Genomic DNA, 55,895 nt, shown 5'->3' with positions numbered 1-55,895 from the left:
ATAGAAGATCTTGTCGCCTTTGGTGCTTGAGACCACTGCCCAGTTCTTACCGGTTTTGCTGTAAGTGACCTTTTCCCCAGAGTCAGGGTCGGCTTTTTCCTTTTCAACCAGACTGTCGGGCGTATCTTCCGTCAGCTTGTATCCGCCGTAACAGGACAAGCTCGCACCATCGGGGCTAAGCCATTTTCGACCGTCGCCATTGAGGGACTCAGGCATCGGCTTGCTGAAAATCTGGCTCAGGAACGTGCACACCGTGCCATAGCGCGCATTGATGTAGGTGAACGGCTTTGCGGGCGCCACTGTGGTCGCCAATGATAGGGCCACGACCAGCGCTGACAGCCCGGTTTGGCAAACACGCTGCATGGAAATCCCCCTCGCTTCCAACGGAAGCATTCTGCACCAATCGCGGAGAAAATCAGCCGCCGGTGACGCTCATATGTCTCGACACCGACGGGCGGCTGGTGCGGCGGTCGATGATGAAATCATGGCCTTTCGGCTTGCGGCCGATCGCTTCGTCGATGGCAGCAGCGACCAGCTCGTTGCCTTCTGAGGCACGCAACGGCGCGCGCAGGTCGGCGGCATCCTCCTGACCCAGGCACATATAGAGCGTGCCGGTGCACGTCAGCCGCACGCGGTTGCAGCTTTCGCAGAAATTATGCGTCATCGGCGTGATGAAGCCCAGCCTGCCGCCGGTCTCTGCGACATGGACGTAGCGGGCCGGACCGCCGGTCTTGTAGGGGATGTCGCTCAGCGTGAACTGGCGCTCGAGCGAAGCGCGCAGCAGCGATAGCGGCAGATACTGGTCGGTCCGGTCGGCGTCGATCTCGCCCATCGGCATGGTTTCGATGACGGTCAAGTCCATGCCGCGGCCATGCGCCCAGCGCATCATCTCCGGCAGCTCGACGTCGTTGAAGTCCTTCAGCGCAACGGCGTTGAGCTTCACCTTCAGCCCCGCCGCCTGCGCGGCATCGATGCCTTGCATGACCTTGCCGAGATGGCCCCAGCGGGTGATGGCGTGGAACTTGTCGGCATCGAGCGTATCCAGCGAGACATTGATGCGCTCGACACCGCAATCGGCAAGCTCGGCGGCAAAGCGCGACAGCTGCGAGCCATTGGTGGTCAGCGTCAACTCTTCCAGCGCGCCGCTCTTCAGGTGCCGCGACAGCTGGCGCACCAGATGCATGATGTTCTTGCGCACCAGCGGCTCGCCGCCGGTGAGGCGCAGTTTGCGCACGCCCTTTTCGATGAAGACGGTGCAGAGCCGGTCGAGTTCCTCGAGCGACAGCAGGTCCTTCTTGGGCAGGAACGCCATGTCCTCGGCCATGCAATAGGTGCAGCGGAAATCGCAGCGGTCGGTGACCGACACGCGCAAGTAGCTGATCGTGCGACCGAAGGGATCGATCATGTCCATGCGTTCAAGCATTCCCGTGGCTGCGAGTGGCGCCGTTATATACGGCTATGTGATACGATCCAACCCGCCATTCAAGATAGCCGCTCTCGATCTTTGGTGACATTCCCTGGCCGACATCCGGTGTCGGCCGGGTCCAAATGGCCTTTTCCGCTCGCGCGAAGCAGCGTAGGGAAGGGCGGATTGACGGGATGCAGAACAATGACGGCGCCGAAGGAACTCAGGGTCTCGAAGGACAGAAAACTGCTGTCCGTCACCTTTCCCGATCATCGGCCGTTCGAATTGCCGGCCGAACTGCTGCGCGTCGCTTCACCCTCGGCCGAGGTGCAGGGCCATTCGCCGGACCAGCGGGTGACGGTTCCCGGCAAGCGCAACGTGGCCATCCTCAAGATCGAGCCGGTCGGCAACTACGCCGTGCGCATCACCTTTGACGATTTTCACGACACCGGCATCTTCACCTGGAATTACCTGCACACGCTTGGCCACGAAAAGGACGCGCGCTGGAATGCCTATCTCGCCGAGCTCCAGGAGAAGGGACTGAGCCGCGACCGCTAGTTCGGCACTGTCGGCAAAACGTCATTGACTGGGGGTAACGCTGGCAACGGTTCGGAGACGGGAAAATGTCTGACATCACCACGGTCGAACAGCTCGAAGCCCTCTACGGCCTGCCCGGCGAAGCGTCGACGGTCAAGGAACTCGACCACGTCATTCCCGAATATGCCGCCTTCATCGAAGCCTCGCCTTTTGTCGCCCTGGCGACGAGCGGGCCGGAAGGGCTGGACTGTTCGCCGCGCGGCGATCTCGCCGGCTTTGTGCGCATGCATGACCCGAAAACGCTGATGATGCCGGACAGGCGCGGCAACAACCGCGCCGATTCGCTTAAGAACATCATCCGCGATCCTCGCGTCGGGCTGCTGTTTCTTGTGCCGGGTTCGGGCACGACGCTGCGCGTCAACGGCCGCGCCCGCATCACCACCGACGCCGCGCTTTGCGCCTCCTTCGCCGTCGAAGGCAAGCCGGCGCGCTCGGTCACCTTGGTCGATGTCGATTCGGTCTATTTCCAGTGCGCCCGCGCCATCGTTCGCTCGGAGCTGTGGAACCCGGCAAAGCACGTCGACCCGAAATCGCTGCCGACACCCGGAACAATCCTGGAAGTCACCAGCCGCAAGAATATCGATGCCGGTACTTACGACAAGGAATGGCCGGAGCGGGCGAAGAAGACGATGTGGTGAGGTGGGAGGCGCGTGGATCGAACGGCTCAGGTATCCTTCAGCACGTCATAGATCTTGCGCATCTGTTCGCCGATCATGTCGCACTGTTCCGCTGTCGACTGGCTCATCGCCTTTTCGATCAGCGCCATATGCACCTTCAGCGCCTTCATCAAAAGCTCCGTGCCGGCCTCGGTAAGCGTCAGCCGCAGGACGCGCTTGTCCTTCTCGTCGCCTTCGCGGCGCAGCAGGCCGCGCGCCTCGAGCTGCGGCAACAGCATGGTGATGTTGGAGCGGCCGACCAGCAGTTTGCGGGCGAGATCGTGCTGCGACATGCCGGGATGGCGATAGAGGTTCATCAGCACGTCGAGCTGCGCCGGCTTGAGATCCAGCGGCGCCAGCTTTACCGCCAGCGCACGCTCCAGCACATGGCAGGCGCGCGCCACCGCGACCCAGTTGCGAAAGCGCGGGTTGTCCCAGGGCAGCTCTTGTTTAATGTTCATGTTTGAACTATTATGTTCATGCTTGAACGGAATGGATGGATCGCCACTATGGCATCATTTGGACTGAAGGTCATCCGGGGCGTGTTCCGCGCCGCCGAGCATGTGGCGCCCCGCCTGAGCGGGCGCGCCGCCTTCGAACTGTTCTGCCGCACGCCGAGCGTGAAGGCGCTCAGTGACGGCGAGCGGCGTGCGGTCGACCGCGCCGCCGGCTTCATGGCCGAGGCGCGCCATCATCGGCTTACGACCAAGGCCGGCTGCGTCATGGTGCACGAATTCCGGCCCGAGCCGGGCAGGGCGTCCGCCGGCACGGTGCTGGTCGTCCATGGCTGGCGTTCGCGCACGGAATATATGCGCGCTCTGATCGAAGGCTTTCGCGATGCGGGCTACCGGGTCGCCTCGCTCGACCTGCCGGGCCATGGCCAGTCGCTGGGCCGTCATCTCAACATGGTCAATGCGGTCGAGGCGGTCAGGGTCGCCGGCGAATGGTTCGGTCCGTTCAAGGCGATAGTCGGCCATTCCTTCGGTGGCGCCGTCGCCGCCAATGCCATTGCCGGTTCGATCAAGGGTATCCAGCCCGTCGCGGCCGAGCGGCTGGTGCTGGTCGCCGCGCCAAGTTCCCTGCCGGCGATCTTCGCCGACTTCAGCCGCATGCTCAATGTCGGTCCGCGTTCGCAGGTTTCCATGGCCGATCAGGTGAAAAGGCTGTCGGGCCGGCCGCTGCATGAATTCACCGGCGACCGCCAGTTGGCTGAGGCGCCGGTGCCGACGCTGGTCATCCACGCGCCGGACGACCGCGAAGTCCCCGCCGATCATGCCACACGTTATGCCGGCGCCGGCAGCCATGTGCGGCTGCACTGGGCCGATGGGCTCGGCCACCGTCGCATTCTCGCCGACAAAGGTGTTGTCGAACGCGCTGTGACTTTTGTCAAAAACGAGCGCGAGCCGATACTGCATTGATTCCAATGGGTGTATTGTCGACTCCGACAACGCCGGAGCGGTGAGCTAACCGTTCTTCTTGCCGCCCGGCTCGACGGGCAATCCGGCCGCCTTCCAGGCGGTATAGCCGCCAAGGATGTGCTTGACCGGCGACAGCCCCATATCCTGCGCCGTCTTGGTGGCCAGCGCCGAGCGCCAGCCGCCGGCGCAAAAGAAGACGAAGCTTTTGCCCGAGGCGAAGAACGGCTTGTGGTAGGGGCTTTCGGGATCGATCCAGAATTCCAGCATGCCGCGAGTGACATGTTTGGCGCCGGGGATCTGGCCGTCCCGCTCGATCTCGCGTGGATCGCGCAGGTCGACGAAGATGGTGTCCTCGTCGTCGAGCAGCCCGGCCGCTTCCTCGGGCGAGACCACCTCGATCTCGGCATTGGCCTCGTCGAGCAACTCGCGATACCCTTTTTTCACGGATGATCCCTCCCGGCGCATTTCGCCGCCGACTGGATTTCCAGCACAAGCTCCGCGCTTTGTCACGCTGTTCCGACCAGCCCCTGCCACGCCGCCATCGCTCCGGCCACTGTGGCCATGAGCGCGTCGCACGAGGCGCCGTCGCGGGCCTGAATCGACATGCCGTGCTGGACCGTCGCATAGAAGGTCGCCGCCGCGTTGCTGTCGAAGCCCGCCGGCAATTCGCCTTCCGCCACACCGCGTTCCAGCCGTCTCAGCAAGAGGGTGTGGTTTTCGGCGCGGCGGCGGCGCAAATCATCGCAGATCGCGCCGCTGCTTGAATCCTGGTGCAGTGCGCCCAGTGCGATGAGACAGCCCTGCGGGCGGTCGTCCTGAGAGTACGCTTTTGCCGTCTGACGCAGGAAATTCTCGATCGCCTGGCATGCCGTCGGCGCTTCGTCCAGCGCGCTCCAGATCTCGGTGCCTTCGTTGCGGGTGTAATACTCGGTCGCTTCCAGAAACAGCGCCTCCTTGCTGCCGAAGGCGGCATAGAGGCTGGGCGAGCTGATCCCCATCGCCGCGGTCAGGTCTGCGATCGAGGTGCCCTCATAGCCTTTGGCCCAGAACAGCTCCATCGCCTGCCGCAAGGCGGCGGTTCGATCGAAGGTGCGGGGGCGGCCTCTTTCCGGCATGACGATCTTTCTGTGTTGATCGATACATAATTCACTTGACATCGCCAGGCAAGGTTGCCAGATATTTATGTATCGATCGTTACATAACGGGGAAATGACATGTCAGCGAACGGATTGAACGGCAAGGCAGCACTGGTCACCGGCGGCAGCCGCGGCATAGGTGCTGCGATAGCAAAACGGCTTGCGGCCGATGGCGCCGACGTCGCCATCACCTACGTCAACAGCTCGGCGCCGGCCCAAGCTGTCGTCGCCGAGATTATAGCGGCAGGTGGTCGCGGATCGCCATCCAAGCCGACAATCGCGACGCTGCCGCCATCGAAGGCTCGGTCACCGAGGCGGTGAATGCCTTCGGCCGGCTCGACATCCTGGTCAACAGCGCCGGCATCTGGCGCGCGGCGCCCATCGAACAGATGTCGCTGGCCGACTTTGACGAGACCATTGAGGTCAATCTGAGAGCGCCGTTCGTAGCCTCGAAGGCGGCAGCGGCTCACATGGGCGAGGGCGGCCGCATCATTTCGATCGGCAGCAATCTGGCCGAGCGCGTCACCGACACCAGCCTCAGCGCCTATTCGACCAGCAAGGCTGCGCTGGTCGGCCTGACCAAGGCGCTGGCGCGAGACCTCGGTCCGCGCGGCATCACCGCCAACGTCGTTCATCCCGGTTCGACCGACACCGACATGAACCCGGCCGAAGGCCCGCATGCCGAACACCAGCGGCGGAAGATGGCGACGCCCCGCTTCGGCAAGGCTGACGAGATCGCCGGCATGGTTGCCTGGCTCGCCGGTCCGGAAGGGCGCTTCGTCACCGGCGCCGCGCTCACCATCGACGGTGGCGCCAACGCCTGAAGCAGCGGCCGCTTTGACCGGTCTGGAGCGGCAACGCCGCTCCAGACGTCACGATGTTGTGAAACCGTTCTGCAACAGGCCTGCGGAAATTTATGGAAGCTTAACGAAATCGGTATGAATCGGTATAGTAGCGCCTTACATCCGCCATGCGGTTGGCAAGATCGTCTAGCGGCGCGGAACGGGAGCCGGCTTGCAGCCGGAGCGGGTGATTAATGAAATTCCTCGGAAATAAAGCCACCGTGATGCCGCTTGCAGTGGCGGCAGCACTGGCCTTCGGTGTGCCGCAGGCAAGCGCGCAAGGCCTGTTCGACATGCTGTTCGGCGGTGGCGTCAAGCACAGGCCGCAAGGCGAATTCCCGCCGCCGCCGAAGCGCAAGCCGAAGCCCGCCGTATCGGGCGGTGGCGGCACCAGGATCAGCAGCCCGTCCTACTACACCTACAAGGCCGACCGGCTGGTGCGCGTCGACTTTACCGCATTGGTGGCAGCACCTCCCCAGGTGGCAACAGCTGAAGACGCCGCCTTTGTTCCGTCGGCGACCAGCACCGCCTTCCGCGAAGCCGTTGCAGGCCTCAGCGACTATGAACTCTATGCCGAGCCCGATATCGCCAAGGCACTGATTGCCTATTACTCTGCCAATCCTGATTTCATCTGGGTGAACGAGGGCAATCCCAATGCCCGCGCCCAGGATGCGGTGCGGGTGCTTGGCGAAGCCGCAAGCTATGGTCTCACGTCGGCCGACTACACGGTCGAGGTGCCGGCAGCCAACGCATCGGCAGTCGATGCCGACGCCCATCTGAAGGAACTCGTCCGCTTCGAGATGGCGCTGTCGGCGCGCGTACTGCGCTATGCCCGTGACGCCCAGAGCGGGCGCGTCGATCCCAATCGCATCACCGGCTACTATGAATTTCCGCCGAAGCCGGTCGACATGGAAGGCGCGCTCAAGACGCTGGCCCACACCCAGGAAGTGCGCACCTACCTCGAATCGCGGCACCCGCAGAACGCGGAATATCAGGCGCTGCGCGTCGAACTTGAATCGCTGCAGGCGAGCGCCGAAAACGAAATCGTCGTCGATCCCAAGCTGTTGCTGAAGCCCGGCGAGACCAGCGCCGAACTGCCGAAGCTGCTGACGCTGATCGCGCGCAATCTCGACGACGAGATGGGCGGCGCCTATGGCGAGATCCTGTCTCGTCTCGGCACCAGCGATGTCTATGTTCCCGAACTGGTTCCGATCATCAAGGCCGTGCAGGTGAAGGCCGGCATGAAGGGCGATGGGGTCATCGGCCCGCGCACCGTCGCCTCGCTCGCCGGCACGTCCAAGGCCGACAGGCTGCAGAAGGTGCAGGTCGCGCTGGAAGAATTGCGCTGGATGCCGTCCGATCTCGGCAGCCCGCGGGTGTTCATCAACCAGCCCGCCTTCACCGCCAGCTATATCGACAATGGCGAGGAGAAGCTGAAGACCCGCGTCGTCATCGGCCGGACCACCAACCAGACCGCCTTCTTCTTCAAGGAGATCAAGCAGGTCGATTTCCATCCCTATTGGGGCGTGCCGCAGTCGATCATCGTCAACGAGATGCTGCCAAGGCTGCGTGGCGATCCGGGCTATCTCGACCGTGCCGGCTACGAGGTGACCGACTCGCGCGGCAGGCGGGTTCCCTCTTCCTCGGTCAATTGGGGCGCCTACGGCGCCAACATTCCCTACAGCGTGCGCCAGCAGCCGAGCGAAGCCAATGCGCTGGGCGAACTGAAGATCCTGTTCCCCAACAAGCACGCCATCTACATGCACGACACGCCGCAAAAATCCTTCTTCCAGCGCGATATGCGGGCGCTCAGCCATGGCTGTATTCGCCTTCAGGATCCACGTGGGATGGCGGCGGCGGTGCTCGGCGTCTCGGTCGACGACATCGCCGAAAAGCTCAAGCACGGCCATGCCAGCGAAGACGTGACACGCACGATTCCCGTCTATGTCTCCTACTTCACTGCCTGGCCGGACCTGTCCGGCAAAGTCGAATATTTCAACGATGTCTACGACCGCGACACGCGGCTGATGCAGGCGCTGGAAGCGACTGAAGCGGTGCGCTCGCCGACGAGCTGAAACCAGCGGAGTTCCTCGTTCAACGAACGAGGAACTCACTTTGTCTCTCTGGTTTTATTAGATTTTTGGCCGATGGACGGTCGCCCGTTTCCTGCGATCAGCGCTGGATGAGCGGACGCCGGAAGCCGGCGTCGCGGCCCGCGATCAGCCAATAGACCAGACCGGCTACGAGGCCGGCGGCGGCGATGATGCCGATATCGGCCCAGCGTCCGGCATCCTCTTCCGCGGCCGGCCAGACCAGGAAAAAGCCGGCTGCAGCGGCAGCGGCGCCAAACAGCATGTGCACCAGGAAATTGCGCAGGGCAAAGAATTCGGCGAGCAGCGCGAAGATCAGCGTCTGCAGGCCGGTCAGCACGATCGTCAAGAAATAGACGACCATGCCGAGCGGCGGCCACAGCAGCATGACAATGGGCGAAAATTGCATGGCGCCGAAATAGTCCGGCGCGTTGGGCAATACGGCGAGTGCGCAATATATCGCCACGACCGCGAACAATCCGATCAGCACCGAAACGAAATAGCCGGCAAGCATCATCAGGATGCGCTTCAAAACATGCTTAACCATGGCCATGCACCCCCGTGCCCTGCAACTGTTACGCGCACTCAGCCATCAAAGGCGGATCGGCGCAAGAGTGCATCCAGCAGTGCTTTGCGGCAAATCTTCAGGCGCCGCCGCATAGATGTTGCGAATCCGGCAAAATCCATGTGCCTTTTATCGTGAGGTCGACGCCGTAATAGACCCGCCCGCGCTCGTCGCCCTGCGGACAATCCCTCGGGATCGATATCAGGCACATGACGACAGGATCGCCGGCTTTCGAACTGGCAAGGCCAGGCTCCCGCTCGTAGGAAACCCCGGCGCCGCCATTGCTGAACCGCGTCACACTGCCGGCTTCAGGACTGGCCGTTTCCAGCGGGTCGTCGCCAAGCCGCGTAGTCAGCGCCGTGATGTGGGTGAAGGCGCATTGCCCGATCGACGAGGGCAGGGGCTGGTCGGGGCTGCCTGGATGGCGGGCTGCGGTGTCGAGCGCCTTCTTGCCGATCAGGGCGATGTTGTAATCCTGCACCCAGGACGGCGCATTGCCGTAGGTCTGCAGCGCATTGTTCTGGGCGCTGACGATGCAGGCGGCATCCTGCCCGCAGGCGTTCCTGTCAGTGATGAGCGCACGGGCGATCTTGCGCTTGTCGCGGCCAAAGGCTGGCTCGAAACCCGTAAAGGCCTTGGCGACCAAGGCATCAATTGCCGACAGTTGCGGGTCGGCACAGATCGCCTTTTCCACCGGCAGGCTGGCTTTGCGGCAGTCGAAGGATGGCCCGTCGGCACGCGCTGGACCAAGGCAGACCGCCGCGCCAGCCAGTGCAACGACAAGCGCAAGCGAGTTGGCAATTCGATTGGAAGAAAGCATGGTCGCCCCGTTGTCCGACAACTGCCACCATCGTAGGCAAAAAACGCGGCGGACGGAATTGCCGAAGCGGTGCGGTATCAGCGCTATTTCGGTTCGGCTGTTACGGGATCGAAGGTGATTTCGACTTTCGCCTTGTCGGCGGTGTAATAGGTGACGGTGTACCCGTCCTTGTCCCAGTCGACCTCCTTCACATAGCGAAAGCCGTCGCGCTGCTCGACCTTGGCGATGATTGCCGACAGTTTCTGGGCATTCGTCGGCGGCAGTGGGCTGTCATCCGCGGCAAAGGCCGTCGAGCCGGCCAGAAGAACGACGACGCCGGTCGCCAGAACAAGATTTCGCATGATTACCCTCATTTGGTATGAACCGCACCGGAAACTCGCAGGCAGCACAGTTTGTTCCGAGATGTGACGTCGCGCAGGTTCCGTGAAGCCCTGGATCGCGGCGCTCAGAGCGACGGCACGCCCATATTTGCGCCAACCGCCGGCCAACCATGAGTGCTGCCACGGCCCGCGCTGGACAACCCGATGGTGGTAGAGCTTTGCCAAAGACCCTGCTAGACTTCTGGTCCTGGCGGGGTGGCATGGCGCGCCAACCCCGCCGGAATCTTCATCTCTCAGCGCGCGGCGAAGTGTTTCAGGAACGGGTCGTCGCCTGTGCTGGACCAGAACCAGAAAGGGAGCGGGGGCTCGAACATGGCTGTACGGAACTACACCCGTCAGCTGGCGACAATCATTTCTATCGATGCCGTCGGGTTCTCGCGGCTGATGGGCATCGACGACGAGTCTGCTGTCGCGGCATTCGAGGAACGGCGCGACATCATCGCCGACAGCTGTGGCACATTTGGCGGCCGCACGTTCGGCGACGCCGGCGACAGCATCATGGCCGAGTTCGGCAATCCGATCGAGGCGTTGCGCGCGGCCTTTGATTTCCAGGGCCGCATCGTCGCCCTCAACGCCGAGGTTGCCGACGATATGCGCATGCCGTTTCGCGCCGGCATCAACACCGGCGACGTCATCGTGCGTGGTGGCCGCCTCTACGGCGACGACGTCAACATCGCGGCGAGAATCCAGGAATTCGCGCCGGGCAACGGTCTCGCCGTTTCGGAGACGACCTGGCACCATGTGAAGGACAAGACGGCGGCCGAATTCACCGATCTCGGCGAATTCATGCTGAAGAACATCGCCTTGCCGGTGCGCGTTCTGATCGCCGGCCGCAGCGGCAACGGATCCTCGCCGGCGGCGTCGTTCGCGGCCATTCCCCAGGCCAATGCGCAGCAGAAGCTGTCGTCCAAGGGGCCGCCGGCGATCGCCGTCCTGCCCTTCCACGCCGATGGCGGCGAGCATGACATCGGCTACATGGCCGACGGCATCGCCGAGGACATCATCTATGGTCTATCCAACACCAGATGGCTCTCGGTCATCGCCAAGGGCTCCAGCTTCCAGTTCCGCGACGACACGCTGGGCACCCGGGTGATCGGCAACGCGCTCGGCGCGCGCTACATCGTCAGCGGCACGCTGATGCGCAATGGTGGCCAGATCCGCCTCAACACCTCGCTGGCCGACGCGTCCAACGGGCGGCTGGTGTGGTCGCAGCGCTTCGATCGCGATCTGGTCGACATCTTCAACCTGCGCGACCAGATCGGCGCTGAGATCGTTTCGATCCTCGACAAGGAGGTCGACCGGGCGGAACAGGCACGCACCTTCCAGGTTCCCTGGGAAAGCCTGGAGACCTGGCAACTGGTGCGACGGGGCCGCTGGCACATGAACCGGCGCACCCGCGGCGACACCGAAACCGCACTCGAGTTCTTCCAGAAGGCCTACCGCGAGGACGCCAACTCGAGCGCCGTGCTCAACGAACTGGCGTGGTGGTATTTCTGGCGGGCATGGCTGCGTTTCGGCGACAGCGACGATTTGAACAAGGTCGAGCAGTTTGCCCGCAAGGCGTTGCTGGTGGACAGCCTGGATGCGCGCCCGCACGCCCATCTCGGCGCCGTCGACATCATGCGCGGCGAACCGCGGTCGGCCGTCGACCATCTCGAGGAAGCGATCCACATCAATCCGAGCTTTGCCTTCGCGCGCTCGGCCATGGGCAGCGCCCAGCTGCTGCTCGGCAATGCCGCGACCGCGATACCGTTCTTTCTCGATACCGAGCGATTGAGCCCGTTCGACCTCTACCGCTTCCACAATCTGGGGGAACTGACGGCGGCCTATTGTTTGGTCGAGAACTGGCCGGCGGCGATCGCTGCCGCTGACCGCTCGCTCAACCTGTCTCCCGGCTATTTTTATTCCAGGTTCCTGAAGATCGGCGCGCTGATGCGAAGCGGCCGGCCGGAACAGGCGCGGCGCGAGATGGCCATTTTCACCACCCGGCATCCCGATTTTTCAGAACAGCGTGTGCGCTGGATACCGTTCACCGACAAGGCCGCGAACGAGTTCCTCGTCGCCAATTTCCAACTGGCCAAATGAACATGGCGTCAGTGCTGGCTGGAACATGGACCAACTGTGAAAAGATTCACATACGTGCAACCGATGCAAACCTAGGCGTTGAACGGCCGGCATCGCAATAACGTGGATAGCCGGGGGGCTTGAACGCGCATGACCAAACTGAAGTATTTCAACGCTATTAGCGCGGCCCAGAGAAACCAGCGCCCGCTGTCGGAAATGCCGCCCTTCGATCTCGGCCGGATCCGCAAGACAGGGCTGATTGCGCGCATCGTCGGGTCTCTGGCCGAAGACCCCCGCTGGGCGCTTTCCTTGTTGCGGCGTTTCCGGCCGACCGGCAAACTTTTCGGCGTTCTCGTGGTCACCAAGAACGCCGATGTCCGCGACATATTGGAGCGCGGCGACGAATTCCAGACCCCATACGGCCCGGAAATGACCGAGCTTGCCCGGGGATCCAACTTCATCCTCGGCATGCAGGACGGCGCCGACTACCGGCGCATGAAATCGTCGGTGCTGAGTGCATTCCCGCCGGCCGAGGTCGAAGCCGCCGTCAGGCCGATCGCGGCGCGTCATTCGCAAGAGATCATGACGCGCGCCAGCCCCGGCTTCGATGCGATCTCCAGGTTGATGAAGATCGTCCCGGTGCACATCTGTCGAGACTATTTCGGCGTCGAGATCGACGATGAATCCGAATTCGCCGACTGGGCGATCGCGCTGAGTGCGCTGTTCTTTTCGGACCCGACGGCGAGCCCCGTCATGCGCGAACTTGCGGTGGTGGCGGGCGACCGTCTTCTCAAAGTCATCGATCGCTCCATCCAGTCGGCCAGGGACCGGGGCTTGAAGGCCGAGCAACCGCTGGCGAGGCTGGTTGTCCAGATGGATCAGGGCCGCCTGTCGCGGGACGACCTCAATTCGATCATGCTGGGCATGATCGCCGGCTTCGTCCCGACCAATGTGCTGGCCGCCGGCAATTGCCTCGACGTGATCCTGTCGCGGCCCGACGCAAGGCAGGCTATCGATGCCGCATTGGCCGAAAACGATACCGCCAAGCTCGACAGGGCCGTCCTTGAAGCCATGCGCTTCAAGCCGATCTGGGTCGGCCCCTGGCGCTACACGGCCCGCGACGCGATCATCGGCAAGGGTACGCGCCGCGAGCGCCTGGTGAAGGCCGGCACGGTGGTGATGCCGGCGACGCTGTCGGCGATGTTCGATGCCGACGCCGTGCAGAACCCGGACCAGTTCGACACATCGCGCCCGCATCGCGACTACATGGTGTTCGGCCACGGCATTCATCAGTGCATCGGCGCCGAGATTGCCAGGATCCAGATCGGCGAAAGCCTGCGCGCCCTGTTCCAGAAGCAGGGCGTGCGCCGCATGCCCGGCAAGGCCGGGCGGATGACCCGCATCGGCGCCTATCCCGAAACGCTCAAGGTCGATTTCGAACGGGCAGAACTCTGCCGCACCGTAACGCAGTCTATGGTGACGGTGGTCTGCCCGGTCACCCGATCCGCGTCGCTGGATGCTGTCCGCGACAAGGTTGCCAGCCTCGGCAACCCGGCCGTCGAAGATATCCGCACCGCGCTCGACATTGCCGGCACCGTCCACTTCACCAGCCTGACCGTGGTCGGCACCGGCGAGATCGGCGCTGATTCCGGTCAGGAAAAAGGAGCTCTGGTTCTCGAGATTTCCGGTGACGGCAGCATCGACGATGTCATCGATGCGGTCACGCACGCCATCGGGCACCGGCTGCGGCCGATCTTCAAGGATGTCTGCGATCTGCGCGATGGCGGCGCATTGAACGATTTCCTGCGCAAGCACAATGTCGACATATCGCCGTCCTTCGGCAGCAATGCCGGACTGGTGTTTTCGGGCACGCCGGGGCACTCGGTCCAGCGTATCAAGGCCGAGCAGCAGCTTTTCGAAGCCGTGCGCGACATCGTCGAGCGGCCACGCAAAGGCGCCGGCAACGCTCCTGCCGTGCTCGCTGAAGTTCGCCAGCATGTCCAGTCATTACGGACGTTTGCCTGGGCGTTCGAGCCGGCCGAGAGCCTGCTGGAAAAGCCGCCGGGTCATTGGGGCCGTGCCCTGATGACGACGTTGCTGGTACCGCCGGTCTTCGTCACGGTGGCGATCATCTGGGCTGCTTGCTGGTATATGACCTACGGTGTGGTGTTCGGCAGATCTATCGACATCAGTTCCCAGGAAATCTCCTTCACCGCCATAGCCGTAGCAATCACCTCACTTCTGTTGTCGGGACTTGGAGTGTTGGTGGCAGCGGCGCTGCTGGCGTTTTCGTGCTTGCTGGCGCTGCGACGCCGCGAGGACAGGGATCGGCCGGAAAGCACATCGATCGGCATATCTGAATTGAACGCGATACTCGTCAAGGAGGGCCACGCGGCACAAAACCATCTGACTGCGATTTCGACGATGAAGGCCGGCATTCTGCGGCGGCTGGCGCTCAGGTTTTCCTTCTACCTGATCTCGATAGCTGCCCAGAAGGTATTCAAGCCAGGCTTCCTCAACACCATCAACACCATCCATTTCGCCCGCTGGATACTGCTGCCCGGCTCCAACCGATTGATGTTCTTCTCCAACTACGGCGGCAGCTGGGAAAGCTATCTTGAGGACTTCATCGCCAAGGCGTCCGCTGGCCTCACCGGCGTGTGGAGCAACACCGTGGGCTATCCACGCACACGATGGCTGTTCCTGGACGGCGCGCGCGACGGCGATCGTTTCAAGCGCTGGGCGCGGCGCCAGCAGGTGCCGACCCTGTTCTGGTACTCCGCCTATCCCCAAATCAACACAGAGCGCATCCGGATCAATTCCCAGGTCAGGCGCGGCATTGCTTCCGCCGTCGGCAACGAGGCGCGCGACTGGCTGAGCTTGTTCGGTTCGCTACGGCGCCCGGCGAGCGAAACAACCACCGTTCAAAAGACCACTTCGCTGCTGGCCAATATCAGCTCTGCCTTTCCGGCGCCTCTCGAGCAGCAGCTGGAAACCGGCGAGATCCAGTCCATCTTCTTCGGCCCGCTCGGCCCGCTCGCTTATTCGCATATGCTTGCGATCCGGGTGCCGGACAAGTTGCCGGCGCCCAAGCGCAGAGCCTGGCTCGATTTCGTTGTCGAGCAGACGAGTTTCGGCGAAGGCAGGCCCGCCGGGCGAGCTATGATAGTCGCCTTTGGTCCCGGTGGCCTGCGGCAGTTTGGGCTCGACGAGGGTGTGGAGGGCGATCCACTGGAAACATTTCCGATCGCCTTTCGCCATGGCATGGGCAATCCCGAGCGTGGGCGCATACTGGACGACCGAGGCCGCGACGGCCCGGACGAATGGGAGTGGGGGTCGTTGGAGAACCCTGTGGACCTGGTCATCGTCTGCTATGCTGAAGACCCGGGACGGTTGAAGACCGAGATTGCCACCGTGAGACGAAAGACGACCGGTGCAGGCATGAAGGTCGTCGCCGAACTGCCGCTCGCCGTAAACCGGGGTCCGACCGACACGAAGACGAAATCGTCCGACGGGGCAAAGCGTGACGATCGGTCGGAACGTGGGCCAGCCTACGAGCATTTCGGTTTCGCGGACGGGATTTCGCAGCCGATTGTCCGCGGCACGACCCGCGCCAGCAGGGGCGCCGCGCCCATGCATCTGGTCGCGCCCGGCGAGTTCCTGTTCGGCTATCGTGATGAGCATGGGTTCTATCCAGCCTCGCCCTCGGTAAGCGCATCACGCGATCGGACCGGAATCCTTTCGCAGGTGCGCCGTAGCCGGCTGATTCCGGGCCTGCCGCCACCGCCGCGCGATTTCGGGCGCAACGGTTCATTCCTGGTTATTCGCCAGTTCGAGCAGCACGTCGACGTCTTCAACAACTACTGCAAAAAGGCTGCAGCCTTGGTCGCGAGCCAACTCGGCAACCAAGCCATCACGCAAGACTGGATTGCCGCCAAGATGCTCGGCCGCTGGCAGAACGGTAGCTCGCTGGTGCGAAACCCCGATCATCCGGGACGCGTCATCGACAACGACTTCGCCGCTGGCGCCGAGGATCCGCAAGGCCATCGCTGCCCGCTTGGTGCCCACATTCGCCGTTCCAACCCACGCGACTCGCTGGGTGAGGACCGCGATACGCAGATCAATATCGGCAAGCGCCATCGTATCCTGCGGGTCGGCCGTACCTATGAGAAGCAGGACGGCAAGAATGGCAAGGTCGAAAAAGGGCTGCTGTTCATGTGCCTCAACGCCGACATAGAGCGCCAGTACGAATTCATTCAGCAGACCTGGGTTTCGTCGGCCACGTTCCAGGGCCTCGTCGCTGAAAAGGACCCGACGATTGGTTCGCGCAGCGGTGATGGCAGGTTCACCATTCCGTCATGGGAAAAGGTCACGACGCTCCGTGACATGCCGCAATTCGTCACCACCAAGGGTGGTGGATACTTCTTCATGCCCAGCCGCTCGGCGCTGCGCTACCTGATTTCGCGGCTCTGAGTCTTAGCCGGGGCTGATTCGGGATCGGCGTCAGTCGTCGTCCTGCGATTCGGCGATATGGCGCAGCGCCCCGGTGTCGGTGATGCGCAGGCCGCCGCGTTTGATGGCAATGAACGAGCGGTTGCGCCAGTCGTTGAGCGTCTTGTTGACGGACTCGCGCGTGGCGCCGAGGAACTCTCCGAGTTCCGATTGCGAGATCGGGATCCAGCCGGCGCTGTCGGCCATCACCTTGGCCAGGAAGACCAGGCGTTTGGCGAGCCTCGCCTCGATGCCGAAGAAGGCCTGGTCGCCGAGTTCGCCGCTGACCCAGCGCAGCCGGGCGCACAGAAGTTCGATCATCGCGCGTGCCAGCGGTGGATTTCTCTCAATGCGATCAAAGAGTTGTGTCCTGCTGAGCGAAACCAGCTCGCAAGCGGTCAGGCAGATGGCGGTGGCGGTGCGTGGCCGCCCGTCAAGCGCGCCGATCTCGCCGACGAGGCTGCGCGACAGCTCGATATTGGCCACCAGCTTCTGCCCGCCAGGCGAATAGATCGAGATTTCCACCGTGCCGCTCATCACCCCGTAGATTCGGTCGGCGGCATCTTCCTGGACGAACAGATGCTGGCCGGCGGCGTAGCGCTCGACCTTGCAGCCGCTGAACAGGATATCGAACAGCTTTGGATCGATGCGTGCCAGGCGCGGCAGATCGTTTCTGTCGTTTGGGCCGCCAAAAGCCATGTTCCAAATTCCCAATTGCCGCAATCGGCGAAGTTTAAGGGCCGAAGTCTAAGGCAAGAGTGCACCGCGTCAAAGGCCGGCGTTCATCCCTTGCGATTACGCCTTGTAAAGGCTTGGCGCAGTGGTCGCGCCCAGTGCCTGGCTCGTGCGGGGCGGAAAGCCGCCTGCACGCGCGGCGAGAGGAGCCGCGCGTGCAGGCGCCAACTGATAAAAATGGATAGGTGATAAAATTTCTGTAAAACCGAGCGGCCGCAATGGCCCTTCCACCCGTTGCGATAGGTGGGCGCAAACAGCGTGAGCGTCTGTGACGGAGATCACATACAGCATCGCTGAAATAATGCGAGCGTCATACATCGCGCGAGCGACTGCGGCAAAGAGACATGCCGACGTTGCACTCCGGTCATCTTCGACGCGAGTTGATTTGTTTCCTTGCCTGCCAGTCAGAATTGCACCAGCCTAAAATGGGGCAATACATTTCTTTTCTTCGACAGAACCTTTGAGGGCGACTATGCCGGTCAGCAGAGAGCAGCGAATCCGTCAATATCTCGATCTCGTCACCGGGGGCGAGGGGACTGAATCAGTCCTCGGCAACGTGGAGACGATGGCAGGCGGCGCTCTGGAATCCCTTGCGCCTGCGGAAGCCGGCAAGACGGAGGCGGCGTTTGAATCGGCGCGCGCTGGCATGGAGAGCCTCGCGCGGGGCGCCGAAGTCGCGCCCGAGCAGCTTTCCGATCTGGAAGCCATAATCATCCCGGAGTTGCGGCCGGTCTATGACATCAAGGATGGCACCTTTACGACGCTGACTTTCGACGGCGCTCCGACACCTGGCCATTCGCTGTGGACGAAGCTTACCAGCGAGGCCGCATTGAAGCAGCGCATCGAAGCCGCCCTGCCGGCGATCGGGCGTATCGAACTGTTGTGGGACACCAATATCCCTTACGGCGGCACGGGCTTCGTCGTCGGCCGCAACCTGCTGATGACCAACCGTCATGTGGCGCAGATATTTGCGGACGGCCTTGGCGACCGCAATGTGCAATTCATCAACGGCCGCGCCGCCGGCATCGACTTCAAGCGCGATTCGGCGGCAGGAAACGTCTTCAAGATCCGCAATGTCCGGATGATCCATCCCTATTGGGACATGGCGATTCTCGAAGTCGAAGGCCTGCCCGACAACATCACGCCGCTGTCGCTCGCGGTCGCCGACGCGCGCGATATGCTGCGCCAGGAAGTCGTCGCCATCGGCTATCCGGCGTTCGACAATCGCAACGCGGTCGATGTCCAGAACGAGCTCATGCGCAATCGTTTCCAGGTCAAGCGCCTGCAACCGGGCATGCTGCAGGGCGGCTTCGATACGGAGAGTTTCGGCAAGATCGTCAGCGCGGCGACACATGATTGCTCGACCACTGGCGGCAACTCCGGCACCGCCATGATCAACCTCGCCACCGGCGAGGTCGTGGCGCTGCATTTTGCCGGCCGCTATCTCGAGCGCAACTACGCCGTGCCCACCGGCGCGCTCGCCAAGGACCAGCGTGTCGTCGACCTCGGCCTCAATTTCGCCGGCGCCGCCAGCGGCGGCCCCAACGATTGGGGCGCATGGTGGAACAAGGCGGACAGTGGGTCGCCGGCCGAGGGCGTAAACCTGGTTGAAGTCGGCGGCGCCCAGCAGATCCCGGGCGTCGCCACCCAGACGCCTTCATCCGGAGGCGTCGTCGTTTCGCCGGGCGGCAGCGTCACCTTCGAAGTGCCGTTGCGCATCACCGTCTCGCTCGGCGCAACGCCTGCCCATGAAGCGGTCACGGAATCGGTCGAACTCGAAGCGGCCAAGCCGACCCCTCCAGGCGGCGCATTCGTTCCCAAAACGGTCGCGGACTATGCCGGCTATAAGGGCTACGACGAGAAATTTCTCTCTGGCGGCACTAAACTCGCACCGGTCATTGTGCCCATGCCTGAGGCCACCGACCTCTCCGTGCTGGCGCCACTTAGGGACGGGGGCACGCGGCTGGACTACCAGAATTTTTCGCTCAAGATGCACGCCAAGCGGCGGCTGGCGCTGTTCACCGCCTCCAACGTCACCGAGGAGAGCAACCTGCGCGAGCCGGAAAAGGGCCGCAACTATTCGCGCGGCGGCCTGTTCAGCGAGCGCTGGTTCCCGGATCTGCGGCTCGACGACAAGTACCAGATCCCCGACGTCTTCTACACCCAGGATCAGGGCGCCTTCGACAAGGGCCATATCGTCAGGCGCGATGACGTGGCCTGGGGCAGCACCTTCGAGCTGCTGCTCAGGGGCAATGTCTGCTCCTTCCATGTCACCAACTGCTCGCCCCAGGTCGAAGGCTACAACCGCTCCGACAGCGGCGAGAAGAACTGGGGCGATCTTGAGAACCACGTCCTGTCGGAGGCGGCGAGCGAGCGGCTTTGCGTCTTCGCCGGGCCGGTCCTCGCCGAAGACGACCGGACCTTTGCCGGCAAGGGTCCCAAAGGCACCAGTCTTCGCGCGCTAGTGCCGCGCCGCTTCTGGAAGGTGGTGGTCGCCCGCGTCAGTGACGGCATCGCCAGTTATGGCTTCGTGCTCGAACAGGATCTGTCGGACACGCAGCTTGAGTTTGCCGTCTCCGAAGAATTCATCGGCGCCATGTACCCGCTGACCGAAATCTCCGAAATGACCGGCGTCAGCTTCGACCAGTCGCTGATCGACGCCGACCAATACGAAACGGTTCGCGGCACCGAAATTGCGATGCGGGCGGGATCACGCAAGCGGAAGAAGAAGGCTTAGGGTCGGAGGGAATCCCATGACCGAATGGACGCAATCCGAACTGAACAGTCTCAACCGCATCCTCGCCAACCTCTACCCGATGATCGGCGACGGCGTGCGTGTTGCCAAAGGTGTCGGTCTTTCGACGGCCCAGATCGCCTTTGACAACAAGGCGATCAACAACTGGTTTGCGATTGTCCAGCGCGCAAAGCAGGAGACCAGGGCCGACGACCTCGTCGCCTTTGCACTCGAAGAGAATCCCGGCGACCAGGCACTGCTGCAGGCAAAGCAGCACGCCCCGCCGCCGCCGGTCGAAGGCCCCGCGACCGCCAATTGGAGCGGCGCGACGGCGCCGGCCCAGCTCGAAAAAATCCTTGGCGACAAGAGCACGCTGGTGCCGATCAGCTATCTCGAACTCGGCCTTGTCAGGGCAAGATCGGTGGTGCGCATCAAGCGTGCGGATGGCAGCTCCGGCACCGGCTTCATGACCACCGGCGGGATCCTGATCACCAACAACCATGTGTTGCCTGACGATGCCTCATTGGCCGGCACGGTGGTCCAGTTCAACTATCAGCGCACCGTTGCCGGGCTCGACGCGCCGCTCGATCAGTTCGACATCGACACCGCCGTGCCTCTTCGTACCTCCAAGGACAATGATTGGTCCGCCGTCCGCATCAAGGGCGATGCCTCCAAATGGGGCGAGTTGGAATTGAAACCCATGACCGTCAAGGCCGGCGACCATGTCAACATCATCCAGCATCCCGGCGGTGCGCAGAAACAGATTTCGTTCGTCGCCAATGTCGTGGCCTTCGTCGGCGGCGGCCGCGTCCAGTATCTCACCGACACACTGCCGGGTTCGTCGGGCTCGCCGGTCTTCGACACCGACTGGAACCTGATTGCGCTGCATCACAGCGGAGGCTGGCTCACCGAGCCCAACGCGCCTACCAAAAGCACATATTATCGCAACGAAGGCATTGCGATCGACACCATCATCCAAGACCTCGCGGCCAAGCCTGTGTAGATGGTGAGCTATGCAGACCGATGGCGCAGCTCGATGCGCGGCGATTTGGGACTACGGCATGTAAATTTTTTCGGATGTGACGGTTTATAACGCCACACACCAAACACCAGGGAGTTCAGAGATCAGCGCCTATTTCGACCTCAGGCTTCAACTGGCTGATCTCTACCCATTGCCTCCCGATTGGTTGCAGGTAACCAAGGACGCTGGGATCGTCGCTGGCGCCATCAACCTCCAGGGCGCGGCGCTCACAGTCTGGTTCAACATCCTCGACTATGCCTTGACCAAGAAGCTGTCGCAGCCGCTGATGAACACTGTCGTTCGGCAAAATCCGCAATGCGCCGCAATATGCAAAGCCTATCTGGATGAACTTGCCGCGGGCGAGAAACCGACGCCCGAACTGCCTGGCCTGACCACCGACGATCGGGTCAACACCGCGCTCGCAGGCTTCAACGCCGTCAACCAGCAGCCCAAGGACATTCAGGCGCAACTCGCCGCTGGCGATGGCCTCACCACCGTCGCCAGCCAGATCGATGTCCTCAAGACCTACAAGGACCTGCATGACCACCTGCAGAGCTTCCAATATGGCATCGGCAGCTTCCAGACCTTGCTGGTCGCCGCCCGCGACATGGGGGCCGACCTGGAACAGGTCCGCGTCCTGCGCAATTTCCTCAAAATATTGAAGCTCTTCTGTGTCTCGATCGGAGAGTCGGTCATGGAGCTGCCGGCGGGGCCGGCGCTTCACGATATCGAGCAGGCCTGGCTCGACGACCTCAAGGCGGCTGCGATCAAGTTGCAGGCTGCCATCGATAACAAGTCTCCGGACGCCTACGACGCGCTGTTTGACGTGCGCACCGTGCTGCGCGTCGTGCCTTCGCGGCTCAACCAGCAGATTTTCGTTACCGCGAAGAATCTGCCGTTCGGGCTTCTTGCCACCGGTCTCGACACGATAGCCGGCAAGCTTCCAGCAGGTGCCCCGGATGTTCCTTTGATAAAGGCTGCGCATGATGCGATCATGGTGCTGTCGTCGACCATCTATGCGCGCGTCGTCGAGCATAAGCTCTGGCAGGACGTCGACAACAAGCTGGCCAGCCTCACCGACATGATCGAGCCGATAGAAGAGGGCGCCGCGGCGGACAAGTCGCTGCCGTTCCAGTTTTCGCCGCTGTGGCGAAACCTGGAAGTGAAGGTCAAGGTTCTTGCCGATCTCGATCCCAATGGCGCCTGGCGAACGACGCTCGTCGACTACTCCACCGACGTCAACGACCAGCTATCGCGCGAGACCGTCGATACCGCCTTCATTCTTGCCTTCGAAGCCTATCGGGACGAGGCCCAGCAACGCTTCGTCCAGGTCGATCTGGCGCTGAAAACGGAATGCGCCTCGATCGTCCGCGTCAGCACGCCTTTGCATAAGATCATTGAGGACCTGGGGCCATGAGCGATGAACTTGCGACAGGCACGGAGACCGAAACTCCGGCCGATTTTATTTCGCTGAGCGACATCCGGATCGCACATCTCGAGCTGATGCGCATCGCCAGCAGCAATGAAGCCGTCGACCCATCGATGAGCCGCAGCGACAAGGCCGGCGCCGAGACGACGGAAGCCAGCATCGACAACACGGCCCCCGATGCGCAGGCCATCCGCGACTTCCTGGCCAAGGCACGGCGCGCCGGCAGCACCATCGCGCGGGAATCCGACCGGCGCGCGGCGCAGCGCATACTCGATTATTGGTCCGCCGAACTGGTCACGCGGCCGGGCATCACCTCAGCCGACGTCAGCCCGGCGCGGCTCGCGTCTTTCGCAGGTGGCGGTGGGCTCGAAACAACAGAGCCAATTGCCGTCGCGGTTGACTCCGAATCGGCATCGCGTGAAATCAACGATTCAGGAACGGTCGCCATCGCCGTTCCTGAATCAATGGCCGTCGCGACCAAAGACGGTGCCGAATCCGGCGACGGCTTCGCATCGGACGACGAACTGAGTTCGGACGAGCTGACCGAGCGCTTTCGCATTCGCGTGGCCGCCCAGGCGCGGCAATGGAAGAACACCGGCTATCCCGGCTATCTCCTGCGCGGCGAAGCGCTGAAGGAGGCGGCGGAGCTGCCGCAGGGGCCGGACATCGCCGAGTTCGTCGAGGCGAGCGCCAAGGCGGAGACCGACAGCCAGAAGCAGCGCGATCGCAGCAAGAATATATTGATCGCGCTGTTTGCCATCCTGGCCGCGATCCTTGGGGCAACCACCTATTTCGCCTACGTCCAGAGAAATGACGCTGTTGACGCGCGCAAGGATGCCGAGACGACGGCGAGTGAGGTCGCAAAGCTCAATGGAAAGCTTTCCACCGCCCTTGAAAAGACGGAAGACGCACGCCAGCGAGCCGAGGCTGCACTTGCCGTTGCCGAGAAGAAGGCGGAAGACGCCGCCAAGACGCTGGCCGAGCAGCAAGCCACGCAGGCCACTTTGCGATCCGCGATCTTGCTTGTGGTCGAACAACTCAAACTCGGCAGCGTGTCCCTGGACAAGTTGGCGCCCGATTTGCGACAGGGGGTGCTGGTCGAGCTGGCCGGGCAGGTCAAAAGCGGCGAGGTCGCGCTCGACCAATTGCCGGCGCCGCTGCGCGCCGCGCTTGAACCGCTGCTTGGCAAAGACATAGACAAACAGCCTAACGTTCTTTCGGGATACAAGGTCGATTTCATAGGGGCCACGATCGGCTTGCCCAGGATAACCGACGACCTGGCCAACGACGCCGTGGCGCCGCCGCTTGATTACATCAACTACTCGCTGGTCATGGGCCGAACTCATCGCATGGCCATCTATTCGGCCGTCAACCTGGATCGGTCGCAGAGGTTGCCGCTGCAATTCACCGCCAGCAGACTGAAACCCGACAGCCGATTGTCGGTCGACTACCAGCCTCGTCCCAACTGGTACTTTCGCGCGGACCGGCCCTGGCTGGCGGCGCGATTTGCAAGTGCCAGCGACATCGCCTGGGGTCCGGAGTTCGCCGGCGATCCGGCAACGGCGGCGCTCAAGCTGGCGCAGTATGCCTCTTTCCTGCCAAACACGATGCCGCAGCCGCGTACTTTCTACGGCAGCCGATGGGTGCCGCTCGAAAACTGGGTTCGCTCGCAGCACAATCCGCTCGCCAATCGGGTGACCATCTTCAGTGGTCCTGTCTTCCGGCCCGCGGACCAGCCGGTCGACGGCGTGCCGGTCCCTTATGCCTATTGGAAGCTCGCGGTGTCCTCGGTGTCGGCGGCCGTGAAGGGAGAGGTGAGAGAGCCGGAATTTGAGGTCGATGCGTTCTTCATTCCAGCCGACGCTACGGGGGCGTTCAACGTCGAGCAGTATCGGCTCCCGGTTGCCGAGCTTGAAAGGCTCACGAGCCTCAATTTCGACCCTCTCATCGAATGGACGGATTCACTGAAGAACCGCGGCCCCAATGGAACCGCGGCCGACGAACTGGCGGCTCGCGTCAAGCTGCTCGACGGCGCAAATGATGCACTGCGCGGTGACCTGATTGCCGTCCTCGAAGACGCAGACCTTCCGGTGGTCGAACGGCAGAAGATCGTCGCGGCTCTCGTCGAGATGGCCGGCCTGCAAAGCATAAGCGGGCTGACACCGGCGGGGCGCCGCAACGTGCTTGAGACCCTGCTTGGGGTACCGCCTGAATTGTGGGAACGCCCGGACTGGCTGGCTGTGTTTGCCGGCGCGCGCCGGGCGGTTGCCGATCTCGCCCTTTCGGCAGCCGACGGCCAGACTGTTATCGGTGAGCAGGATCGCAACGCACTCAACACGCTGAAGGACCGGCTGCGTATCCAGCAGAGCCCACAGACGGTTTACGTCCAGTTCGCCGGCATGGCGCGCGAGGACGCCGGGGCGCTTTCCGCAAAAATGCGGGCCTTGGGCTGGGGCATTCCAAACCCTGGCGAAGAACGTGTCGCCGCTGCCGCCGGCAAGAACGAAGTTCGCTACAACCCCTACAACGACGCCGACCGTGGCGCCGCCGAACTGCTGGCCGCCGACCTCACGGTTGCCGCTGGCCGACTGGTGACAGCCCGTGCGGTGCCGATCATCAAGGCCAACACATTGGAGATATGGACCAGCATATAGAAACACTGAAGGCCCGAGCGGGGCGAAGACAAGGGCGCGTAAAAAAGCCGCGATGCGCCGCTCACTATCGTCGCGACAAATACGGGCTGTTCTCACTCCAGAGGTTTTTACATGCGCACGCGTCACGCCGTCATGCTTGCACTTTCCGCGCTTTGCATTCCAGCCGTCTCCATGCCGCTGCAGAAAGCCAACGCGCTGGAGCCTGAAAAATACACGGTCTATTGCGCCAACGATCACATCGAGGTTTCGTTCTGGGATCTCGAGCAGATGAAGGTGCGCAACGGCTCCGATGTCTGCCAGTTCCAGAGCTACACGAGCTACTCAAGCGCCTTGAACTTCGCGCAGAAGAATTTTGGTGGGGAAGGGGCGAGTTGCAGCTGCTAGGAGTGCTGGCTTGGAGTGCGCTGTTCAGGGAAAGAAAGATGGTGGGCGATGCAGGGATTGAACCTGCGACCCCACCCGTGTGAAGGGTGTGCTCTCCCGCTGAGCTAATCGCCCGCTCGTTGCCCGAAGGCCAAGCGAGCCGCGATATAAGGGAGGCAGGGTCGTGAAGTCAAGGAGATGCGCCGGCCTTCTGTGCCTGAAATAGCCGAGGACAGGCGCTGCCGCGGAATCCCCGTTTCGCTCAGCCGGCCGCCGCCGCAATCAGCCGTTCCGCCAGGTCGAGCGTCAGCGCGTCGAAATGCGAAATCACCGCCGATGGCTCGAATTCCCTGACATGGCGGTCGGTGTAGCCGAAATCGACGGCGACGACCGGAATGCCGGCGGCCTTGGCCGTGTCGATGTCGGTCTGCGAATCGCCGACCATCAGTGCTCGATCCGGGTCGCCGCCGGCGAGCCGGATGGTCTCGGTCAGATGGCGCGCATCGGGCTTGCGGAAGGCGAACGTGTCCTGGCCGGCGATCGCGGCGAAATGCTTGGTCAGGCCGAGCGCCTCGATCAGCGCTTTCGAATTCGCCTCATATTTGTTGGTGCAGATGGCGAGCAGATAGCCGGCCTTCTCGAAGCGGGCGATGGCTTCGACGACACCGGGGTAGGGGCGCGACTTGCCGGGGATGTTGAGTGTGTAGTGGTCGAGGAACACCTTCAGCAGCCTGTCGTGCTCCTCCACCGCCAGCGATTTCTGCTGCGCGGTATGCGCGCGCTCGATCATCACCCGTCCGCCCTGGCCGACAAAACGCCGGAAGCCGGCCTCGTCGACAGCGGCAAGCTCGCTGGCGGCAAGGCTGTGGTTGAGGCTGTCGAGCAGATCCGGCGCCGTGTCGATCAGCGTCCCGTCGAGGTCGAACACGATGATCGGTTGGGTCATGGCCTGTCCTGTGGCTGATGCATTGCAGGCAGGCGATAGCGGCTGCGCTTCTTTCAGGCAAGCCGGTGCGAGCCAAAGTCTTTGACCCTGCGGGCAAAAGTGCTAGGAGCGCGCATCCAGAAAAATCAGAACCAAGCCAAATCCCCGGGGCGAGCATGGATGCGAGGCAGTTGAAAGTCGAGGCCGCGCGGGCTGCCCTTGCCCATGTCAGCGACGGCATGCGCATCGGCATCGGCACCGGGACGACGGCCGACGAATTCGTGCGGCTGCTGGCCGAAAAGATCGCCACCGGCTTGTCCGTCATCGGCGTGCCGACGTCGGAGCGCACTGCAGCCCTTTGCCGCGAACTTGGCGTGCCGCTGTCGACGCTTGAGGAAACGCCCGAGCTCGACCTTACCGTCGACGGCGCCGACGAGATCGACGCGGCGCTGACGCTGATCAAGGGAGGCGGCGGCGCGCTGCTGCGCGAGAAGATCGTCGCGGCGGCATCTCAGCGCATGATCGTCATTGCCGATCGCTCGAAGATGGTCGACACCCTTGGCCAGTTTCCCTTGCCGATCGAAGTCAACCGGTTCGGCCTGCGCGCCACCGAAATCGCGGTCGCGGCAGCGGCCAAAAGTCTCGGCCTTTCCGGCCCGGTTACATTGAGGATGACGGGGGGCCAGCCTTTTGTTACAGACGGCGGCCATTTTATCCTCGATGCATCTTTTGGCCGCATTCCGGATACAAGAGCGCTTTCGAATGCTCTCCATGCCATTCCTGGTGTGGTCGAGCATGGTCTTTTCATCGGGCTGGCGTCAGCGGCCATCATCGCCGGCGGCGACGGCATCCAAACCGTCCATGCCGCCCGAAAACCAGGGAGTTCTACCGATCATGATGTTGCATAACCGGGTTCGCAATCTTTGCGCCGTTCTGGCGGCTTCGGCCGTTTTCGCCTTCTCCTCCCCGGCGTTCTCGCAGGAGATCACGGAATCGCATCTGAAGGCGGCACGGGCGGCGGTCACGGCAATCCACGCGACCGACTCGTTCGACAACATCCTGCCGCAAGCGGCGGCCTCGCTCGAGCAGCAGCTTATCCAGAAGAACCCTGATATGCAGGAGCTGATCGGCAAGACCGTCAGCGAAAAGGCACTGGCGCTGGCCTCGCGCCGTGCCGATCTGGAGAAGGAAGCAGCGCTCGCCTATGCCAAGGTGTTCTCCGAGAAGGATCTCACCGACATCGCCGCCTTCTACAATTCCGATGCCGGCAAGAAGCTGCTCGACAACGGCCCCAACGTGACGCGCGAACTGGTCAAGGCCGCCGACATCTGGCAGAACGGCCTGGCGCGCGATCTCGCCCAGCAGGTCGGCGAAACGCTGGCAGCCGCCGCGAAGGCCGCTGCCCCGGCCGCGCCTGCGCCGGATAACGCAACTGCCCCCGCCGATGGCGCTGCACCTGCCGACGGCGATGCGCCCGCAGACGGTGACCAGCCGGAAGCGCCGAAGAACTAAGACGTCTGATTTCGCCACCGGCATCCTTGCCGCTGGACCAGAAAGCCCGGTGGAAACCGGGCTTTTCTTTTGGCTTCATGCAGCCTACCTGTCTCAAACATTTCTTGGGGCAAGGAACAGCAGCATGGCCGGCTACGACTACGATCTCTTCGTCATCGGCGGCGGCTCCGGCGGGGTGAGGGCGGCGCGCGTGGCGGCAGCGCTCGGCAAGCGTGTCGGCATCGCCGAGGAATACCGCTATGGCGGCACCTGCGTCATCCGTGGCTGCGTGCCGAAAAAACTCTATGTCTATGCCTCGCAATTTCCCGAGCATTTTGCCGACGCCGCCGGCTATGGCTGGACGGTGCCCGAGGCGAGCTTCGACTGGCCGACGCTGGTCGCCAACAAGGACCGCGAGATTGCCCGTCTGGAAGCGATCTACGAAAAGAACGTGAAAGGCGCCGGCGGCGAGACGTTCCACTCGCGCGCCATGCTGGTCGACCCGCATGTCGTGCATCTCCTGGGCGATGACCGCACCGTCACCGCCGACCAGATCCTGATCGCCACCGGCGGCCGGCCGGCGCCGCACCCGGCGCTGCCCGGTCACGAGCATTGCATCTTTTCCAATGAGGTTTTCGACCTCAAGCAACTGCCGAAGGCGATCATGATCGAGGGCGGCGGCTACATCGCCGTCGAATTCGCCAATATCTTCCGTGGCTTGGGCGTCGACACCACGCTGGTCTATCGCGGCAAGGAGATACTGTCGCGCTTCGACATGGACCTGCGGCGCATGCTGCACGAGACCATGGAAAAGAAGGGGATCAAGATTCTCTGCCACGCCGTGTCGGAATGGGTCCGCAAGCGGCCGGACGGCAGGCTGGATGCGTTGGTCACCGGCGGCAAGGTGCTGACAGTCGACCAGGTCATGCTCGCCATCGGCCGCCTCCCCAACACCGAGAATATGGGCCTGGAAAGCGTCGGCATCGAACTCGGCAAAACCGGCGCCATCGTTGTCGACGAATATTCCCGCACCAACATCGACAACATCTGGGCGATCGGCGACGTCACCAACCGCGTGCAGTTGACACCGGTGGCGATCCACGAGGCCATGTGTTTCATCGAGACCGCATTCAAAGGCAATCCGACCGCGCCCGACCACGACACCATCCCGACCGCCGTCTTCTCACAGCCGGAGATCGGCACCGTCGGGCTGTCCGAGGACGATGCCGTCAAGCGCTACTCCGATATCGAAATCTACCGCGCCACATTCCGGCCGATGCGGCACACGCTGTCGGGTCGCGACGAAAGGATGCTGACGAAGCTGGTGGTCGATGGCGCCACGCGAAAAGTGCTCGGCGCGCACATCCTCGGGCCGGACGCCGGCGAGATGGCGCAGTTGCTCGGCATTCCGCTGAAGGCCGGCGTCACCAAGGATGATTTCGACCGCACCATGGCCGTCCACCCGACGGCAGCGGAGGAACTGGTCACCATGTACAAGCCTACCTACCGCGTGAAGAACGGCGTGCGGGTCGATTGACGCCCGCGCGCTCGATCTTGAAGAACCCCCCATGGCAGCCGCTGTTGCCACCGAGATGGGACCCTGAAGCTTATTACAACAAAGTGCCGCGCAGGATGACCAGCGCCACCGAGAAATAGATCACCAGGCCGGTGACATCGACCAGCGTGGCGACGAACGGCGCCGAGGCGCTCGCCGGATCGAAGCCGATCCGTTTCAGTGCGAACGGCAGCATCGACCCCGACAGCGAGCCGAAGGTGACGATGCCGACGAGTGCTGCCCCCACGGTCGCCGCGATCAGCGGCCAATGCGGCCCATAATCGTAGAAGCCCATATATTGCCAGAGCGCGATGCGGCAGATGCCGACCACGCCAAGCATGGCGCCGAGCACCAGGCCGGTGGGCAATTCGCGCAACGCCACCCGCCACCAGTCGCGAAGGCCGATCTCGCGCAGCGCCAGCGCGCGAATGACGAGCGAGGTCGCCTGCGAGCCGGAATTGCCGCCCGAGCTCATGATCAGCGGGATGAACAGGGTGAGCACGATCGCCTTTTCCAGTTCGCCTTCATAGCTTTGCATGGCATTGGCGGTCAGCATCTCCGAGATGAACAGCGCGCACAGCCAGCCGCCGCGCTTCCTGATCATGGCGAGAAAGCTCATCTTCATGTAGGGCTCGTCGAGCGCCTCCATGCCGCCAAAGCGATGCGCGTCCTCGGTCGTCTCCTCGATCATGGTGTCGATGATGTCGTCGATGGTAACGATGCCGAGGATCTTGCCGTGGTCGACGACGGGAACCGCTAGCAGATCGTATTTGGAGATCGTCTGCGCCAGTGTTTCGCGATCGGTAAGCGGCGTCACCGTCACCGGGGCGCGATCCGGCGCCACCGACAGGATCGGATCGTCCGGCTCGCCCGTGATCAGCCGGCGCAGGCCGGTCGATCGCACCAGCACATGCGTCTCGGGGTCGACGATGTAGATGGCGTAGACGGTCTCGCGCGTCCGCTCCACCTTGCGGATGTAGTCGAGCGTGCGGCCAACGGTCCAATCCGAAGGCACGCTGACGAATTCGGTCGTCATGATCGAGGCGGCGCTGCCTTCGGGATAGCCGAGAATGGAAAGCAGCGTTGCCCGCAGCGGCGGGACCAACCCGCCGAGCAGCTCGGAGCGCGCCGGTTCGTCCAGTTCGCGCAGGATATCGGCGGCGCGGTCGACCGACATGGCGGTCAGGAGCTTGCACGCCTTGGCGCGCGGCAGCGCCTCGGCCAGATCGGAGGCGCCGTCGAGTTCAGGCTGGTCGAAGATCTCGACCAGCCGCTCGAACGGCATTTCGCAAAGCAGTTCTATCGCGGTATCGCGAGATTCGCGGTTCAGGGCCTCGACGACATCGGCGACGTGATCATTGGCAAGGATACGCGCGATAGCGACGGCATCGTCGCCCGCTACGACGGGGGTAAATTCGTTCATGGCTCACTCCTTGCCGTCCGGCGGGACGTGAGCCGTTAGAGGTCACATCGAGGCGGACGGCGGTTGCGTTCGACTACTGTCGCCAGGCATGGCGCGGTGACCTTTCTGCTCGCGGGTTCGAGTTGGAATTCAGCGAGCGGGCGCAACATAGGAGCGCATCTTGGCGAGTCAATCGCGGGGGTGGCGGAAAACAGCCGGGAGCCGGCCCAATCGCGAGACTGTGATGATTATTGAAGGGGGAGGGAGCGAGTGCCCCGCCGCCAGTGGCGGAACGCGCTTCGGCGTGGCTGCTATTTCTGCTTCAGGTGGCTGCTATTTCTGCTTCAGCCGGCGTGAAAAACGCATCCATTTGTCCTCGACCGGCCGCGGCTGCGTAAGGATGGTGGTGAGCTCGCGCGGAAGGTTCGGAACAAGCGGCCTCTTGGTGGCGACGCCGTCGGCGATCGCGACCACGCTATGGTAGAATTCCTCGCCCGAGGCCGAACGTGGCGGCACCGCCTCATGCATGATGCTGATCACCGTGACATCGGGACAGTTGTCCTTGATGGCCTGGTGGAAGGCGATCTTGCCATCCGGATCGAGCGCGCCGGTCGCTTCGTCGAGGAACAACAGTCCCGGTTGCTGCAGCACGATGCGGGCCACAACCAGCTTCTGCTTCTGGCCGCCGGACAGCAGCTGGTCCCAGATCTTTCCCTCGCGGCTTTCATCGGCCATGTGTTCGATGAAATCGCCGAGGCCGGCCTTGTGCAGGGCTGCCGCGACCTGCGTATCGCCATAGTCGTCCTCGGAACCGGGCAGGCACACCAGCTGCTTCAGCGACACCTGCTGCAGCTTGACCTCCTGGGCGGCATAGAAGCTCCTCACACCGTCAGGGAAGACGATGGTGCCGCGGCCATAAGGCCACAAGCCGTTGATCGCCTTGATCAGCGAAGTCTTGCCGCAGCCGGATTCGCCCTTGAGGAATGCCCACTCGCCGCGCCGAAAGCGCAGATTGGCTGCGCTCAGGAACGGCGTGGCGTCTTCACCCTGATGCGCCAGTTCAAGCTTCTGGATGGTCAGGCCGAAGACCGGGTTCTGGCTGGCATAGTGGAAATCGGAACGGCCGGTCTGGCTGTAGAATTCCTGCGGCTGTTGGACGTTTTCAATAGCGTGCGCCAATTCAATGACGCGCTGGCTGTTGGCCCGCAAGGTGGCGAGACTCGGCATGACATGGATGAACCAGGAACATTTGCTGATCAGCGCGTTGACCTGCTCGGAACCGGTTATGTAGCCCTTGAGGTCGACGCCGTTGTGGATGAACGGCACCAGACCAGGTCCGTAGGCGACAACTTTGGCCCCGACGAAATTATAGACCGATTCGAATCCCGCATAGAGGGTGTTGACGATGTTGAGCTTCGACCAGGTGGTATCGATATCGAGATAGAGCCGTCCATGTATCGTCTTTTGCACGTCTTCGCCTTGCGACGCCGACACATGGAAACTGCGGCGCAACAAGGTGATCAGCTCGCTGCGATAGGTGCCTTCGGCCTTCTGCATCCTGACATTGAGCCACTCCAGCATTCCGCCGAGTTTGATCGCGATCCAGGTATTGACCGGCACGTAGATGGCAACCGCCAGGAGAGCGAGGACGGCGCTGCCATAGCTGCCGAGGGCATCCAGGCCTTTTACCTCCACGGAATTCGCCAGCAAAGCGCCGCCGACAAAATAAAGTGAGGTGAAGACGCCGAAGACACCTTGGGCAAGCCCGATGGCGCCGCCCGCCATGTCTTTGATGGATTCCTGCACGCGCTGATCGATGTTGTCGGGCGCTGGCGCATCTGGCGAGCCATTCTGAGCGTGGTAGTGAGTATGGTTGGTATCAAGCAGCGCCGCATTGAAACGCGCGTTCAACCAGGCGCGCCATTTGCGATGCAATGTCGCCGATACAAATTTGCAGGCGCCTATGATTCCCATGTCCTTGAACACGACCAGCAGCACAAGCAGGCCGGCATTGGTAAGCACTGATTCAAGGGGCGTGGTATTCGCGGCGTCGTGGAAAAAAGCGATTGAGGCTGCCAGTTCGCCCGCCAACACGGTAAACCAGACGTCGGCCTTGCTCGACAGGGCTATGATGAGTGCGAGGACGACGGTGAGAGCCCAGGCCTCTCTCCACCGGTCCGAGAACCAGTAGGCCCGCATCAGTCCCCAGAAGGTCCGCATCGACGATACTGGCGTCAGGGGCGACGGCCCGGCGGGGGCGTCGCGTTTCCAAAGTGCCGATATTGAACGTCGCGGTCTGTCGACCCGAATCACAATCCCGCCCAAACCTTTTTTAGTTTTGTTACGGATAGTAACACCAATTGATCATTTTCTATGAATTTTATCCCGGCGAATGTGAAGCAGCCCACCCGCCGTTGCCATGAGGCAACAGTTGGTACTGCGAGATCGCCGTCTTTGGGTCAAATTTGTCCTTTGTTTCAATGTGTTGCGAGAACGCTCAGATGTGCGAATATATTCCCTGAGGGAAGGCTCATACACGGCTTTGTGACCAAAAGGCCTGCCCGTCGGCCGGTTTTCCCACCGCGCGCTAACCGGATCGCCCGAAAAATTGCCGTCCGTGATCGCCCCAGGCCGCCCGAATCATTTCACCGGCCATCATGGTTGGGCACGCAAGATCGTCGCTCCTGCACGGCGACTGCTCATGAGTTGGCCCACGCTTTTTAGCTGCAGCTCAACACCGTTTGACAATCAAGCGCACTGGAATGAACCTTGCCGGGCACTGTCGGCACCGATGCATGTCCGGTCCCCAACAAGGAAGCTCCCCAATGCTTGCACGCGCAGCCGTTCCCGCAATGGTGACGCTCTTTGCCTGGCTGCCTCTTGCGCATGCCGTCAGCCAGACCATTCCGGCAAGCGCCGAAGGGCAAATCGAGTTCAATGCTCCGTCCGGCAACATCGGCTGCATCTACACGCCGAAGGGCGGCACCAGCACCTACGAACCACAGGATGGCGGTCCGGAACTGAGCTGTTCGCGCGTCGAGCCCAGCTACGTCACCGTGATCCTTGGGCCGAACGGCCCGGCGACATTGATCAAGAATCCGGGAGAGCAGGGCTGCTGCAGCGATGTCGCGAAGCTGGCCTATGGCAACAGCTGGAGCAAAGGGCCGCTTACCTGCCAGTCGTCAACCAAGGGACTGACCTGCACGGGCAGCAACGGGCATGGCTTCTTCCTCAGCAAAGCCAAGGTGACGGTGAAATAACCCGAGCATGATCCCGAAAAGTGGTTGCCGGTTTTCTCGGACAAACGGGAAACCGTTTTGTCCAGAGATCATGCTCAAACAAGGAGATAGAGTCCATCCCGATTTCCATCGGGATGGAACAGGCTCTAGCCGGCCTTTTCCAGTTCGCCCTTGGCCTTTGCGGCCGCGACTTGGCGGATGGCATCAGTCAGCGTGTCGGCGTCCTGCGCGCCCATGACGGCGTATTTGCCTTCGAGCAGGAAGCACGGCACGCCAGTGATCCCCATCCGCGATGCCGTGGCGATTTCTGTGCGCACCTCCTCGACGTCGGCATCGGTCGGCAGGAGCGTTTCGACCACGGCAGCGTCCATGCCGGCCTCGCGGGCGGCATCGATCAGCACGGCGTGGTCGCCAATATTGCCGCCTTTCTCGAAATACAGTTGGAACAGCCGGCGCACGAGCCGGTTCTGCACGGCTTCACCGGCGGCACCGGCCCAGCGGATGACACGATGCGCGTCCAGCGTGTTGGCGGCGACCTTGATGGCGTCGAAAGCGAAATCGATGCCTTCGGCCTCGCCGAGCGGCTCTATGCGGGCATGCATCTGGCGGATGCGCTCGTCGCTGCCGAATTTGGCCAGCATGTATTCGCGCCGGTCCTTGCCCCCGGGCGGGATGGTCGGGTCGAGCTGGAACGGCCGCCAGCGCACATGAACCTCGACGTCGCCGGCAGCGGCAATCGCCTTGTCCAGCCGCTTCTGGCCGACGAAGCACCAGGGGCAGACGACGTCGGAGACCACGTCGATGGTAATGGAATTGTCATCGCTCATCTTGATCTCCTGCAGCCGAGCGTTTTACCGAGCATGATCTCGGCTACGCTCAGTTAGGCTTGCGCCACCATGTCGGCCATTGATAACCGAATATGGGAGTCTTTTTGGGATGATCCAGGTAATTCCAGTAAGCGAGCCATTGCTGCGCGTTGTACTGCATCGGCACCATGTAATTGCCGGAGATCAGCAATCGGTCGAGCACGCGCACGGCGGCGACATAGTCTTCCTTGGTCCGTGCTCTCAGCATCGCGTCGATCGCCGCGTCGACCGCCGGATCGGCGACGCCGGCCAGATTGAATGAACCTTCTCTTTTGGCCTCTGAAGAACCCCAGCGAAGGTTCTGCTCCATACCGGGAGACAGCGAGTTGCTGAACCCGCTCGACCCGACAAGAACCTCAAAGTCGAAACGCTGCTTGCGCGACTGGATCTGGTCGGCTTCGAGGCTGCGGATGGTCACCGCGATGCCGATCTTTTCCAGCGAGCGCTGATAAATGGCGGCAAAGCGTTCCTCGTCCTGCGAGGCCGTCAGGATCTCGAAACCGAAGGGAGTTCCCTTTGGGTCCAGCAGGACACCATCCCTAACGGCGTAGCCCTGGCTCTTCAGCAGGTCGAACGCCACCTTCATCACCTTGCGGTCCTGGCCGGTGCCGTCATTCACCGGCGGGCGCCAGCTGCCGTCCATGACATCGGCCGGCACGCGGCCGGGGTAGGGCGCCAGCAGCGCCTTTTCCCTGTCGCTGGCGGGATGGCCGAGCGCGGAAAGTTCGGAATTCTGCCAGTAGCTCATCGTGCGCGTGTACTTACCGCCGAACAGGTTCTTGTTGGCCCATTCGAAGTCGTAGAGCATGCCGAGCGCGCGCCGCACCTCCGGATTGGAAAACTTCTCCAGCCGCGTGTTGAACAGGAAGCCGGTCACCACGGGCGGTATGCCGGTGTCGAAGGTCTCGGCGATCACCTCGCCGCGATGAAAGGCGGGAAAATCGATATCGCGCTCGCGCTTGACCGGATCGCCCTCATCGTAAATGGCGCAGATGCCTTTCTTGAACGCTTCCGTCTTGGCATTGGCGTTGAGGAAGTACTCGATGGTGATCTGGTCGTAATTGTCGAAGCCGCGCTTGGAAGGGATGTCCTTGCCCCAGTAATTCGGGTTGCGCTTGAAGACAATGCGCTGTCCCGGCTGCACCTTGTCGATGATGTAGGGACCGCTGCCGATCACCGGCTTCAACGTCGTCTTGTCGAAGGTATCCTTGTTGAAGGCGTGCTTTGGGATGATCGGCGTCAGCGCGATGATCAAGGGGGTCTCGCGATTGGCCTTGTCGTTGAAGGTGAAGCGCACGCTGTGATCGCCGGTCTTTTCGAGCTTGGCGATCAGGCTCATGCGATCCCTGTAGGGCGGGCGGCCCTTGTCGGTGAAGACATCGTAGGTGAACAGCACGTCATCCGGCGTCACCGGGTCGCCATCAGACCACTTTGCATTTGGGTTGAGATGGAACTCGATCCACTTGCGCTCGGGATCCATATCGGCTGTGTCTGCGAGCAGGCCATAGAGGCTGAAGGCCTCGTCGTAGTTGCGCATCATCAACGGCTCGAAGACGAGATTGCCGAAAATGAGGTCCTGCATGCCGCGCGCCGTGGTGCGCAGGCTCTTCAGGATGAACGGGTTCAGATTGTCGAAGCTGCCGACGACGCAGTAAGTGATGTTGCCGCCCTTCGGCGCATCGGGATTGACGTAGTCGAAATGCTGGTAGTCGGCTGGCAGCGCCGGCTCGCCCTGCATTGCGATGGCATGTCTCGGTTCCGACATCGCCACGCCGGGTGCAAAGGCGAAGAACGAAATTGCGGCGATCAGCCAAACAAGAATGCGGCCCATGACCGTCTCCTTACTGGGCGGCTTGATGATTCGGAGTGCACCCTAACATGGCGCCGCGGCGCTCCGGCCAGATACATCAACCCAAATCGCACGACCCAAATTGCGAGGCCAAGAATTGCAGGCGGCGGGCTGGATTCGGCTGCTCATGCAGTGTAACACGCGCTCCGAAGTCATTCTGTTGCCTCAATTCGGCAACAGGTAGCAGGACCACACGGCGCGAAGAAGCCGGTCCCGGGATCATTTGAGAGGAAATGCACGACATGACGAGCCTGAACAGCAACGCATACCGCCTTTCGGTCCTGGCCGCGGGCGTGGTCGGCTTTCTGGGCGCCGGACTTCCCACCGCTTCGGCACAGCAACAGATTCCGCAGGGTTGGTTCAAGGCCTGCACCAAGCAGGAAGATGTCGACATCTGCAATGTCCAGAACATCATCACTGCCGGCAACGGCCAGTTCGTCACCGGCGTCAGCCTGATCGAGTTGAAGGGCAAGGTAAACCGCAAGGTCTTCCAGGTCACGGTTCCCCCAGGTCGCCTGGTGCCCCCCGGCATCGCCCTGCAAATAGACGCCGGCAAGGCGACGAAGCTGGATTATGTCATTTGCTTCGCCGACCGTTGCGTTGCCGAAGTGCCGCTGACCGACGCGCTCGTCGCGTCCTTCAAGAAGGGACAGGCGATCACGCTGACCTCGATCAACTTCCAAAGTCAACCAAATCCCATCAAGGTTGCCTTGACCGGCTTCAGCGGCGCCTTTGACGGCGCGCCGCTGCAGCAGTCGGACATCGAGGATCGGCAGAAAAAACTTCAGGATTTCGTCGTCAAGAACAACCAGGACTTCGCCAAGAAGCTCAAGGACGAGCAGGCCAAGGCCAAAGCCGCCAACTAATCGCCGGGACAGATACCGGAGCGACAAAAAGCGGGGTCATGCCCCGCTTTTTTGTTGTCGTCACGTCGATGCAAGGTGATGTCAGTGTCTCGACTGGCGTTTTGGCTCATAGCGTCCGTCCGGCCGCTTGTCGAACATCTCGCCGATCTGTGGATGCCGGACCGGCTCACCTGACTGGTCCTCGAGCAGGTTCTGCTCGGAGACATAGGCAATGTATTCGGTTTCCGAGTTTTCAGCGAGCAGATGGTAGAACGGCTGGTCCTTGCGCGGCCGCACGTCGGCCGGGATCGCCTCGTACCATTCATCGGTGTTGGCGAATTGCGGATCGACATCGAAAATGATGCCGCGGAATGGAAACAGCCGGTGGCGAACCACTTGTCCGATCGAGAATTTGGCTGTTTTCATCGTACTCACCACTAAGCCTCTAGAGCGCCCGGCGTCCCCTCGAATGTGCGAAGAGCGCTCTAAGACTTTGAATTTACACACACCGTGGCCAAAAATCGAGCCCGACTTAGGTCTGGGATCAGGCTTTATTTGGCGCAGATAGCGTGTCAGTTCAATGCCGAAGCGCTTGACGCCTGATGAAGCTACGGGCTAGCCCGGTCCCGGGGTTTCGGGCCAGGGCAAAAATGTCTGACATTGTCGGTCTTGTTCTTCCGTTCTTCGGGCTGATTTTCATCGGCTTTCTGGTCGCGCGCATGACCAGGCAGCCGCTGGAAGCGCTTGGCTGGATGAACACCTTCATCGTCTATGTCGCGCTTCCTGCCCTGTTCTTCCAATTGCTGGCCCGCACGCCGTTCGAACAGTTGACCGAATGGCGCTTCATCTTCGGCTCGGTATTTTCCACCTACACGATCTTCTCGATCATGTTCGTATGGTCGGTGACGGCGTCGCGCGGCGAGATCGCCCAGTCGACGATCAAGGCGCTGGCCGCGGCCTACGGCAATATCGGCTATATGGGGCCGGGGCTGGCGCTGCTCGCCTTCGGCGAACAGGCGGCGGTTCCCGTCGCGCTGATCTTCTGCTTCGAAAATATCATGCATTTCGCCATCGCGCCGATGATGATGGCGCTGTCGGGCGACGACAAGACATCGCCGTGGCGGCTCATCCTCGGCGTAGTCAGGAAAATCGTCCTGCACCCGTTCATCATCGCGACCGCGCTTGGCGTCGGCGCCGCCTATCTCGGCTTTCACCCACCGCAGCCGGTCGATCGCCTGCTCGAATATCTGTCTCGGGCGGCCGCCCCTTGCGCCCTGTTTGCCATGGGCGTGACGCTTGCGCTCCGGCCCCTCAACCGCGTGCCGCATGAGTTGGCGTCGATCGCGGCGCTGAAGCTGATCCTGCATCCATCGCTCTGCTACGTCGTGCTGAGCTGGATCGGGAACTTTTCCGAAATCTGGGTTTTTTCGGCCGTGCTTTTGGCGGCATTACCGACCGCAACCAATGTCTTCGTCATCGCCCAGCAAGATGGCGTCTGGGTGCAACGCGCGTCGGCCAGCGTGCTGATCACCACCTGCCTCTCGGTGCTGACGGTGACCGGGCTGCTCTACATGATCCGCCACGGCATCTTACCGCCGGACCTGTTTCCCTGAACCGCCGGTAAGCGCCGCAAAGCCGCTGCCCGGCCTCAAGCCTTCGCGCATGAAAAAGGCGCGCAGCGGCGCGAAACTGCCGAGCACATTGAGGCCGGCGCTGCGTGCCATCTGCGCCGGCAACATGTCCGACAGCAACGACATGTTAAGCAGGTTGACCGCGCCCGAACGCGCCAGAACGTCGGGACGGCGCCTGGAATCATAGGCGGCCAAAGCCCTTGCGGCGCCAGGGTCGCCGCGATTTTCGCGTGCGATTCCAATCAGATCCTCGACGTCCCTGATGCCGAGGTTTAGACCTTGGGCCCCAATCGGCGGGAACACATGTGCAGCCTCGCCGACCAGCGCCACACGGTTTTGCGCGAAGCGCCCCGGTGATGCCGCTGAAAGCGGGTAAATTTGTCGGCCGGGCTCGACCGACACCCGGCCCAGCATCGACTGCATCTGCTGCTCGACACGCTCGGAAAGCGTCGCGTCATCGAGTGCGGCGAGGTCCTTCGCCGCCTCCGGTTTCACCACCCAGACGAGGCTGGAGCGGTTGCCGGGCAGCGGCACCTGGGTGAACGGCCCGGTCTCTGTGTGGAACTCGGTCGAGGTGAAGCCGTGTTCGCTGCGATGGCCGAAATTCAACACCAGCGCCGCTTGGCGGTAGGATCGCACCGAGGCCACGATGCCTGCCGCCTCGCGCGCCGGCGACAGGCGCCCATCGGCAGCGACCGCAAGCGCGGCCGAGACTTCGCGACCATCAGTCAAGACGGCATGCGCCTGATCGGCGTCCAGACGCCAACTCTCGACCATCGACGTCAGCCATTCGATGCCGGGATGCGCCGCGACGGACTTGGCCAGCGTCGGGTTCAGCGCACTGTTGGGCAGGTTGAGCCCGAACTGCTCCTCGCCGATCTCTATGGCGCGAAAAGTCACCACCGGGCTGCGGATCAGCCGGCTGGTCGCATCAACGATGCGCATGACCTTCAGCGGCGCGGCCTTCGGCGCAAGTTCGGCCAGCACGCCCAGCCGATCGAGAACCTTGAGAGCAGGGTTCATCAGCGCCGTGGTCCGGCCATCGGGCCCGCCTGCTTCGGGTCCGACCAGGGTTACCGGAAAGCCCGCCTCGGCGAAACCGAGCGCCGCGATCAGTCCGGCAGGGCCGCTGCCGGCTACCAGTATCCGTGCTGTCTCGCGATGATCCAAATTGGACTTCCAGTTTGCGATGCAGGTGTCTACCCATGGATATAGGTCAGACCATGCGGCTTGATCAACGCGGCGATTAGGCTCATTCGGTTGTCATGACCGGCCAGCAGGACGATTTCAGCCATCTCGACCGCGCCGGCCGCGCCACGGCAAGCCTGGCCCGCAGCCCCCGCCTGACGGTCAACATCGCCATCGCCGGCGGCATTCTGCTCGCCTGGTTCATTCTCGGCGCCATGGCGATCCGCGACGCCGAAGGCCGGCTCCCCGGCGTACCAGGCGATGTGGTCCTGCGATATCTGCCGCAACTGCCGCTGCCGGATGTCCTCGACCGCTTCTTCGGCATGTGCCTGACGCCCGCACCACTTGATGCCGGCGGCGCACAGCTTCTGGCGTTGATCGTGATGTGGTTTTCGATGGCTGTGGCGACGATGCTGCCGTCGGCGGCGCCGATGATCCGTACCTATTGTGAAATCGCCGACACCGCCCGCATCAAGGGCGAACCGGTGGTCCACCCGCTGGTCTTGGCTGCCGGCTACCTCTCGACATGGCTTGTCGCCTCTATCGGCTTCGCGGTGCTGACGTTGCTCGTCCACGCATTTACGTCCTCCGCTCGATTGCTCGATCCGGTGAGCGGCCTTGCCGCGGCGGCCGCGCTGCTGGTTGCCGGCCTCTACCAGTTCAGCAGCCTCAAGCAGGCCTGCCTGACAAAATGCCGGAACCCGTTCTCGACACTGTTTTCCAACTGGAGCGCGGAGCCGGGTGGCATCTTCCGGCTAGGGCTGAAGCAGGGCCTGTGGTGCCTCGGCTGCTGCTGGGCGCTGATGCTGGTGATGTTTGCCGTCGGCGCGATGAACGTGTTCTGGATGGCGCTGATCGGCCTGTTCACCTTGATCGAAAAACAGACCACCGGCAGCCTTCCAACCCCAGTGGCCGGTGCGATACTGCTTGTCTGGGTAGTCGCCCTGCTAGTAGTCTCGGCATGACGGGGGATAATTCCATGGCAGAGCAAGGCTGGGCAATGAAAGGAGAGCTCGTACTCTCCTGCAATTGCACGGTTTTTTGTCCTTGCGTGCTGTCGCTTGGCAGCCATCCGCCGACGGAGGGTTATTGTCAGACCTGGGCGGGCTTCCGCATCGACGCAGGCCATTTCGGCGAGGTCGACCTGTCCGGCCTCAATCTCGGTCTGGTCATGGAAATCCCCGGCTATATGAGCCGCGGCAACTGGACCGCAGGCCTGTTCATCGACAAGCGCGCCTCCGTCTATGCGGTGAAAGCGCTGACCAGGATCTTCACCGGGAAGGCCGGCGGAACAACCTCGCTGTTGTCGATCCTTGTCGGCAAGTTCCTCGGTGTCGAGCAGGTGCCGATCACCTACGAGACGCGTGACAAGACCCGTATTTTCCAGATACCGAAGATCATCGACGGGGCGGTCACACCGATTCCCGGCAAGGATCGCGAGAAGGATACCGTGATCGGCAACTCGGAATACTGGATCGCGCCGGAGATCATCGTGGCCAGGTCCGACAAAAGCAAGATGCGGGCGTTCGGCCACAACTGGAACTTTGCCGGCCGCTCGGCCGAAATCTGCAAACTGGATTGGCGGGGCCCGTGAGCAAGAACACAACCGCCAGGAATGCCGCCAAAAAGATCACCGACCGGATACCCAGGCCGAAGAAAAAGGTCACCTGGCCGCAGGCGCGGGCATTCTCGGTGCATCTGTTGACCGCGTCTGGCTCGTTCCTGGCCTTCCTGTCTCTGGTGGCGGCAAGCGAGCAACGCTGGACGGCGATGTTCTGGTGGCTGGGGCTGGCGCTGTTCGTCGACGGCATAGACGGGCCGATCGCGCGCAAGCTTGAGGTCAAGGAGATCCTGCCGACCTGGTCGGGCGAACTCCTCGACAACATCATCGACTATGTCACCTACGTGCTGATCCCGGCCTTCGCACTCTACCAGCGCGGCTTCATGGGCGAAGGGCTGTCTTTCCTGTCGGCGGCCATCATCGTGGTGTCCAGCGCCATCTATTATGCCGACACCGGAATGAAGACGAAGGAGAACTTCTTCAAAGGCTTTCCGGTGGTCTGGAACATGGTCGTGTTCACGCTGTTCGTCATCGAACCGGGACAGTGGGTGTCCTTCGGCGTCGTCGTGGCGGCCGGCATCCTCACCTTCGTGCCGATCAACTTCATTCACCCCGTGCGGGTGGTGCGGCTGCGGCCAATCAATCTTGGCATGACGCTGCTCTGGTGTGCTTTCGGTGCGCTGGCGCTGGCGCAGGCGGCCCTTGCCGCCTTCTACGACCAGATCGGCGTTTTGGGCGAACAGGTCAGCGTCTTTACCAAGGTCGGCATCACCATCACCGGACTTTACCTCGCCTGCATCGGCGGTATCATGCAGTTCTTCCCCAAACTCGGCGCCAAGCCGGACACTAAGAAAGCCTGACCGCAGGAAAGCCCACAATGTCCAAAGCAGTCCGTATCCACGCCCATGGCGGTCCGGAAGTCCTGACCTATGAAGACGCCGATCCGGGACAACCCGGCGCCGGGCAGATCCTGGTCAGGCACACCGCGATCGGCCTCAATTTCATCGATGTCTATCACCGCATCGGCCTCTATCCGCCGCCCGGCGGCTTCCCGCTGATCCCCGGCGGCGAGGCGGCAGGTGTGGTTCTCGAGGTCGGTGCAGGCATCGACTGGCTGAAGCCGGGCGACCGCATCGCCTATGCCGTCAACGTCGGCGCCTATGCCGAACAGCGCGTCGTCGCCGCCGACCGCGTCGTCAAGGTGCCGGACCGCATCAGCGACGAACAGGCCGCCGGCATGATGCTTAAAGGCATGACGGCGGAGTATCTGTTGCGCCGGACCTTCAAGGTGAAGGCAGGCGACACCATCCTGTTCCATGCCGCCGCCGGCGGCGTCGGGCTGATCCTGGGACAATGGGCAAAACATCTCGGCGCCACCGTGATCGGCACGGCAAGCTCAACCGACAAGATCGAGCTCGCCAAGGCGCATGGCTTCGGCCATGTCATCAACTACAAGGAGCAGGATTTCGTCGCCGGGGTCGCCGCCATCACCGGCGGCAAGAAATGTGACGTCGTCTACGATTCGGTCGGCAACGACACATTCCCGGCCTCGCTCGACTGTCTGAAGCCGCTCGGCATGTTCGTCTCTTTCGGTCAGTCCTCTGGACCGATCCCGCCATTTTCAATGTCGCTGCTGGCGCAGAAGGGCTCGCTGTTCGCTACCAGGCCGACTTTGTTCGTCTACAACGCCAAGCGTGAAGACCTCGAAGTCTCCGCCGCGGCATTGTTCGACGTGGTGTTGAGCGGTGCGGTCGAGATCAAGATCAACCAGCGTTATGCGCTGAAGGACGCGGGCAAGGCGCAAGCCGATCTCGAAGGGCGCAAGACCACTGGCACGACCATACTGATCCCCTGATCTGCCTTGCTTTTCAGCGTTTTGCCGCGACGCCAGGCACTGTTTACCCGAAAAACCGGACGATCGGTTCGTTGTGCGAAGCAGGTCAATCTTTACCCCTTGAGTTTCCGCTGAAATTCTTGAAGCTCTTTCAAGGTGGGTGCTGCTTTCGCACGAGAGCGGCCAGCGCATACCATGCTGGCGGGAACACAGAACATGTCCGGGAACCGGATGGGAGGCACTGTGAGTGCAGATCATGATGGAGCGAACCTGCTTGAGGTTCGTGGCCTGACCAAGATATTCGGCACGTTGACGGCGTGCGATCATATCGACCTCAACATCGCCAAGGGCGAGATCCACGCGCTGCTTGGCGAAAACGGCGCCGGCAAGTCGACGCTGGTCAAGATGCTGTTCGGTTCGCTGGAGCCCAATTCCGGCGAGATATTCTGGAACGGCGAAGCGGTGCGGATCACCAGTCCGGGCATGGCGAAGAAGCTCGGCATCGGCATGGTGTTTCAGCACTTTTCGCTGTTCGAGGCGCTGACCGCGGCCGAGAATATCGCTCTGTCTCTGGATGACGGCTCACCGATCAGCTCGATCGCGGCCAAGGCGAGGGCGCTTTCCTTCAGCTATGGCCTGCCGCTCGATCCGGACTCGCTGGTCGGCGATCTCTCGGTCGGCGAACGCCAGCGCATCGAGATCATCCGCTGCCTGTTGCAGACGCCGCAGCTCATCATCCTCGACGAGCCGACCTCGGTGCTGACGCCGCAGGAAGCCGACAAGCTGTTCGAAACCCTTGAGCGCCTGCGCTCGGAGGGCAAATCCATCCTCTACATTTCGCACCGGCTGGAAGAGGTCAAACGCATCTGCGACCGCGCCACCGTGCTGCGTCACGGCAAGGTCGTCGGCCATTGCAAACCGCGCGAGGAAACGGCTTCGTCGCTGGCCCGCATGATGGTCGGCAACGAGGTGAAGGCCGTGGTGCGCGCACCGGCCGAAGGCATCGAGGCCGCGCAGCCGCTGCTCGAAATCCGCGCCCTCAGCCGCAAGCCGGCAACCCCGTTTTCGATCCCGCTGAAGAATATCAACCTCACTGTGCGCGCCGGCGAGGTGATCGGCATTGCCGGTGTCGCCGGCAACGGCCAGGGCGAGTTCTTCGAATCCGTCTCCGGCGAGGTGCTGCAGCAGGACGCCGCATCCGTGCGCATCCGCGGCAAGGATGCCGGCTCGCTCTCGATCACAGGCCGGCGGCTGATGGGCGCTGCCTTCGTGCCGGAAGAACGCCTCGGCCATGGCGCGGCGCCACGCATGAAGCTTTCGGAAAATCTGCTTCTGTCGCGGCACGCCACCGACGGCAAGGTTTTTGTCGGCGCCGGCGGCACGGTCAAAAGCGGTGCGGTCTATGCCGCCGCCCAGCGCATCATCGTGGCGATGGACGTGCGCAAGAGCGCGCCCGATCCGGAAGCCGCGGCCCTGTCGGGCGGCAATCTGCAGAAATTCATCGTCGGCCGCGAACTCGACCGCAGCCCTGCCGTCATGGTCGTCAACCAGCCGACCTGGGGCGTCGACGCCGGTGCCGCCGCCCACATCCGCCAGGCGCTGATCGAACTGGCGCGCAGCGGCTCGGCGGTTCTGGTCATCAGCCAGGACCTCGATGAGCTGTTCGAGATTTCGGACGCGATCGCGGTCATGCACAATGGCGAATTGTCGAAACCGCTGCCGATCGCCGAGGCAACTTTCGAAAAGATCGGCCTGTTGATGGGCGGCGCCGAGCCCGGCCACGCCGAACATGGTCTGGAGACGGCATGATGCGCCTCGAACTCGTCAAACGCCCGCAGCGCTCGATGCTGTTTTCCGCGCTGTCGCCCTTCATCGCCTTCGCCCTGACGATCATCGCCGGCGCGGTTCTGTTCGCGTTGCTCGGCGTCAACCCGCTGAGCGCATTCGAGATCTATTTCATCGAGCCGATCAGCCAGGTCTGGCAGTTGCATGAACTGGCGATCAAGGCCGCACCTTTGATCCTGATCGCGGTCGGCCTGTCGGTCTGTTACAAGGCCAACATCTGGAACATCGGCGCTGAGGGACAGTTCATCCTCGGCGGCATTTTCGGCTCGGCCATTCCGGTGCTGTTTCCCGGGTTCGAAGGCCCGCTTGTGCTGCCGCTGATGCTGTTGTTCGGCATGGTCGGCGGCGCCGCCTATGCGGCAATCCCTGCTCTCCTAAAGACGCGCTTCGGCACCAACGAAATCCTGACCAGCCTGATGCTGGTCTACGTCGCCCAGCTTTTCCTCGACTGGCTGGTGCGCGGCCCCTGGCGCGATCCGCAGGGCCATGGTTTTCCGCAGACGATCCAGTTCAACGACTCGGCGGTCCTGCCGGAACTGATGCCGGACGCCGGCCGTGCCAATTGGGGTTTTGTCTTCGCGCTTGTTGCAGCCGTGCTGATCTGGGTGCTAATGAGCCGCCTGCTCAAGGGTTTTGAGGTCCGCGTGCTCGGCTCCAGCCCGAGGGCAGGGCGCTTCGCCGGCTTCGGCCTCAACCGCATGGTCTTCTTCGCCTTCCTGCTGTCAGGCGCGCTGGCCGGGCTTGCCGGCATTTCGGAAGTCTCCGGCGCCATCGGCCAGCTGCAGCCGGTGATTTCGCCCGGCTACGGCTTCACAGCGATCATTGTGGCGTTCCTCGGCCGGCTCAATCCGCTCGGCATCGTCGCCGCCGGCCTGGTGCTGGCGCTGACCTATCTCGGCGGCGAGGCGGTGCAAAGCGCGCTCGGCATCTCCGACAAGGTGGCGCGTGTGTTCCAGGGCATGCTTTTGTTCTTCGTGCTCGGTTGCGACACGCTCATCCATTACCGCATTCGCCTGGTCGGCATGGCGCTGACGAAAAGCGCGGCGAAGCTTGAAGCCGCGCCGAAGTTGAAGGAAGCCCGCTGATGGACATCGCCATCAACATCCTTTTGACCATCGCGACCGCGGCGACGCCGCTGCTGATCGCGGCAATCGGCGAACTGGTGGTCGAGCGCTCCGGCGTGCTCAACCTCGGCGTCGAAGGCATGATGATCATGGGCGCCGTCGGCGGCTTCGGAGCCGGCTATCTCACGGGATCGCCCTGGATCGGCCTGTTGGCGGCAATCGCCATGGGCGCGGTGTTCTCGCTGCTGTTTGCGGTGATGACGCTGTCGCTCGCCACCAACCAGGTGGCGACCGGCCTGTCGTTGACGCTGCTTGGCCTCGGCCTTTCCGGCATGATGGGGACCAGCTTCGTCGGCCAGCCCGGCGAGCGGCTGCCAAACCTCTACGTTCCGGTGCTCACCGACATTCCCGTGGTCGGCAGGCTGTTGTTCGGCCAGGACCCGATCTTCTACATCTCGATCGCGCTGACGGCGGCCGTCATGTGGTTCCTGTTCAAGACCCGCACCGGCCTCACTCTGCGCTCGATCGGAGACAGCCACACATCGGCGCATGCGCTCGGCATCAAGGTCATCCGCTACCGCTATCTCGCGGTCATCTTCGGCGGCGCCTGCGCCGGCCTTGCCGGCGGCCATCTGTCGCTGGTCTACACGCCGCAATGGGTGGAGAACATGAGCGCGGGCCGCGGCTGGATCGCGCTGGCGCTGGTCGTCTTCGCCTCCTGGCGGCCGTGGCGCGTGCTCGCCGGCGCCTACATCTTCGGCGCGGTGTGGATCGGCCAGCTTCATGCACAGGCATTTGGCATTCCGGTTCCTTCGCAGCTGCTTTCTTCTCTGCCCTATCTGGCAACCGTCGTGGTTCTCGTTCTAATCTCGCGCAACAAGCGTCTGACGATGATGAACACGCCGGCTTCCTTGGGGCAGCCATTCGTTCCGGATCGTTGACAACAAAAACAAACGGGAAGCTCCAAGGCTAAACTCAGAGAGGTAACACAATGAAAAAACTGTTTATCGCGTTGATGACCACGACCGCCGCCATGTCACTGGCGGCGTCGGCGCAGGCCGCCGACAAGTTGAAGGCATGCTGGGTCTACACCGGCCCGATCGGCGATTTCGGCTATTCCTACCAGCACGACCAAGGCCGCCTCGAGGTGGAGAAGGCGCTCGGCGACAAGGTCGAAACCGCCTATCTCGAGAACGTCTCGGAAGGTCCCGATGCCGATCGCGCTTTCGAGCGTCTGGCGCGCGAAGGCTGCAAGATCATCTTCGGCACCTCTTTCGGCTTCATGGACCCGGAAGTGAAGGTCGCCAAGAAGTTCCCCAAAGTGATGTTCGAGCACGCCACCGGCTACAAGACCGCTGACAATCTCGGCATCTACAATGCGCGCTTCTATGAAGGCCGCTACGTGCTCGGCCAGATCGCCGCCAAGGAATCGAAGGCAGGGGTCGCCGGCTATATCGTTTCCTTCCCGATCCCCGAAGTGGTGATGGGTATCAACTCCTTCATGCTCGGCGCGCAGTCGGTCAACCCGAACTTCAAGGCCAAGATCGTCTGGGTGAACTCCTGGTTCGATCCGGGCAAGGAAGCTGACGCGGCCAAGGCACTGTTCGATCAGGGCGCCGACATCATCGTTCAGCACACCGATTCCACCGCTGCCTTGCAGGTGGCGGAAGAGCGCAAGCTGCACGGCTTCGGCCAGTCCTCCGACATGATCAAGTTCGCGCCGAACGCGCAGCTAACCTCGCTGACGGACGAATGGGGGCCGTACTACATCAGCCGCGTTCAGGCAGCGCTCGACGGCACCTGGAAGCCGGACAATGTCTGGCTCGGCATCAAGGACGGCGCCGTCAAGCTGGCGCCCTTCACCAACATGCCGGACGATGTGAAGGCGATGGCCGAGGCAACCGCCAAGAAAATCGCAGATGGCTGGAACCCCTTCACCGGACCGGTCGCCAAGCAGGACGGCACGCCGTGGCTCAAGGACGGCGAAGTCGCCGACGACGGCACGCTGCTCGGCATGAACTTCTATGTGAAGGGCGTCGACGACAAGTTGCCGCAGTAAGTATCGGAACGCAAAAGAGAAGGGGCGCCGCGCGGCGCCCCTTTTCATTTCGCGGACTGCACGCTTCGACCGCGAAACCGCGCCGAGGGCTGTGCCAAAAATCCGAAGGCGCCGGGAGGCGCCCTTTTTGGTAATTTTCTAAACCGCCGAGCCGTAAAGGTCGTAGGCGTCGGCGCGGTGGATCTTGACCGTGACGATGTCGCCTTGGCGCAGCGGACGGCGCGACTGGATATGCACCGAACCGTCGATCTCGGGCGCGTCGTATTTTGTCCGGCCCTTGGCAGACGTGCCATGCGCCTCGTCGATCAGCACCGGCAGGCGCTTGCCGACCTTCTTAGCCAGCTGCGTCGCCGAGATCTTCTGCTGGCGCTGCATGAAGCGATGCCAGCGCGCTTCCTTGATCTCCTGCGGCACCTGTTCGAGGCCGAGATCGTTGGAGCGGGCGCCGCGGACCGGCTCGTATTTAAAGCAGCCGGCGCGATCGATCCTGGCCTCGTCCAGCCAGTCGAGCAGCATCTCGAAATCCTCGTCGGTCTCGCCGGGGAAACCGACGATGAAGGTCGAGCGTATCGCCAGATCCGGGCACACCTCGCGCCAGCCGCGAATGCGCTCCAGCGTCTTTTCGCCATGGGCGGGACGGCGCATGTTCTTCAGCACCTGCGGCGAAGCGTGCTGGAAGGGGATGTCCAGATAGGGAAGGATTTTTCCATCCGCCATCAGCGGGATGACATCGGCGACATGCGGGTAGGGGTAGACATAGTGCATGCGTACCCAGATGCCGAGCTTGCCCAGCTCCTCCGACAGGTCGAGGAATTTCGCCCGCACTTCGCGGTCGCCGAACATCGACGTCTGGTACTTGATGTCGATGCCGTAGGCGCTGGTGTCCTGCGAGATGACCAGCAATTCCTTGACGCCGGCCTTGGCCAGCTTCTCGGCTTCGCGCAGCACATCGGCCGCCGGGCGCGAGACGAGGTCGCCGCGCAGTGCCGGAATGATGCAGAAGGTGCAGCGGTTGTTGCAGCCTTCGGAAATCTTGAGATAGGCGTAGTGGCGCGGCGTCAGCTTGACGCCTTGCGGCGGCAGAAGGTCGATATACGGATCGTGGCTGGGCGGCGCCGCCTCATGCACCGCGGCCATCACGCTCTCATAGGCCTGCGGGCCGGTGATGGCGAGGACGTTGGGGTGCTTCTCTCGTATGACGTCCGGCTCGGCGCCGAGGCAGCCGGTGACGATCACCCGGCCGTTTTCCGAAAGCGCCGAACCAATGGCGTTGAGCGATTCGTCGCGGGCCGAATCGAGAAAGCCGCAGGTGTTGACGACGACAAGGTCGGCGCCGTCATGCTTGCGCGCGATCTCATAGCCTTCGGCGCGCAGGCGCGTGATGATGCGCTCGGAATCCACAAGCGCCTTCGGGCATCCAAGGCTGACGAAACTGACGCGAGGCGCAGACATGAGAAAACATTCCGGGTTTTTTCGGGATCGGCGGCCAGTACCACACTTATTGCGGCATTGGTATGGGCAGCGGCTGCGGCGAACGCGACCATGCTGCTACAGAAGCTGTGGACCGGCAGCGTCAGCTCACCACAGGACTGACATGCGGCCAGACCTCGACAACGCCCCGATAGACCATATCGATCGCGACATAGAGAATGATCAGCAAGCCGACATAAGCGATCCAGCGGTGGCGGTGCAGCAGCTTGGCAATGAAGCTCGCGGCCAAGCCCATCAAGGCGATCGACAGCACCAGGCCTATGACAAGCACCGGAAAATGATCGCGCGCCGCACCGGCGACCGCCAGCACATTGTCCAGCGACATCGAAACATCGGCGACGACGATCTGCAGGGCCGCCTGGCCGAGCGTCTTGCGCGGCGCCTTGCCACCCACCGTTCTGTCGCTGTTGAGGTCGGAATCGGACAGCGCCTCGGTCGCCTCGAACTCGTCGGCATGCGACGTCCGCAGCTCGCGCCACATCTTCCAGCACACCCACAACAAAAGGATGCCGCCGGCCAGCAGCAGGCCGACAACGGCAAGAAGCTTGACGGTGACGGCGGCAAACAGGATGCGCAGCACAGTCGCCGCCAACACGCCGATCAGGATGGCTTTCTTGCGCTGCTCGACCGGCAGGCCGGCGGCGGCAAGGCCGATGACGATGGCATTGTCGCCGGCAAGCACCAGATCGATGGCGATGACCTGGAGGAGGGCCGTCATGCTTGCAGCGCTGAAAATGTCCATCGACCGGAGCCCTTGCTGTATCGGCGTGTTCGCCGTCGGATATGCCGACGCCCTAACGTGTATGGTTCCCGCGCGTCAAGAGAATGCCGGCGCGATTCCAGGAAAAGTCCCTAGCGGTTTCCCGCCCCGAATCAAGCAAAAACAAAGAGTTAGAGTGAGTCAGCTGCTCTATAAAAAGCTGAGCCGCTCTAACCGCCGACGCTGAAAGCCACGGGAATAGGGAAGGTCGTTCTGCCAGAGAGAATTCTGGTCGCAGAGAATTCAGTCGTAGAGATTGTACTTCGCCCAGTCGGCTTCCGGAATCTCGTCGCCAATGCGGTAACGGAACTGCAGGACCTCCATATGGTCCGGCGCCGTCTCGCATTTGAACTTCAGCCGGTACCACTGCCCCTTGCTGCGGAAGGCAGCGCCCGGGCTGCGGATTGCATCGGCCTTCATTTCCGGCGTAGCGAAGGCGTAGGCGACGACGCGGTCTGCCTTGTACTTGTGGTCGTCATGGCTGATGCGGTCGAGCACTTCGGCGTCGCATCTCTGCTCCAGCCGGGTCTCCGGGTCGAGTTTCAGCAGGCCGGCGCGCAGGGCGGCGTCCATCGCGTGGGCGGGTAAAGCCAGCGTCACCCAAGCCAGCGCCGCAAGGAATAGTTTTTTCATGGGCGGGAGAACGACCATATCTCACGTGAAAAATCAACCGGAGTGCCATTTTGGGGCAGCCGGATGTGCCCGGAAATCGCCGTTGGCCGGGCAGGCGCAGCCGTTTTGGCGCGCCCCCGGCGCCATTCTTATTTGTCCGGGCTGCCATGCACCGATTGCCTGTTTCGCCGTCTTTGCGCTTCTCGCGATCGCGGCACCCACCGCCACGGCCGCAAGGCGATATAGAAAGCGAGGAAGGCTCTTTGTGCAAGGCCGGCCTCGCTGTGCCAGACCTCCCTTATCCCCGCCGCCCGCAAGGCCCTTCGTTGGGTGCTGTTGCGGTCCCAGCGCCGGCTGATGCTGCCCGCCCGGTAGTATTTGTGGCAGAGCACTTGCGGCACGCGGACAAAGCCGCCGAGCAGCGACAGATGCAGAAGCCAGGTCCAGTCGGCGCTGAATTCGCCTTGGCTGTTGGGCTTGATCCCGCCGCTACGGTGGAACGCCCAGGCCCTGAATATCCCACGATTGGGAACCCACCATCCATGCGGCTGGCGCGCCATCGCCCGGCCACGCGCAAAACCGTCCTGCAAGCCCTCCAGCAGGTCGAACTTCCACGTGGCACTTTCGCCGCTGACTTCGATCACTTCGACATCGCTGAACGACAGTACGGCCTCGGGATTGGCATCGAGCGCCCGCACCAGCGCCTCGATATAGGTTGGATCGATGACGTCGTCATGGAAGGCAAAGAACATCAATTCGCCGCTGGCATTGGCCATCAGATCGTTGGAGTTCTTCAGCCATCCCAGGTTTTTGTCCCGGCGCAGGATACGGACATCGTCGCGGCCGCCGGCGAAGGCTGAAACGATCTCGAATGTCGCGTCGGTCGAATTGTCCTCGCCGACCAGGATCTCGATATTGTCCCAGGTCTGCGCGGCGAGGCTGTCCAGCGTACGCGAAATGAATGCCGCCGAATTGTAGCATGGCACCAGCGCCGTGACCTTCGGCCGCCAGCCGGATCGAAGCTGGACTTGTTTCCGCGCTACCTGCTTCGCGCCGCCCTGTTCTGTCTCACCCATTCACTCGATCCCGCAGATTTGCCGCGCCAGCCTGTCGGCAAGCCACGGCGCCGTCGAATATTTACCTGTGTCGACCGAGATGTAGTTGCCCAGGCGGTTGACCCCGAATTGGTCGCGGCGATGGATCGTGGCTTTCGGGTCGCCGAGCGAACCACGCCCTTGCGCAAACACGAAGCCGCCGCGTACCTCAAGCTCCTCGGCATCGTCGAACATGCTGGAAACACTGGGCAACAACCGGGCGAGCGTGGCGCGAACGTTGCCGATGAACCGCTGTCGTGCGTCGGCATCGAGCGCTTGCGGCGTTTCGATCGACAATTCGCCACTCTCCGCAAGCAACCCGCTCGGGTACCAGGAGAGATAGAAGTTGCGCCCGTCATAGTTTTTTATGTCGCCGAACGGGCCAAGGGCGACGACCGCGCACGGCACATCGACAGGCTGGCTGGTGCGGCCGAACAGGCAAAGCCGGTAGCGGTGCGACCATCCGGGAACCGGTTCGATGCCGGCCGTGCGGTCGACAGCCAGCCGCCCCTCCCATAGGCAATTGACGACGATGTCGAACGCCTCGCTTTTCTCGCCTGCGACCGCCACGCGCCATTTCCCGTCAATTCCGTCCACCGGCTGTGCCGACAGGACTTTGGCCGCCATTCGCAAGCTGGTGTTGGGTTCACTCCGAAGCACGGCGCAAAGCCGGTCGGCAACCCATCGCGTGTTGATGGATCGCTCCGGCACCTGGAAGCCGCCGACGATCTGGTCCGAGTTGGTGACATCGGCCAATTCAGTTTTGGAAAGCCGTTTCGACCGCGCCGCCGATACGTCGGCAAGGTAGCTGGTGGCGTCAGCGTGGCTGCGCACCAATACATCCACACGTTCAAAGATCGCCCCCAGCGCCTCGGCAGCGACGATCGAGTTGCGATGGACCAGATAAAGGTCTTCCGAAAAGGTCGTGTGCGCTTCCAGATTGCTTCCGATCAGCTCGGAAACAAGCCTGCCGAAACACAGTCCTCCCGAAAGCAGATGCCGGGCGGTCAGCAGCGAGGCATCGTTCCCGTAGAGATAGCCGAGATGAATCTTCCCCTCGTTCCAACGGCTGGCGCAGGCCATCGGCTCGCTCTCCTTGTCGAAGAGGGACACCGCGTAGCCTCTGCGCGCCATCATGAGAGCGAGGCTCGCGCCCATGATGCCGGCGCCGAGAATAGCCATTCTGCCGCGAGGCGCTGTCATGTCCTGGCGCGCATCGCGGCCTCTCCTTTCCCGACGATTGTCATCAGGGATACGAGACGTAGTCTTTAGGGTCGTATTCGGTATCGCAGAAAACCAGCAAAGACGGGTTCTCGCCTTCATAGGTCTGCAGCGCCCACACCGGGGCGTCGACCAGCACCGCGCGGTTCGATGCGGTGAGCGTCAGCCGTTCGACCTGTTCCTGGTAGCGAAATTCGATGCCGATCTCGCCCGACAGCTGCATCATCAATTGTCGGCCCGACCCGTGTGCATGTCCGCCCCGCGACGTGCCGCGCGGCGCGGTGACGACGAACGCCCGCACGGCTTGGAAATTGTAACCGCTGAACTCGATAGCGGTCAGCATTCCCCTGGGATCGCAATGTAACGAAGTGGGGATCTCGGTGACCTTGCCGCCAAAGAACGTTCGATGCTGCATAACGTAAGCCCGCCAGATGCCGGTCGAAATTTTACCTCAGACTAGCGCTTATATCAAAAGACAGGGAATACAACCACTTAGGCGGTGTTTGGGAACACTGCAGCGGATCGGTGTCGAGCTCGGCCTCAGGCCGATAGGTGCCGACTACCGAAGGTCGCCGCGCCGTCACGACTTCTGAGTCGCGGCCGAAACCACGGCTTAAGACCTTGGTCTGAGCGGTCTAGGACCTTTGAGTTCGGAAGGCCGGCCGGTTCCAAGGAGGGTGATCTACTTCAGCAATTTCAAAGAGTTATGCTGGTTGGCGTTTCGCCGGCCGGCCGCTTCGTTCTCGCAATGAAAGCACATCTATATCTAAGTTTACCCTTTGTGTTAGCGATTCCTCATGTTGCCCGCTATAGCGGTTAGTGGCGGTGGCAATCTCGGAGGTAGTTATGACATCCCGAAAGACCCTTTTTGCTGCATTTGCGGTGTTCTCGCTTCTGGTGTCGCCGGCCCTGGCTGCTGCTGGTGGCAACGGCCATGGTAACGGCCATGGCAATGGTAACGGCAATGGCAATGGCAATGGCAATAGCGGAGGAAACGGTAATGCTGGCGGCAATGGCGGAGGCGGCGGTTCGGTCGGCAAGTCGGCATCCGCCAAGGGCCAGGCCCCTAAGGGCCAGGTCGCCAAGGCCGCTACCCCTTCTGTGTCCAAGGAAAAGAATATCCATGCCAAGCTCGGCCGGTTGAACTCGCTGCAGCGCAACGCCAACGCCTTTATGCACTCCAAGAGCAAGAACTTCGCTGGCGTGCAGGCTTTTGTGACACAGTCGGCAATAGCCAAGAACGCTCAATCGGCGCTCGACGCCGCTAATCAGGCGGTTACCGACGCCAAAGCGGCGCTCGACGCGCTGAATGCGAAAGCGGCTGACCCGAATACCCTGCCCGAAGATGTCCCGACGCAGGCCGACCTCGATGCAGCACAGACAGCATTCGATGACGCCACCCAGGCCGCCGCCGATGCTAAGGCCGCCGCCGCTGACGCCGCTGCCAACGTCCCATCGCTCGATGCAGCTCTTGCCCAAATGGCCAACAAGCCCGTTGACCCTGAGGTCACAGATTGGGCCAATGGCGTACTTGCCGACAAGATCGACCAAGTGGCCGCCAAGTTGGCTCCGGCCACGCCTTAAGGCCTCATGCGGCGGCAGCGATCCAGTCGACGATAAAGCCGTCGGGTTTGCCCGGCGGCTGTACCTTTCTCGCCTATCTGCAGCGTTGGTCCTAATGCAGGTCCGAGATTCTGGTGATGGCTATTTTGCGAAATCTGCAGCCGCGCCGCCGTCCTCAACGCTGAATTCATGCGTGCTTCGCGCATCTTCATCGACCACACGAAACCAATGCTCCTGAAGCGCTCTAGGCGACACCCTTTGGCCCGTGACCTTCTCTACCGCAGATAACGGATCATCGGCGTTCGTGGCCTGAGATGAGACACACTCCTCTCCATGCCACTCTTCCACCTGGTACTCTGGCATGCCGGCCTACCTACCGCTCCCCAGAGCCTTCGCTTCC

General features: G+C 62.3%; 50 protein-coding genes, 1 tRNA gene and 1 pseudogene (2 of these 52 only partly in view). 28 read left to right on the top strand and 24 right to left on the bottom strand.

Annotated elements, in window-relative coordinates; all coding sequences use genetic code 11:
* Positions 1 to 363 carry the 5' portion of a hypothetical protein gene (locus NKJ58_RS23160; protein ID WP_023690743.1) on the bottom strand. Its footprint begins 138 nt before the window's first position, so only the first 363 of its 501 coding nucleotides appear in the window; its start codon is at positions 361 to 363; the stop codon falls past the left edge of the window.
* A 52-nt stretch (positions 364 to 415) separates the two neighbouring features.
* Complete coding sequence (moaA, locus tag NKJ58_RS23155) at positions 416 to 1,411, bottom strand: GTP 3',8-cyclase MoaA (RefSeq protein ID WP_031193366.1); 996 nt, start codon at positions 1,409 to 1,411, stop codon at positions 416 to 418.
* Between the two features lie 198 nt (positions 1,412 to 1,609).
* Here moaA and NKJ58_RS23150 point away from each other — a divergent pair, with 198 nt between their 5' ends.
* Both NKJ58_RS23150 and NKJ58_RS23145 read left to right on the top strand, forming a co-directional pair.
* Positions 1,610 to 1,963: a gamma-butyrobetaine hydroxylase family protein gene (locus NKJ58_RS23150; protein ID WP_023668999.1), complete on the top strand. Its 354-nt coding sequence runs from the start codon at positions 1,610 to 1,612 to the stop codon at positions 1,961 to 1,963.
* A gap of 65 nt (positions 1,964 to 2,028) precedes the next feature.
* Entirely contained in the window at positions 2,029 to 2,640 is a 612-nt protein-coding gene (locus NKJ58_RS23145) for a pyridoxamine 5'-phosphate oxidase family protein (protein ID WP_023668998.1), read from the top strand.
* A gap of 26 nt (positions 2,641 to 2,666) precedes the next feature.
* Here the strand turns inward: NKJ58_RS23145 and NKJ58_RS23140 are convergent, their stop codons facing one another.
* Positions 2,667 to 3,119 (bottom strand): MarR family winged helix-turn-helix transcriptional regulator, encoded by a 453-nt coding sequence (locus tag NKJ58_RS23140; protein WP_023668997.1) that lies wholly within the window; start codon positions 3,117 to 3,119, stop codon positions 2,667 to 2,669.
* A gap of 48 nt (positions 3,120 to 3,167) precedes the next feature.
* Here NKJ58_RS23140 and NKJ58_RS23135 point away from each other — a divergent pair, with 48 nt between their 5' ends.
* Complete coding sequence (locus tag NKJ58_RS23135; protein ID WP_023668996.1) at positions 3,168 to 4,076, top strand: alpha/beta hydrolase; 909 nt, start codon at positions 3,168 to 3,170, stop codon at positions 4,074 to 4,076.
* A gap of 45 nt (positions 4,077 to 4,121) precedes the next feature.
* On the opposite strand, the gene NKJ58_RS23130 is transcribed toward NKJ58_RS23135, so the two are convergent.
* Both NKJ58_RS23130 and NKJ58_RS23125 read right to left on the bottom strand, forming a co-directional pair.
* Positions 4,122 to 4,520 carry a rhodanese-like domain-containing protein gene (locus tag NKJ58_RS23130; protein ID WP_023688500.1) on the bottom strand — a complete coding sequence of 133 codons (399 nt, stop codon included), beginning with the start codon at positions 4,518 to 4,520 and terminating at the stop codon, positions 4,122 to 4,124.
* Positions 4,521 to 4,582: 62 nt separating this feature from the next.
* The gene (locus NKJ58_RS23125) at positions 4,583 to 5,191 is read right to left on the bottom strand and encodes a TetR/AcrR family transcriptional regulator (protein ID WP_023668995.1); all 609 of its coding nucleotides are present in this window, start codon (positions 5,189 to 5,191) and stop codon (positions 4,583 to 4,585) included.
* Positions 5,192 to 5,290: 99 nt separating this feature from the next.
* Here NKJ58_RS23125 and NKJ58_RS23120 point away from each other — a divergent pair.
* Together NKJ58_RS23120 and NKJ58_RS23115 are read left to right on the top strand one after the other, a co-directional pair.
* A pseudogene (locus NKJ58_RS23120) lies at positions 5,291 to 6,036 on the top strand (3-oxoacyl-ACP reductase family protein).
* 212 nt (positions 6,037 to 6,248) lie between these two features.
* A complete protein-coding gene (locus NKJ58_RS23115) occupies positions 6,249 to 8,129 on the top strand; it encodes a L,D-transpeptidase family protein (protein WP_023688498.1) in 1,881 nt (626 codons plus the stop codon).
* A gap of 97 nt (positions 8,130 to 8,226) precedes the next feature.
* Here the strand turns inward: NKJ58_RS23115 and NKJ58_RS23110 are convergent, their stop codons facing one another.
* The 3 genes from NKJ58_RS23110 to NKJ58_RS23100 all read right to left on the bottom strand — a co-directional run bounded on the left by NKJ58_RS23110 (position 8,227) and on the right by NKJ58_RS23100 (position 9,870).
* A complete protein-coding gene (locus tag NKJ58_RS23110; protein WP_352519914.1) occupies positions 8,227 to 8,697 on the bottom strand; it encodes a hypothetical protein in 471 nt (156 codons plus the stop codon).
* A 91-nt stretch (positions 8,698 to 8,788) separates the two neighbouring features.
* A complete protein-coding gene (locus tag NKJ58_RS23105) occupies positions 8,789 to 9,529 on the bottom strand; it encodes a lysozyme inhibitor LprI family protein (RefSeq protein ID WP_023710496.1) in 741 nt (246 codons plus the stop codon).
* Positions 9,530 to 9,612: 83 nt separating this feature from the next.
* A complete protein-coding gene (locus NKJ58_RS23100; RefSeq protein ID WP_023668990.1) occupies positions 9,613 to 9,870 on the bottom strand; it encodes a PepSY domain-containing protein in 258 nt (85 codons plus the stop codon).
* A 351-nt stretch (positions 9,871 to 10,221) separates the two neighbouring features.
* Here NKJ58_RS23100 and NKJ58_RS23095 point away from each other — a divergent pair, with 351 nt between their 5' ends.
* Together NKJ58_RS23095 and NKJ58_RS23090 are read left to right on the top strand one after the other, a co-directional pair.
* Positions 10,222 to 11,994: an adenylate/guanylate cyclase domain-containing protein gene (locus tag NKJ58_RS23095; RefSeq protein ID WP_023714203.1), complete on the top strand. Its 1,773-nt coding sequence runs from the start codon at positions 10,222 to 10,224 to the stop codon at positions 11,992 to 11,994.
* 129 nt (positions 11,995 to 12,123) lie between these two features.
* A complete protein-coding gene (locus NKJ58_RS23090; protein ID WP_352519915.1) occupies positions 12,124 to 16,446 on the top strand; it encodes a cytochrome P450 in 4,323 nt (1,440 codons plus the stop codon).
* Between the two features lie 30 nt (positions 16,447 to 16,476).
* On the opposite strand, the gene NKJ58_RS23085 is transcribed toward NKJ58_RS23090, so the two are convergent.
* Complete coding sequence (locus NKJ58_RS23085) at positions 16,477 to 17,163, bottom strand: Crp/Fnr family transcriptional regulator (protein ID WP_023668987.1); 687 nt, start codon at positions 17,161 to 17,163, stop codon at positions 16,477 to 16,479.
* Positions 17,164 to 17,671: 508 nt separating this feature from the next.
* Here NKJ58_RS23085 and NKJ58_RS23080 point away from each other — a divergent pair.
* From NKJ58_RS23080 to NKJ58_RS23060, 5 genes are all read left to right on the top strand, one after another.
* The gene (locus NKJ58_RS23080) at positions 17,672 to 19,936 is read left to right on the top strand and encodes a DNA/RNA non-specific endonuclease (protein WP_352519916.1); all 2,265 of its coding nucleotides are present in this window, start codon (positions 17,672 to 17,674) and stop codon (positions 19,934 to 19,936) included.
* Between the two features lie 16 nt (positions 19,937 to 19,952).
* Complete coding sequence (locus NKJ58_RS23075; RefSeq protein WP_352497393.1) at positions 19,953 to 20,936, top strand: trypsin-like peptidase domain-containing protein; 984 nt, start codon at positions 19,953 to 19,955, stop codon at positions 20,934 to 20,936.
* A 169-nt stretch (positions 20,937 to 21,105) separates the two neighbouring features.
* Complete coding sequence (locus NKJ58_RS23070) at positions 21,106 to 22,371, top strand: hypothetical protein (RefSeq protein WP_156940988.1); 1,266 nt, start codon at positions 21,106 to 21,108, stop codon at positions 22,369 to 22,371.
* Positions 22,368 to 25,037 (top strand): DNA/RNA non-specific endonuclease, encoded by a 2,670-nt coding sequence (locus NKJ58_RS23065; protein ID WP_023805164.1) that lies wholly within the window; start codon positions 22,368 to 22,370, stop codon positions 25,035 to 25,037. The genes NKJ58_RS23070 and NKJ58_RS23065 overlap by 4 nt, the downstream gene beginning before the upstream one ends.
* A gap of 111 nt (positions 25,038 to 25,148) precedes the next feature.
* Positions 25,149 to 25,421, top strand: a complete 273-nt coding sequence (locus tag NKJ58_RS23060; RefSeq protein WP_023696133.1) for a hypothetical protein — start codon at positions 25,149 to 25,151, stop codon at positions 25,419 to 25,421.
* 39 nt (positions 25,422 to 25,460) lie between these two features.
* Here the strand turns inward: NKJ58_RS23060 and NKJ58_RS23055 are convergent.
* Positions 25,461 to 25,535: transfer RNA gene (locus NKJ58_RS23055), tRNA-Val, on the bottom strand.
* 127 nt (positions 25,536 to 25,662) lie between these two features.
* Complete coding sequence (locus tag NKJ58_RS23050) at positions 25,663 to 26,346, bottom strand: phosphoglycolate phosphatase (RefSeq protein WP_352561125.1); 684 nt, start codon at positions 26,344 to 26,346, stop codon at positions 25,663 to 25,665.
* A 155-nt stretch (positions 26,347 to 26,501) separates the two neighbouring features.
* Between NKJ58_RS23050 and rpiA the strand changes: the two genes are divergently transcribed.
* The 3 genes from rpiA (at position 26,502) to gor (ending at position 29,353) form a co-directional block, all read left to right on the top strand.
* Positions 26,502 to 27,233, top strand: coding sequence for a ribose-5-phosphate isomerase RpiA (rpiA, locus tag NKJ58_RS23045; RefSeq protein ID WP_352561123.1), 732 nt, complete (start codon positions 26,502 to 26,504; stop codon positions 27,231 to 27,233).
* Positions 27,220 to 27,837: a DUF2059 domain-containing protein gene (locus tag NKJ58_RS23040; RefSeq protein WP_023668979.1), complete on the top strand. Its 618-nt coding sequence runs from the start codon at positions 27,220 to 27,222 to the stop codon at positions 27,835 to 27,837. Before rpiA ends, NKJ58_RS23040 begins: the two co-directional genes overlap by 14 nt.
* A 124-nt stretch (positions 27,838 to 27,961) precedes the next feature.
* Positions 27,962 to 29,353, top strand: coding sequence for a glutathione-disulfide reductase (gene gor, locus NKJ58_RS23035; protein ID WP_352788761.1), 1,392 nt, complete (start codon positions 27,962 to 27,964; stop codon positions 29,351 to 29,353).
* A 73-nt stretch (positions 29,354 to 29,426) separates the two neighbouring features.
* Here the strand turns inward: gor and mgtE are convergent, their stop codons facing one another.
* Both mgtE and NKJ58_RS23025 read right to left on the bottom strand, forming a co-directional pair.
* On the bottom strand, positions 29,427 to 30,794 hold the full coding sequence (mgtE, locus tag NKJ58_RS23030) for a magnesium transporter (RefSeq protein WP_352561119.1): 1,368 nt from the start codon (positions 30,792 to 30,794) through the stop codon (positions 29,427 to 29,429).
* Between the two features lie 312 nt (positions 30,795 to 31,106).
* Positions 31,107 to 32,993 carry an ABC transporter ATP-binding protein/permease gene (locus NKJ58_RS23025; protein WP_352853876.1) on the bottom strand — a complete coding sequence of 629 codons (1,887 nt, stop codon included), beginning with the start codon at positions 32,991 to 32,993 and terminating at the stop codon, positions 31,107 to 31,109.
* A 605-nt stretch (positions 32,994 to 33,598) separates the two neighbouring features.
* On the opposite strand from NKJ58_RS23025, the gene NKJ58_RS23020 reads away from it, so the two are divergent.
* Positions 33,599 to 34,033, top strand: a complete 435-nt coding sequence (locus NKJ58_RS23020; RefSeq protein WP_023829832.1) for a hypothetical protein — start codon at positions 33,599 to 33,601, stop codon at positions 34,031 to 34,033.
* Positions 34,034 to 34,158: 125 nt separating this feature from the next.
* Here the strand turns inward: NKJ58_RS23020 and NKJ58_RS23015 are convergent, their stop codons facing one another.
* On the bottom strand, positions 34,159 to 34,839 hold the full coding sequence (locus tag NKJ58_RS23015) for a DsbA family oxidoreductase (RefSeq protein WP_352519920.1): 681 nt from the start codon (positions 34,837 to 34,839) through the stop codon (positions 34,159 to 34,161).
* A 49-nt stretch (positions 34,840 to 34,888) separates the two neighbouring features.
* Positions 34,889 to 36,709 carry an extracellular solute-binding protein gene (locus NKJ58_RS23010; RefSeq protein ID WP_352519921.1) on the bottom strand — a complete coding sequence of 607 codons (1,821 nt, stop codon included), beginning with the start codon at positions 36,707 to 36,709 and terminating at the stop codon, positions 34,889 to 34,891.
* 260 nt (positions 36,710 to 36,969) lie between these two features.
* Here NKJ58_RS23010 and NKJ58_RS23005 point away from each other — a divergent pair, with 260 nt between their 5' ends.
* Entirely contained in the window at positions 36,970 to 37,593 is a 624-nt protein-coding gene (locus tag NKJ58_RS23005; protein ID WP_023668972.1) for an invasion associated locus B family protein, read from the top strand.
* 81 nt (positions 37,594 to 37,674) lie between these two features.
* On the opposite strand, the gene hspQ is transcribed toward NKJ58_RS23005, so the two are convergent.
* On the bottom strand, positions 37,675 to 37,998 hold the full coding sequence (hspQ, locus tag NKJ58_RS23000; protein ID WP_023668971.1) for a heat shock protein HspQ: 324 nt from the start codon (positions 37,996 to 37,998) through the stop codon (positions 37,675 to 37,677).
* A gap of 224 nt (positions 37,999 to 38,222) precedes the next feature.
* Between hspQ and NKJ58_RS22995 the strand changes: the two genes are divergently transcribed.
* Entirely contained in the window at positions 38,223 to 39,185 is a 963-nt protein-coding gene (locus NKJ58_RS22995; protein ID WP_352519922.1) for an AEC family transporter, read from the top strand.
* On the opposite strand, the gene NKJ58_RS22990 is transcribed toward NKJ58_RS22995, so the two are convergent.
* A complete protein-coding gene (locus NKJ58_RS22990; RefSeq protein WP_352519923.1) occupies positions 39,162 to 40,373 on the bottom strand; it encodes a UbiH/UbiF family hydroxylase in 1,212 nt (403 codons plus the stop codon). The two genes, NKJ58_RS22995 and NKJ58_RS22990, sit on opposite strands and share 24 nt — an antisense overlap.
* Positions 40,374 to 40,468: 95 nt before the next feature.
* Between NKJ58_RS22990 and NKJ58_RS22985 the strand changes: the two genes are divergently transcribed.
* The 8 genes from NKJ58_RS22985 to NKJ58_RS22950 all read left to right on the top strand — a co-directional run bounded on the left by NKJ58_RS22985 (position 40,469) and on the right by NKJ58_RS22950 (position 48,754).
* Positions 40,469 to 41,356, top strand: a complete 888-nt coding sequence (locus NKJ58_RS22985; protein ID WP_352853872.1) for a DUF2182 domain-containing protein — start codon at positions 40,469 to 40,471, stop codon at positions 41,354 to 41,356.
* A 14-nt stretch (positions 41,357 to 41,370) separates the two neighbouring features.
* A complete protein-coding gene (locus NKJ58_RS22980; RefSeq protein WP_352519924.1) occupies positions 41,371 to 41,985 on the top strand; it encodes a DUF1326 domain-containing protein in 615 nt (204 codons plus the stop codon).
* Positions 41,982 to 42,812: a phosphatidylcholine synthase gene (gene pcsA, locus NKJ58_RS22975; protein WP_023668966.1), complete on the top strand. Its 831-nt coding sequence runs from the start codon at positions 41,982 to 41,984 to the stop codon at positions 42,810 to 42,812. The genes NKJ58_RS22980 and pcsA overlap by 4 nt, the downstream gene beginning before the upstream one ends.
* Positions 42,813 to 42,829: 17 nt before the next feature.
* Positions 42,830 to 43,807, top strand: coding sequence for a quinone oxidoreductase family protein (locus tag NKJ58_RS22970; RefSeq protein WP_023668965.1), 978 nt, complete (start codon positions 42,830 to 42,832; stop codon positions 43,805 to 43,807).
* Between the two features lie 210 nt (positions 43,808 to 44,017).
* Positions 44,018 to 45,595 carry an ABC transporter ATP-binding protein gene (locus NKJ58_RS22965; protein WP_352462447.1) on the top strand — a complete coding sequence of 526 codons (1,578 nt, stop codon included), beginning with the start codon at positions 44,018 to 44,020 and terminating at the stop codon, positions 45,593 to 45,595.
* Positions 45,592 to 46,716, top strand: a complete 1,125-nt coding sequence (locus NKJ58_RS22960; RefSeq protein ID WP_031193354.1) for an ABC transporter permease — start codon at positions 45,592 to 45,594, stop codon at positions 46,714 to 46,716. The genes NKJ58_RS22965 and NKJ58_RS22960 overlap by 4 nt, the downstream gene beginning before the upstream one ends.
* Positions 46,716 to 47,636: an ABC transporter permease gene (locus tag NKJ58_RS22955; RefSeq protein WP_352519925.1), complete on the top strand. Its 921-nt coding sequence runs from the start codon at positions 46,716 to 46,718 to the stop codon at positions 47,634 to 47,636. The genes NKJ58_RS22960 and NKJ58_RS22955 overlap by 1 nt, the downstream gene beginning before the upstream one ends.
* Positions 47,637 to 47,686: 50 nt before the next feature.
* A complete protein-coding gene (locus tag NKJ58_RS22950) occupies positions 47,687 to 48,754 on the top strand; it encodes a BMP family ABC transporter substrate-binding protein (protein ID WP_023668961.1) in 1,068 nt (355 codons plus the stop codon).
* A 138-nt stretch (positions 48,755 to 48,892) separates the two neighbouring features.
* Here NKJ58_RS22950 and rimO read toward each other — a convergent pair whose 3' ends face one another.
* The gene (rimO, locus tag NKJ58_RS22945; protein WP_352853869.1) at positions 48,893 to 50,206 is read right to left on the bottom strand and encodes a 30S ribosomal protein S12 methylthiotransferase RimO; all 1,314 of its coding nucleotides are present in this window, start codon (positions 50,204 to 50,206) and stop codon (positions 48,893 to 48,895) included.
* Between the two features lie 121 nt (positions 50,207 to 50,327).
* Positions 50,328 to 50,987 carry a TerC family protein gene (locus NKJ58_RS22940; RefSeq protein WP_352519926.1) on the bottom strand — a complete coding sequence of 220 codons (660 nt, stop codon included), beginning with the start codon at positions 50,985 to 50,987 and terminating at the stop codon, positions 50,328 to 50,330.
* On the opposite strand from NKJ58_RS22940, the gene NKJ58_RS22935 reads away from it, so the two are divergent.
* Positions 50,962 to 51,192: a hypothetical protein gene (locus tag NKJ58_RS22935; protein ID WP_352519947.1), complete on the top strand. Its 231-nt coding sequence runs from the start codon at positions 50,962 to 50,964 to the stop codon at positions 51,190 to 51,192. The two genes, NKJ58_RS22940 and NKJ58_RS22935, sit on opposite strands and share 26 nt — an antisense overlap.
* A gap of 56 nt (positions 51,193 to 51,248) precedes the next feature.
* Here the strand turns inward: NKJ58_RS22935 and NKJ58_RS22930 are convergent, their stop codons facing one another.
* The 4 genes from NKJ58_RS22930 to NKJ58_RS22915 form a co-directional block, all read right to left on the bottom strand.
* On the bottom strand, positions 51,249 to 51,656 hold the full coding sequence (locus NKJ58_RS22930; RefSeq protein WP_352519927.1) for a DUF930 domain-containing protein: 408 nt from the start codon (positions 51,654 to 51,656) through the stop codon (positions 51,249 to 51,251).
* A 110-nt stretch (positions 51,657 to 51,766) separates the two neighbouring features.
* Complete coding sequence (locus NKJ58_RS22925; protein ID WP_352519928.1) at positions 51,767 to 52,693, bottom strand: glycosyltransferase family 2 protein; 927 nt, start codon at positions 52,691 to 52,693, stop codon at positions 51,767 to 51,769.
* Positions 52,694 to 53,914, bottom strand: coding sequence for an FAD-dependent oxidoreductase (locus NKJ58_RS22920; protein WP_352812791.1), 1,221 nt, complete (start codon positions 53,912 to 53,914; stop codon positions 52,694 to 52,696).
* 43 nt (positions 53,915 to 53,957) lie between these two features.
* Entirely contained in the window at positions 53,958 to 54,347 is a 390-nt protein-coding gene (locus NKJ58_RS22915) for a sugar 3,4-ketoisomerase (RefSeq protein ID WP_352519930.1), read from the bottom strand.
* A 431-nt stretch (positions 54,348 to 54,778) separates the two neighbouring features.
* On the opposite strand from NKJ58_RS22915, the gene NKJ58_RS22910 reads away from it, so the two are divergent.
* Positions 54,779 to 55,516, top strand: a complete 738-nt coding sequence (locus tag NKJ58_RS22910) for a hypothetical protein (protein WP_352519931.1) — start codon at positions 54,779 to 54,781, stop codon at positions 55,514 to 55,516.
* 348 nt (positions 55,517 to 55,864) lie between these two features.
* Here NKJ58_RS22910 and NKJ58_RS22905 read toward each other — a convergent pair whose 3' ends face one another.
* Positions 55,865 to 55,895, bottom strand: the 3' portion of a protein-coding gene (locus tag NKJ58_RS22905; protein ID WP_352519932.1) for a DUF3606 domain-containing protein. 161 nt of this gene lie beyond the right edge of the window; the window shows 31 of its 192 coding nt (coding positions 162–192); its start codon lies beyond the right edge, outside the window; the stop codon is at positions 55,865 to 55,867.

Source organism: Mesorhizobium sp. M0139, assembly GCF_040322455.1.
Taxonomy (GTDB): Bacteria; Pseudomonadota; Alphaproteobacteria; order Rhizobiales; family Rhizobiaceae; genus Mesorhizobium.
Note: the sequence above shows the minus strand (reverse complement) of the source record. Positions and strands in the feature narration are given on the sequence as shown.

Excerpts from the sequence above, each read along its gene's own strand:
- moaA (WP_031193366.1), bottom strand. The coding sequence starts at position 1,411 with ATGGACATGATCGATCCCTTCGGTCGCACGATCAGCTACTTGCGCGTG.
- NKJ58_RS23150 (WP_023668999.1), top strand. The coding sequence starts at position 1,610 with ATGACGGCGCCGAAGGAACTCAGGGTCTCGAAGGACAGAAAACTGCTG.
- NKJ58_RS23145 (WP_023668998.1), top strand. The coding sequence starts at position 2,029 with ATGTCTGACATCACCACGGTCGAACAGCTCGAAGCCCTCTACGGCCTG.
- NKJ58_RS23140 (WP_023668997.1), bottom strand. The coding sequence starts at position 3,119 with ATGAACATTAAACAAGAGCTGCCCTGGGACAACCCGCGCTTTCGCAAC.
- NKJ58_RS23135 (WP_023668996.1), top strand. The coding sequence starts at position 3,168 with ATGGCATCATTTGGACTGAAGGTCATCCGGGGCGTGTTCCGCGCCGCC.
- NKJ58_RS23125 (WP_023668995.1), bottom strand. The coding sequence starts at position 5,191 with ATGCCGGAAAGAGGCCGCCCCCGCACCTTCGATCGAACCGCCGCCTTG.
- NKJ58_RS23115 (WP_023688498.1), top strand. The coding sequence starts at position 6,249 with ATGAAATTCCTCGGAAATAAAGCCACCGTGATGCCGCTTGCAGTGGCG.
- NKJ58_RS23110 (WP_352519914.1), bottom strand. The coding sequence starts at position 8,697 with ATGGCCATGGTTAAGCATGTTTTGAAGCGCATCCTGATGATGCTTGCC.
- NKJ58_RS23105 (WP_023710496.1), bottom strand. The coding sequence starts at position 9,529 with ATGCTTTCTTCCAATCGAATTGCCAACTCGCTTGCGCTTGTCGTTGCA.
- NKJ58_RS23100 (WP_023668990.1), bottom strand. The coding sequence starts at position 9,870 with ATGCGAAATCTTGTTCTGGCGACCGGCGTCGTCGTTCTTCTGGCCGGC.
- NKJ58_RS23095 (WP_023714203.1), top strand. The coding sequence starts at position 10,222 with ATGGCTGTACGGAACTACACCCGTCAGCTGGCGACAATCATTTCTATC.
- NKJ58_RS23090 (WP_352519915.1), top strand. The coding sequence starts at position 12,124 with ATGACCAAACTGAAGTATTTCAACGCTATTAGCGCGGCCCAGAGAAAC.
- NKJ58_RS23085 (WP_023668987.1), bottom strand. The coding sequence starts at position 17,163 with ATGGCTTTTGGCGGCCCAAACGACAGAAACGATCTGCCGCGCCTGGCA.
- NKJ58_RS23080 (WP_352519916.1), top strand. The coding sequence starts at position 17,672 with ATGCCGGTCAGCAGAGAGCAGCGAATCCGTCAATATCTCGATCTCGTC.
- NKJ58_RS23075 (WP_352497393.1), top strand. The coding sequence starts at position 19,953 with ATGACCGAATGGACGCAATCCGAACTGAACAGTCTCAACCGCATCCTC.
- NKJ58_RS23065 (WP_023805164.1), top strand. The coding sequence starts at position 22,368 with ATGAGCGATGAACTTGCGACAGGCACGGAGACCGAAACTCCGGCCGAT.
- NKJ58_RS23060 (WP_023696133.1), top strand. The coding sequence starts at position 25,149 with ATGCGCACGCGTCACGCCGTCATGCTTGCACTTTCCGCGCTTTGCATT.
- NKJ58_RS23050 (WP_352561125.1), bottom strand. The coding sequence starts at position 26,346 with ATGACCCAACCGATCATCGTGTTCGACCTCGACGGGACGCTGATCGAC.
- rpiA (WP_352561123.1), top strand. The coding sequence starts at position 26,502 with ATGGATGCGAGGCAGTTGAAAGTCGAGGCCGCGCGGGCTGCCCTTGCC.
- NKJ58_RS23040 (WP_023668979.1), top strand. The coding sequence starts at position 27,220 with ATGATGTTGCATAACCGGGTTCGCAATCTTTGCGCCGTTCTGGCGGCT.
- gor (WP_352788761.1), top strand. The coding sequence starts at position 27,962 with ATGGCCGGCTACGACTACGATCTCTTCGTCATCGGCGGCGGCTCCGGC.
- mgtE (WP_352561119.1), bottom strand. The coding sequence starts at position 30,794 with ATGAACGAATTTACCCCCGTCGTAGCGGGCGACGATGCCGTCGCTATC.
- NKJ58_RS23025 (WP_352853876.1), bottom strand. The coding sequence starts at position 32,993 with ATGCGGACCTTCTGGGGACTGATGCGGGCCTACTGGTTCTCGGACCGG.
- NKJ58_RS23020 (WP_023829832.1), top strand. The coding sequence starts at position 33,599 with ATGCTTGCACGCGCAGCCGTTCCCGCAATGGTGACGCTCTTTGCCTGG.
- NKJ58_RS23015 (WP_352519920.1), bottom strand. The coding sequence starts at position 34,839 with ATGAGCGATGACAATTCCATTACCATCGACGTGGTCTCCGACGTCGTC.
- NKJ58_RS23010 (WP_352519921.1), bottom strand. The coding sequence starts at position 36,709 with ATGGGCCGCATTCTTGTTTGGCTGATCGCCGCAATTTCGTTCTTCGCC.
- NKJ58_RS23005 (WP_023668972.1), top strand. The coding sequence starts at position 36,970 with ATGACGAGCCTGAACAGCAACGCATACCGCCTTTCGGTCCTGGCCGCG.
- hspQ (WP_023668971.1), bottom strand. The coding sequence starts at position 37,998 with ATGAAAACAGCCAAATTCTCGATCGGACAAGTGGTTCGCCACCGGCTG.
- NKJ58_RS22995 (WP_352519922.1), top strand. The coding sequence starts at position 38,223 with ATGTCTGACATTGTCGGTCTTGTTCTTCCGTTCTTCGGGCTGATTTTC.
- NKJ58_RS22985 (WP_352853872.1), top strand. The coding sequence starts at position 40,469 with ATGACCGGCCAGCAGGACGATTTCAGCCATCTCGACCGCGCCGGCCGC.
- NKJ58_RS22980 (WP_352519924.1), top strand. The coding sequence starts at position 41,371 with ATGGCAGAGCAAGGCTGGGCAATGAAAGGAGAGCTCGTACTCTCCTGC.
- NKJ58_RS22970 (WP_023668965.1), top strand. The coding sequence starts at position 42,830 with ATGTCCAAAGCAGTCCGTATCCACGCCCATGGCGGTCCGGAAGTCCTG.
- NKJ58_RS22965 (WP_352462447.1), top strand. The coding sequence starts at position 44,018 with ATGGGAGGCACTGTGAGTGCAGATCATGATGGAGCGAACCTGCTTGAG.
- NKJ58_RS22960 (WP_031193354.1), top strand. The coding sequence starts at position 45,592 with ATGATGCGCCTCGAACTCGTCAAACGCCCGCAGCGCTCGATGCTGTTT.
- NKJ58_RS22955 (WP_352519925.1), top strand. The coding sequence starts at position 46,716 with ATGGACATCGCCATCAACATCCTTTTGACCATCGCGACCGCGGCGACG.
- NKJ58_RS22950 (WP_023668961.1), top strand. The coding sequence starts at position 47,687 with ATGAAAAAACTGTTTATCGCGTTGATGACCACGACCGCCGCCATGTCA.
- rimO (WP_352853869.1), bottom strand. The coding sequence starts at position 50,206 with ATGTCTGCGCCTCGCGTCAGTTTCGTCAGCCTTGGATGCCCGAAGGCG.
- NKJ58_RS22935 (WP_352519947.1), top strand. The coding sequence starts at position 50,962 with ATGCTTGCAGCGCTGAAAATGTCCATCGACCGGAGCCCTTGCTGTATC.
- NKJ58_RS22940 (WP_352519926.1), bottom strand. The coding sequence starts at position 50,987 with ATGGACATTTTCAGCGCTGCAAGCATGACGGCCCTCCTCCAGGTCATC.
- NKJ58_RS22930 (WP_352519927.1), bottom strand. The coding sequence starts at position 51,656 with ATGGTCGTTCTCCCGCCCATGAAAAAACTATTCCTTGCGGCGCTGGCT.
- NKJ58_RS22925 (WP_352519928.1), bottom strand. The coding sequence starts at position 52,693 with ATGGGTGAGACAGAACAGGGCGGCGCGAAGCAGGTAGCGCGGAAACAA.
- NKJ58_RS22920 (WP_352812791.1), bottom strand. The coding sequence starts at position 53,914 with ATGACAGCGCCTCGCGGCAGAATGGCTATTCTCGGCGCCGGCATCATG.
- NKJ58_RS22915 (WP_352519930.1), bottom strand. The coding sequence starts at position 54,347 with ATGCAGCATCGAACGTTCTTTGGCGGCAAGGTCACCGAGATCCCCACT.
- NKJ58_RS22910 (WP_352519931.1), top strand. The coding sequence starts at position 54,779 with ATGACATCCCGAAAGACCCTTTTTGCTGCATTTGCGGTGTTCTCGCTT.